Consider the following 57,671-nt stretch of genomic DNA (forward strand, 5'->3'; position numbering starts at 1 on the left):
CGGCACCTCCCGCATGGAGGCAACGCGTTGCGGAGCGGCTTGGCATTACGGAGCATGACGTGATGGATACGCTGGGGAGCATCGAGATTGGAACCATTGCTTATTATGACCGGACGATCGGTCGGTATGTTGTAATGGACGATATCCTTGCGGAAGGCGTAACGCCAGCTGAGGCAGCATTGCCTGATGTAGAACTGCCCGAGGGTGAACAGCTCCTGGTGCTTACATCGCTTGTCCGGCGGCGTTTTCCGGCCTTGCGCTTTGTCACTTATGATGTTGTCCGGGATTTGAGAGTGGAGGAGCGGGACGGTAAATCGGTCACAACCTTTGACGCCATCGTGAAGCGGGTCGGACCGGAGTTGAAGCATGGGGAAAAAATCAGTGTATACGATATTGAAAATGCCATCTTCAAGCATGTCCGGCAAGCTGTTGTGAAGGTGCTAGTGAACGGCAATAAGCTGCAGGTTCGGATTACGACGGCCGAAGAGCAGGATGAGGCTTTGAAAGCTGCGGTTCGCGACGAGCTGCACAGCACGATTCCGGCTATTGGCGCCATGATCCGCGGCGGGCTTCTCGAGCAGATGGATATTTTGTTTATTGCGCAAAGCTCAGCATCGGAAGCTTCCTCGCCGGAGGGGACGGGCAAAAAGCCGATTAAGCAGAAAAAGCTGTTTGTTCAGCAGGGCAGCGAAGGAAGGGATCATGGATGAGCGTATACGACAATGTTGCCGCCATGATTGGCAATACTCCCATGGTGAAGCTTGGGAGGCTGTTTGAAAATGCCGGATTCGAGGTATACGCGAAGCTGGAGATGCATAATCCCGGCGGCAGCGTGAAGGACCGGCCGGCGAAGGCGATGCTCCAGGCAGCGTTCGAAGAAGGGCGCATCAAGCCCGGCTCCGTCATTGTAGAATCCAGCTCGGGCAATCTGGCGGTAGGGCTTGCACAGCTGTGCAACACGATGGGCTTCAAATTTATATGCGTAGTGGATCCCAAGACAACGGAAGCGAATCTTCGCGTGCTTCGGGCTTACGGCGCGAGAATTGACCTGGTCCAGAAGCCGGATCCCGAGACGGGAGAGTTTGTTCCTGCAAGGCTTGCCCGCGTTCGCCGCTGGCTGAAGCGTCTTCCGGATGCCTTCTGGCCCAATCAATACGGCAACAAAAACAATGCCTTATCCCACCAGCAGACAACGATGACGGAGATCGCAGCAGATCTTCCGGGGCTGGACTATTTGTTTTGCGGGGTCAGCACCTGCGGAACGATCCGGGGTTGCGTGGACTATATCCGCTCGAACGGGCTTCGGACGAAGGTCATAGCCGTTGATGCGGAAGGCAGCATTATTTTCGGCGGCGAGAAAGGCAAGGTTACCCGCATGCTTCCGGGGCTCGGAGCGGGAATTAAACCGGGATTATGTCCCGACGAAGGTATACATGAGGTAGTTAGAGTCAACGACCGGGATTGTATTGCCGGCTGCCGGAGGCTGGTTCGTATGGAGTCGATCCTGGCTGGCGGCTCCTCGGGAGGAGTGATTTCGGCTGTGGAAAAATATAGTCCGTTCATCGAGCCCGGCTCAACCTGCGCGGTGCTTCTGCCGGACCGCGGAGAACGTTATTTAAATACCGTTTATGACGATACATGGGTATCTCGGTTGTTTGGCGATAGCTTTGCTGCCGGTCTGCATAAGCATGGAGGAGCGATCAAGGAATGATTTATTTGAACGAGCGGAATTTGGAGCAGATCGGTATTGATTGGCCGGTCCTTGCTACTCTTATAGAAGAAGCCGCTGCTGCATTTGCGGCGGGGGAGTGCGCGCAGCCGATCAAGCCTTACCTGAAATACGGCGATGAGCGCAATCGGATTATCGCGATGCCGGCTTATGTCAATCGTCCGGTTCGGGCCGCCGGCCTTAAGTGGATTGCGAGCTTCCCTGGGAATATCGACATTGGGCTGCCGAGGGCAAACAGCGTCACGATTCTGAATGACCCGGATACCGGCATTCCTGTTGCGATGGTGCAAGGCAGCCTCATTAGCGCGATCCGTACGGCAGCTGTAAGCGGCGCTATGCTGCGCAAGCTGATCGCCGGAGGAGATAGACCGCTGCGAGCGGCGGTTATTGGCATGGGGCCAATCGGGCGGATGCATGTTCATATGCTGAATGGTCTGCTTGGTGACCGAATTAGCGGAATAACCGCATTTGATCGGCGAAATGTGGACGTGGAGGAATGGCTGAACGGCGTTCCGGCAGTCATACCGGTCGAGAAGGCGGCTTCCTGGCAGGAAGCATACCGCGCTGCGGACGTGGTATTCACCTGTACGGCAGCGCCGGAGCGGTATATCGACGAGGCTGCTAAGCCGGATGCGATTCTGATGCATGTCTCGCTTCGCGATTATGAGCTGGATGCCTTGGCGAACGTGGGAACCATCATTGTTGACAGCTGGGAGGAGATCTGCCGGGCGGATACGGATACGGAACGTCTTCATCTCTATGCCGGCTTGCAGGCTTCCGATACGATAACGCTGGCGGAGGCAATGTCACTGCCGCGGGAGCAATTGATTCGTCCGGCAAGACCAACCTTGTTTACGCCGATGGGTCTTGCCATATTCGACGTGGCGGTGGCGGCGCATTACGCCGAGGCGGCGGAGAGGCTTGGGGTAGGGCAGAGACTGGAGTAGAGGTGCGCCTGTAAGAAATGATTTGGTCTGTTCTAAATAAAAAAAGACAGAAGCCTGGGCAAAGTAGCCTAGGCTTCCGTCTTATGTTCTATTACTTAGCCGCCCGCAGGTAGAAACGGCTTGAGTTTTCCCAGATGCCGCCCGGCTCCAGGCTTACGAGACCAATCTCGTCTGCCGGCAGGCTAACATTAGGCGCATTAACCAGGTTAAGCTGCGGCTCAGGGCAGAAGAAGCCTTTTGTAGCGTTGTTATTCCATACCATCCATTGCTTGAAGGCAGTACCCGCATCGTACACAAGCGACACTTGCTCGCGTGCGTCCGTGAGCACCATTTGGTTACGGCCATTGCGCGGTTCAGCCGTGTAATGGTTGTCCATCGCTTCCCAATAGGTAGGGACACCCGTTGTTTGGATAGCTTGCTCTCCTTCGGACAACGGAAGGAATTGGCCGGTAGGCAGCATGCGCTCGCTCATTTCCCAACGCTTGCCGATCGTCATCGTGAAGGAGCAGTCTTCCGGCGTGCTGTTAGGCGCGAATGGCGCGTTAACGGCTGTATGGAATGCGACCATGCAAGGCATGGCATCCTGACCTTCATTATGTACGGAAATATGCTGAAGAAGTCCTGTATCGTTCAAGGCATAACGGAGACGAAGGGTAAACACATGCGGCAGGAATTCGAAGATCGGATGCTTCTCGTCTACCGACAGCTTTAAAGACACGTAGCTTTCCGTTTTGTTTACGCCATAATCTTCAACTGTCCAGACCGCTGTATGGGCAAATCCATGAAGATGGTTGCCTGTTCTAGGCTCGTTAATCGGGAAAGTATATGTTCTGCCGTTGAAGTGGAAGCGGCCGTCTTCATAACGGTTAGGAGGGAACAATACCGGAATGCCGTGTACGCCCGGGCTTGCTTTAAACGCTTCCATTTCTTGTTCAGCTGGCTCGCGAAGAATATGATAACCTTTGCTTGTGTCGCGGAAAGCGATTAGATTCGCGCCAACTTCAGGCAGAACGGCAGCTTCGTAAGAGCCCCATTGCAGCCATACTGCAGGCTCGCCTTTATACAATTCCTCAAATGCTTTTCCTTGCGTGCTCATGGATAATGCCTCCTTATAATCAACCTTCCAATAGAATAACAGGATGGACTTGAACAGACAACCGCCGCATTCCAAGGTTGGAATGCGGCGGTTGTTTGTTGCGAACCGAGCTTATGGCGTTATGCGAAGCTCGTTGTTAATCGTGCGCTGCGTGAAGAGCTGCTGCAGCACGTACTGTTTGCGTCTAGGTACCGGTACCTGCTTGGATTCGTGATATTCCGAACCAAAATATACGACGCCGCCGGCAATGGATTTGATCTTGCCGATATTAATGTAGCAATTCGTATGGACCGGGTAGAAACTGCTATTTGCTGTGAGCTGCTGAATCTGCTCGGCAGTCATTCTCTTCTTTATGTTGTAGTTTCTGCCGTGGAAGCTGACTAGACCAAGAGTACCAAGCTTAAAGTAAAGAACGTCCGACTCCAGTTCGAAATCCTCATAGACATTTCTGCCGCTCAGCGTAGTATTCATCATTCCGATTCCCCCTTAGAAATGTGAACTACTGATTTGATAGCGCTTACATTATATCACGCCTATTCACGGATGAAAAGACATTTTTTTTTAAACCATTGTGAAGACGGTTGGCATGTGCTATGTTCGATTTACTGTACTCTACCCAAAGAAAGGTTGTTGAATAATGAGCAAGAACCAGACTTTTGCAGGGACCTTATACATTGGCTCTTACGGAGCGGAGTCGGAAGCTACCATTCGCGTATGCGATTTTGACGGTGCGGCCGGCACCATTACGGTTAAACAAGAAGTGACCAAGGTTGAGAACGCTTCGTATTTGGCTGTGGATCCGTCGGGTCGTCATCTTTATGCCGTAAGCGAAACGGGCCGGACCGGAACTGAAGCGGGAGGATCCGTTGTCTCCTTTGCTGTTGAAGAGGGAAGCGGTCATCTGACCGAATTGAACCGCCAGCTGTCGCATGGCGCGGATCCTTGCTACATAACGGTTGACGCTTTGAACAAGACTGCCCTTGTTGCGAACTATACCGGAGGCAATGCTTCGCTTCTTCCTATTAATGAAGACGGCACGATTGCCCCGGCAACGTCGGTTGTCCGCGAGGAAGCGCCGCTTGGCTCCAATACCGCGCGCCAGGAAGCTCCTCACGCGCATGCTATTGTTGTTAATGGAAATTATGTATACGTTAATGATCTTGGTACGGACCTCATTCACACGTTCAAGATTGAAGAGGGAACCAAGCTTGTGAAGCAAAGCTCGTGCAAGCTTCATTCCGGAGCGGGTCCTCGCCATATTGTTTTCCATAAGAGCCAATCCAATGCTTACGTTATGAATGAACTCGATTCTACGATTACCCTGCTGCGCGTATCGGAGAGCGGCGAGCTGACTCCCGTTCAAACGGTATCCGCTTTGCCGGAAGGCTTCTCCGGCTACAATGATGCTGCAGACATTCATCTGTCGCCATCCGGACAATACTTGTACAGCTCGAACCGCGGTCATAACAGCATCGCCGTATTTGCCGTTGATCAAGCAGATGGCGGTCTGACCCTTATTCAGAATGCTTCCTGTGAAGGAGATGCACCGCGTAACTTCCTCGTGCTGCCGGATGGCAGCCAGCTGCTTGTTGCCAATCAGAAAACAGGCAATATCGTGTTATTTTCGGTTAATCAAGAGACGGGGCTTATCCATTCAGAAGGTACTATACTCGAAGTGCCAAGCCCGGTATGCATTCGTTTAGGTGCTGCCAAGCGGCTTGGATAAAAGAAAGAAGGAATTCGTATGTCCGCTGGCAATACGGCGAAAATCTCTCCGGCAGTCAAGCTGGGGACGGTTTACTCTATTCTTTTTGCTATCAGCTCGGTTCATCTCCTTAATGATGCGATGCAATCCGTCGTATCGGCATTGTTCCCGATTTTTGAAGATTCGCTTGGGTTAAAATTCGGCCAGATCGGCTGGATCGCTTTTACCCTGAATATGACATCCTCGGTGCTGCAGCCGGCGGTGGGAATATTATCGGATAAAAAGCCCGCGCCATGGATGTTACCGGTCGGGATGGCCTGCAGTCTGGTCGGCATGGTTGGTTTGGCTTATGCGCCTAGCTTCTGGATGCTGCTGCTTGCGGTTGTGTTCGTTGGATTTGGCTCGGCCGTGTTTCATCCGGAAGGCTCCCGTGTCGTATTCTTCGCTGCCGGTGAACGCCGCGGCCTTGCGCAATCGATCTATCAGGTCGGCGGCAACTTCGGTCAAGCGCTCGCTCCATTGATGACGATTTATATTTTCGTTCCGCTTGGTCAGCGCGGCGCGGTATTGGGCAGCTTCCTTGCGATTGCGGCTATCCTTGTATTGCTGAGAGTCGTGCCGTGGTATGGCGCACAGCTTGCGGCAAACGGTACGCCCGTTAAGAAAAAAACGGGTGCCGCACCGGCGGTATCGCCATACAATAATAAAATTATTGCCTTCGCTCTGACGTTGCTGCTTATTCTTGTCTTTGCGCGTTCGTGGTATGCAGCGGGGATCGGAAGCTTCTATAACTTCTACATGCAGGATAACTACGGTTTGTCCATCAAAGCTGCCCAGGTGCCGCTGTTTATCTTTATGGCGGCTGGCGTGCTTGGCACGTTCTTCGGCGGCATCTTGTCGGACCGGTTCGGCCGGAAGCGGATGATGCTGTTCTCGATTGCTGGCTCAGCGCCATTCGCCCTGCTGCTGCCTCATGTGTCGCTGGGCTGGGTTTATCCGGTTATCTTCATCCTTGGATTCATCCTGCAGTCCGGCTTCTCGGTCAGCGTTGTTTACGCGCAGGAGCTACTGCCGGGTAAGGTAGGAATGGCGTCGGGTCTCATTACCGGTCTAGCTTTTGGTATGGGCGGTCTCGGTTCAATCGTGCTCGGAACGGCAGCTGACCATTATGGGATTCTGGATACGATGGTTGCTTGCAGCTTCCTGCCTCTGATTGGCCTGCTGTCCATTTTGCTTCCGAAAGACCGTAGAGAATAAATAAGACAACAGATTGGCTTCAAGACAAAAATCCGGGTATTGCCCGGCCACAACCCCATTGATAAAGTTGCCTTAACGGCGCTTGCAACCGCTCTAATCCGGCGTGTATGCAGGCGCTGTTTTTGTTCTTGCGTTTGTCTTCGAAAGACACACATATCTTATTGGGGGAATTCGAGATGGCAGATCGGAGATTGGGAGACGTAAGTGGATTTGTAAAGCGTGTTGGACAGAAAATAGTAAACGGCGCCGGCGAGGAGATTGTGCTGCGCGGAGTAGGCTTCGGGAGCTGGCTGCTTCCCGAAGGATACATGTGGAAATTCCCCGATGCGGGTGACCGTCCAAGACGGATAGAGAAGATGATACGCGAGCTCATCGGCAAAGAGAAAGCGGCGTCTTTCTGGGAGATTTACTACAATACTTATATCGCGGAGGCGGATATCCGGCGTATTGCGGAGGAGGGCTTCAACTCGGTTCGTTTTCCGATCAACTGGCGGTTCCTGATGGTTGAAGGTACGGAACAATATAATGAGAAGCATCTTGCGCTGCTTGACCGGGCGATTGACTGGTGCCGCGAGCACCGATTGTATGTCATTCTTGATCTGCATGGTGCTCCGGGAGGACAAACGGGAGCAAACATCGATGACTCGGAAAATGATCAGCCGGAGCTGTTCTTAAACGACGATTACCGCAGAATGGCGATTGAGATGTGGCGTTTGTTGGCGGAACGTTATAAGGACGAGTGGATTGTAGCGGGCTACGATCTGCTGAACGAGCCCCTTCCGGATTGGAATGCCCAATACAATGACAGGCTGATGCCTTTATATAAAGAAATGGTCCAAGCAATCCGCGAGGTTGATGACCGGCATATGATTATTATTGAAGGCGCCCATTGGGCGACGGACTGGTCGGTATTCAACGAAGTAATTGACGATAACCTGATGCTGCAATTCCATAAGTATTGGAACAGCCCGGATACGGCGAGCATCCAGAAATTCCTGGACAAGCGCGAGGAGCTGAATCTGCCGATCTATATGGGAGAAGGTGGAGAGAACAATATCGAATGGTATACGGGCGCATTCCGTCTGTATGAGGATCATCATATTTCATGGAACTTCTGGACTTGGAAAAAGCTAAGTACAACCAATTCCCCTTGCTCCGTCATTATGCCCGAGGGCTGGGACAAGCTGGTTGCTTACTTAAACGGCGGCGTGAAGCCAAGCGCGGAAGAAGCGAAGCGAATTCTGTGGGCGTACCTGGATAATCTGGCCTTAGACCGCTGCGTCTATCATCCGCAGGTTGTGCGTTCGTTGCTGTTCCGGACGCCAATCCGGATTCCGGCTATCTTCTACGGCTACTATGGGGAAGGAGTCAGCTATGGCGTAGGCGAGCGTACCGTGCGGCAGCTTGGCTTCCGTGACGAGGACGGCACGGATATCCGATTCACGGACAGTAAGCGGGAGACGGCGCATTTCCATCATGGCGGCGGGCAGTCGTGGGAGCCGCAGGATTGGCTGCATGTCCGCCTTGCTCCGGGCGATTGGCTGGTGTACGAGCTTTATTTGCCGGAGGGAGCTGAGCTTCAGCATGTCGTAACCATACGCGCAAAGGCGGTTGAAGGCGAAGCGGTAGCGGTTATTCGCGTAAATAATCAGCTTGCCGGCATCTGTGCGTTCACCGGCACGGAGTGGCAGGATGCGGACGCCATCGAACACGTTCTGCTGGCCCCGGGCCGATGCCGTGTGACCATTAAGGCCGAAGGTGGTCCGCTTGCGGTCGAGTGGGTTAGGTTAGTTAACGGTAACATTTGACAAAAAATGATATTTTACGATATTATAGAAATAATTTTTGAGCGAAGCACGCCAAAAGCCTTACGGGTTTTTTGTGTGCTTTTTTGCTATCCAATTATGAGAGTTATGGGGGAAAGTAGACAAAAACCGAGGCTTCATAGAGCTTAAAAATGAATGAGGAGATGATAGATTGTGAGAAAAGCATGGGTGTCTATTGTACTGGCAAGTGTAGTTGCGGCGGGAAGTATAGTTGGATTAGGGTTGACCGGCAAGGGGCGGAGTGTCGAGGCGGCTGCTAAGCCTTCGTTCACCGATATCAAAGGTCATTGGGCGGAGTCGTCTATTGAGACGGCGGTTCAAGCCGGGGTGCTGAATGGTTATGCGGATGGGACCTATAAACCAAACAATACGATAACAAGGGCGGAGCTGCTGAAAGTCGTGGCCATGACCTTTAAGATTGAAGTGGGCACGGGCGGTTCTACTTGGTATGCGCCATATCAGACGGCATTGTCCAAAGCCGGCGTGTATATAGAGGGTGACTATTCGGGTAATCTGAACAATCCGGCGACACGTAACGAAATGGCCAAGCTGGCCGTACGCGGCGAGTATGCGGAGTACCGGGGTAAGAAGTTAAGTGCGGCTGAGCTGATGTTCCGCGCAGTGAACAAGGGGATTTTGTCCCGTTCGGGGACAAAGGCAGAGACGATTAATACCGAAGGCACAACAACTCGGGCGGAAGCTGCGGTGTTGGTGACTCGTTTGCTTAAGTTGGCTGACGGCGGTAAATTGACGGTCGATCAAGGTGCATCCAGCGCCGCCGAGATCGCATGGCACCGGCATAACATGATCACGATGTTTGATCAGAATGATCTGGTGAAGCTGCCTTATTCGGTGGATATAAGTAAGAAATATAACGTGACGATTGATAAATTGATTATTTTGGATCCTGCGGATACGAAGGGGTATTATGCGGAGTATTTGAAGGGTGCTACTTATTTTCCAGCCAATAAGTTAGAAAAACCAAAAGACGTGTATCTTTTTGCATATAAAATAATTGGGAAAAATCTTGTTGCTGATGGTTCAGGGCAAGTTATGCGAACTAGTTTTGAAATGTACACAGAAGGAAAAACTGGGACAATTTTGCTCGACACACCATATGTATACGATGACGGTAAATTAATTGAAAGAGAAGGATTGTTCTATAACAATCAAGAATTTGGATTTCATAAGGTTGATAGTATAGCGCATAATTACGTTTTTAAATTAGTACCTAAAAATTACATTCAAGATCAAATTAAACAATATGGAGGAGTTCCGATTCATCTTGAGCGTTATAATGTCGCATTTGGAAAGCAATCACAATTTTATCTGACGGATGTGAAAGATAAATGGGCACTGTAAGAAGATTACTACCTCAACTTCTTATATTATCAATATTTATAAGCCTTTTTAACTTTCAATCCGTTTTAGCAATTACGGCAGAAACATCTATTTCAAAAACAGCTTCACTCTCTTTTAAAGCTAGTCAGAAATATAATGCAAGCTCCACTTTGTCAGGGATAACAATTGATTTAGATATTCCAATAGGTTATAAACCTAAATCATATCAATTATGGTTGATGGTTGCTGATAGTAGTGGGAAGGTGAAGTTAATACAACAATCACAGACATCAGCGGGTTCAAGCAACAGTAACTTTTCATTAAGTGGAAAAAGATTAACTTTAAACAATATCAAAGGAACAAAACTTACAGTGACAGCAGAAGGGGTACCATCCAATATGTATGCGGTCATCAATCGTAGGTCAAATGGTAAAGAGTGGGTAATAGAAGGTAATGGGGTTGGGCCATATAATGTGACCCCGGCAACTGGAGATTCTTGCTGGAGTGGAACACTTTCTGTTTGTCCTGGCTTGCTACCTGCTAAAGATAATGGAGGGAAGTTAATTGATGGTAGACTCCGTACATCTGATGGTTGGATTAAAGCCATAAGTGATGGTGTTACTGGACCTGATAATTATATTTCACCTATATCTTCGGATTCTGTATATAAAACAGCATTAATTCAAGACAGTGTTAATGTAACAAAAGCTACACCATCAGGATATGCACAGCATAGAGTAGATTCCTTTGGTAAAGGAATAACAGGTAAAGGTCAATTAGCAGTATCTATATCGCCAGTCAAGGCATCAGTACTTGATACTGCAGACTGTACTGGATGTTCAGGAAATGCAATAGGCAAAAAGTATACTATGGAAACCAAACTAAACTGGTCTGCAAGTACACACTACTACGAAGGCGAAGTTCGAGTTACTTACGAACCAATCCCGCCAGTAAACACACCAACCGTATCCTGCGACTGCTCGGCGGAACCGGATGACATCACCTTTGCCGGTAAAGACGTTCCAGTCACGGCCACTTTGAATGCGGAGATCACGGGAAAAGGAACAAAGACGGTCAAGAACTGGACGGTATATGGACGAGCTAATGACGGCAGTCAGTATACGACTTCAACCGTGGGGTACGGCTTGGACAAGATTACGCAAAAGTTCAGCTTTACCATATCCAAGACCAAGCTGGACGGAGTCAACAATTATACAGAAACGTGGGTCATGCGAGCACGGGTCAATTTCACCGATGGTACGACGGCCGAGCAGCCAATTGAATGTACAACAACGGTGGTAAGAGAAGGGACTGCCACTCCGGACCCGGGAGGAACCCCAACCCCACCGCCAACACCGCCGGTCACTGCGGATATTGAGTTTATTCCTAAAACCATTATTACGGGTGACACATCAACTCTAGATAATAACTCGGATGGTTATACATCGATGAGTTGGACGTTCACAAGCAATTTACAAGAGGTCATACCGGATGACAGCCAGTATCGATACCCCAATGTGAAATTTGATAAGCCTGGCTTTTACCAAGCAAAGATAATGGTTACCAATGGCACGGAAACAAAGTGGGATACAGCTTCGCTGCAGGTCCTTGATCCAAAGCCGGTTGCAGTGGTAACGGGGCCAACTAAGGTTATTCAGGGAAGAGATTTTTCGAGCATTTTCCATCTATATAATTCGTATACGCCGCTTGCAGAGCGCGGGGTAACCATTGATTTTACAAAGAATCAAACCCGTTACAAAAAGGCCGGTGAGCCTGGTTACACGGATGGCTGGCCCTCCAAAGGGCCAAGCGTGCTTGGAGATTATTCAGTAGAAGGCAAAGTTTTCGATTCGCAGGGACGCGAGAGTGATTGGGGCTCCCACATCTTCGAGGTTGTTCCCGATCAGCCGCCAATTGTAAGCATAATGGCTCCGGAACAGACTTATCGGTTTAATGAATCTATGATCTTTATTGATGCTGAGAGTGTGGACGGCGATACGCTCGCAAGCATGAAAATCGAGGAACGTTATGACCATGATAATGATGGTAACTATGAGGAAGAGCCTTGGAAAACGCTATATACCGGCTCATTCAAGGATACATATCCCGTCACGTATGCGAGTGTTGGGAAGAGACAATATCGGGCAAGCGTAACCGAGGATTATGGATTGTCGGCTATTTCTGAGATAGCTGCGACAAATGTCCTTAACTATGCACCTTTTGTAGATTTTGAAGTGTATGGCCTGACGCAGCAGCCGGATCAGGGGGATGACAGCCAGCCTGAAGATTTGGCTTATACTGGCGAGTCTATCATGCGCTCGTGGAAGCTAGTCCAACCTTATACGACGAGCACCAATATACCTGTTGGCTGGAAAACAAATAGCGGTGCGCTGCAAACCAAGAATGCCAAGATGGCGGATTTCTTTATTAAGTATCCGAATATGGGCTTGGGTGCTAACAGCAGGTCTAAATACGAGTTGGCAAGCGATTTGACTAATTTGCCGGTTTGGGGATTGCCAACGGGCGCAATAGCCGTTCCGTACATCTATGCCGGTCATCGATTGTATTCTCGTGAAGGTGACAGTATGGTTGAACGCAGTGCAAAAAACGGAACGGAACTAAGAAGATTTTCTTTAAGCGCGGTTAATGGTTTTGACTATTTAGGAGCGGATAAAAATGAGAATTTTTATTACGGCTCTAATATAGATCCGGCCTCCGACAAATATGCGGTTAAAAAAATTAATAATCAGGGCGAGCTGGTTGGCAGCTATGATATACCAACGCAAGTTGGCAACTATAATATGCTGACCTTTGAAGTCTCTGATGACGGGAAATACATGTATAGTTCATGGCGATTTAGAAATCCTAGCGATAATTACTATTACACCATCCACGCTATAAAGTATTCCATGGTAGACAAGTCCGTTCAATGGGATGTTAAAACCGGAGATTTGGAGTATAGTCCTACCTTCTTGCAGAACTATAAAGGGGTAATCGATTCGGATGGTGACTTTTATTTAACGTGGACGACTCAAAGCACCTATGATGGTTACGAGTTTTATGCGATGGCTGTCAACGGTAATACGGGAGCTATGGGATATCAATCTAGTAGGACCAACAACGCGGATATATCCTATATGGTTGCGACGCCTGAATTCGACTATCGCGGGGATGCGGCCAAGCATTTATATTTCACGGTTTCAGGTTATACCCAGTATTCAAAAGATAGTTATATGGGGACTGGCATTTTTGGTTTTATGTTTAATAAAAAAACAGGCTATCTCTCTATGATTAGCTATCCAGATAACCCTAATCCTACGCAATACTCTCTAGAGAGTTGGAATACGTGCCAGACATGGTGCGATATGATGAGCTGGGAGGATAGCTGGGGAGTAGGCACTCCCATTATTTATCCGGATGGTTCCGTTTACGCAACGGTTCGCTACGCATGGGGAGATTATAAATTTGACAAGTATTTAAACCTGATCAAAAAGAATACCGAGGGTAACTTAATTTCGAATACAAAAGCTTTTTTAATGCCAAGCGGTAATATTGCTTTTCCGGATAATGGAGCGTATGCGGTATATGGTGGAGACTATACACCTTATGTTTCATTAATAGTGAACGGGAGGGCTCCTATTGATCCGAATAATAACTACTATGGCAGCAAGACGTATCACAGTGAGGTTACGGATACGAAAGGTGATTGGCTAAGCAGCGCCTTAAAAGATCCGACCTTAAACACGTCGATTTTACCTGATGGGTCCTTTTATGGATTTTCGAAGCCTGGTTCAGGATCTGGTATACAGTATGTATTTCCATTCGTTTCTGCAAGCGGCAAAAGTGATTATCCTAAATCAATCGATAATAACACCATTGAAGTTGTTGATTCAACTTGGGCTGGCCTATGGTATGATCCGGCAACTAAGCTGAAGAACGATCGTCTTTCCTTTAATGTAGCTGTCAATGACGCGACTAATGATAAGCCGGTTGGTGCGGCGATCCATGTTCAGGACGGAAAGAACATGTACGCAGCGGAGTGGACCAAAGACAAGCTTACTTTATTCAAAGTCACGGCGGGCACTAAAAAGGTGCTTCAAACGGTCGATTACCCAAGGTCACCTTTTATAACGTATCCGTTTGAGCTTGAAGCCAGCAACGGCAGTTTGCGTGTCTATGTCAACCATGTCAAATTAATTGAAATTTCAGACATTACATACAAGCAAGGTTCGGCAGGCATCATGTCACTTGGTCAGCAGCAAGCTAAGTTTAGTGACGTGAAGGTTAAAAACTACGGTGACTATTACGTAGAAGAAACGAAAGATTCTGTTCTGGTTGGCGAAGAGATCAAGTATGATGCCGTCTTTGACGACATCGAGAAGGATCCGGAATCCTTGGAGAACTGGAGCTATCAGCATGATCCGAATTATTTTGCCAATTCGCTTGGGTTAAGTGTGCATGACGGCAAATCCTTCGATACCAAGCTTCTAACACTGGATAAGCCAGGTCTCTACAACATTACGTTTAAGGCAATAGATAGTCCGGGCATGGACGAGTATGCGGCATGGTCTGAACCTGTAACGAAACAAATTTACGTTCATCGCCGACCGATCGCGCAGCCTGATGTTCGCTTCACCGGAATTGTGTATCCGGAAGGGGAGACGCTTGACTACCTAACCCATGATACGTCCTACGATCCGGATATTCCGGATTACTTGGCGGATCGGAAGTTCCGATCGCGATGGGCGGACGAACCGACTTGGACGACCGGAAAGCGGGAGCTATATACCCGTCCGGGTGTGGAGCTCATTATTCAGGAGCAAGTGCAGGATGGCTATGGGGTATGGTCCTATTGGGTGGAAACGAGAGTCTACAAAGATGCGCTTCCGACAGCCAACCAGCATAGGCCGCAGATGGTTATTACGTATCCAAACGGTACATTAGCTAGTCCAACTGTCCTTGCCAGCGAGCCGACTCTAAAATGGACTTACAGAGACGTTGATAATGATGCGCAGGAGCAGTTTTATTTAAAAGTCTCGTACGTGGATAATGGGGCAACCATCATGGAAGCGACTTATCCCGGCGATGATACCTCCTTCATTCTTGATGAAGGGATTCAGCAGGGACGGAAAGTAAAAGTGCAAGGCAAAGTGTACTCGAAAGGCTATTGGTCGGATGACAGCAACATCGTCTATTTTATCTTGAATACGCCGCCTGTCACGCATCTGCTCAGTTTTAACGGTCCGAAAGCATCTGAGCCCATCTATACCAACAATAATCGGCCGCAGTTAAAAGTGTCGGTGACAGACTTTGACGGCCAGCCTGTATCGAAGGTCGATTATGAGGTTTATCACAATGCAACCGGCGATCTTGTCGTTGATACCAACAACGCGATAGGTACAACAACCTTTACGCCGGCTAAGCTGCAGGAAGGGCTTCATAACTGGCATGCCAGGGCGAATGACGGAATGGCTTGGGGCGGTTATTCGGAGAATGGATACTTCTTTGTAGATACCGTTCCGCCGGATGATACGAATGAACAGCTGGAGATCAAGCCAACATCGGTAAGAGTAACGTTTAACCCGTTCAGCGATGCAGCCCCGTCATCGGGTCATGCTTCAAGAGCCTTTTATATGCAAAAGGTTAACGACGACGGTTCGACCACCAGCATTGATTTGAACAGTAACGGAACGGCGGAATACAGCATACCGCTATCAAACGGCTCGACCAGCTATACGGTAGGAGGGTTATTGACGGGCGCCAAGTACCGGCTGATGGTCGTAGACTGGGACGTAGCGGGGAATATGGGACAGTACCAATATATTTACTTCACCACGAACCGCCCGCCAACTGCCGATTTTGACTGGTCGCCAAAACCGGTTTATGAAGGAGATACGGTGGCCTTCACCACTGCTGCCGGAGATCCGGACGGCAATGATATATCCATCGCGTACAAGCTTACAAGTCCAAGCGGCGTAACCCGAACCTTTAGTTATGCGTTCAAGTCACCTTATCCAACAACCGGTCCAAGTTATCGGATGACGGAAACGGGAGAGTGGACGATGCTTCTGACTGTCAGCGATGGGATGGAGACGGTGCAAACCGAGAAAAAAGTAAAGGTATTGGCACTTGGGCTAACAGGCTACGTGAAGCATACCGAGCAGTGGGATGAGTACCGAAAGGAATTTAACAAGAAGCAAAGCGGCAACGAGAATTCGCCTCGGGGGTATAACGTATTTTGGGCCGGGGAGAAATTCCTCCTATCAGCCGCAACAACGGATACGGGAACAGCTACAAAAGCAGACCGGGTTGAGGTTACGATGAAAAGCTATTCCGAGTCACTTGCTTCGGTGAATGCATCTCGTTCCAACTGGCAAGGCGAGCTATGGGAAGCCGCGTTCTCGGAGCTGAAGAAGGGACCGCTTGTCTTTGAATTTAACGCTTATTACAACAACGGAATTGTGAAGCGGAACACCGTAACGATTCAGATTGAAGGAAATGTCTATGATATCGTAGGCGTGCATCGGGTGAAATAATACAAAAAAGCTGCTCCAATAGGGGCAGCCTTTTTACATCTATCCGCTCTTAATTTTCGTGAAAAACTTGCTGATCGCATAATACGCGGCACCGCGCACAGCCGATTGATCCTGAAGCTCCGCAAACAGTATCCGGAGCCGCTCCCGGTGATAGGGCAATGTCCGGCGCGTAACGGAGGATTGTACGGCTTCCTCAAGCCAACTCTTCGCCCGGCTCATCCGGTTGCCGATGATAACGACATCGGGATTGAACACGTTAACGATATTGGATATCCCCGCGCCCATATATTCACCTATTTTGTAGAACAAAGCCCGTACTTCTTCATTGCCGGTTTCCGCTGCTTCAAGCAGATCCTCCAAGCTGTCAAAACCAAGCGGCGCAGCCTGCTCGAGCAACGCATTCTCCGAGGCATATAACTCCCAGCAGCCTTCGTTCCCGCATCGGCATGGCTTGCCGCTAAATTCAATAGACAGATGACCTAGCTCGCCGGAGAAGCCTGTCGCCCCTTTATACAATTCTTTATTAAGAATGATCCCCGTACCGATACCAATCCCGACGCTGACATAGATTTGATGGGCGATCCCGCGCCCAATGCCATATTTCTGCTCGCCTTGCGCGCCGGCATTTGCTTCGTTATCAATGGTCACAGGCAGCTCAAAACGTTCCTCAAGCATTTGCTGCAACTCGACATGCCGCCACTCCAGATTCGGAGCGAACAGGATGGCCCCCTGATCATCTACGATGCCGGGTACACCAACACCGATTCCTACTATGCCATAAGGACTAACTGGTGCTTTGCCAATTAATTCTTCGATACATTGAACAAGTTCCTTCAGGGTGAACTCCAGCTTATGCTTCTTGAGGCTCCGCTGCAGCTCTGCAACAACATGACCCTCAAGGTCGGAAAGCACCCCGCGAATGTAGTTAACACCCAGGTCAATGCCAACCGCATAACCGGCTTGCCCGTTAAACAGGAGCATAACCGGTTTGCGTCCGCCGCTTGATTCTCCGGGACCAATCTCTATAATAAGATCACTGTCGATTAAATCTTGAACCAGGTTCGAGACAGTAGCCTTGTTCAGTCCTGTAAGCTCGGAAATCTGCGCCCGTGAGAGAGGGGCGTTTTTCAATACGGCTTCCAGCACGATGGATGTATTTATTTTTTTAATAAGGGTCAAATCGCCTGTCGTTGTTACTTTCAACTGCAATTGCCTCCGTCCATGTCGTCCATTCAGCCTATTGTATCAGAATTTGCCCGCGATCGGCTGTTCTAAATAGTTTAACACAAAAACTTAGTTTGTTTAATAGACAAACTAAGGGAGGAGGCAATGATTTTTGGATGGAGTTTATGATTTCGCCCATACAAACAGAAGCTCGGGCGATATTAGAGGGTTTTGTAAGCGCTGGAGTATCTGGGGAGAAAAAGTTGAGGTAAAGGCGAACCAATCTACCTCGTCGTTTATATTTACTTCGTTTGACGCTTTGAAAGGATAAATCGTTTAAATGCATTGATTTCGTTTAATTCTTCTTCGGTCCAATCCTCGTTCTTATTTGTTTCGTCTTGATTATGATTAAAAGTAAGATCCATCCCATTCTCTTCGATGAGATTGCTCTTCTTGATTCCAAATCTGTTGGCTATCTTCTCAATTGCTCCCATGCGAGGCTCTTTAAGACCAGTTTCCCAAGCGGAAACGGCTTTATTAGTTACACCTGCAATATCAGCGAGATCCTGCTGCGTTAGGTCGTATTTTTCACGTAGCTTTTTTAAATTTGCGCTGATACTCAACATAATCACTCCATACTTGTTTTATGATAATTGTACAAAAAAAGGTTCATTAAAATCAACTTAAAGGCGGATAAAATCGCTGCTTCAACGTTGACAATCTACTTTAAGAAGAATATTATGGAAACAACTTAGATAGACGAGAGGATGATGCAATTTATAAAATGAATATCGATGAAAGGAAGATATTTTTTTAGTTATAGATCTACTTTAAGTAGATATATCTTCTAATGGTAGATGGTAACTGAAAGAATCAGTAAAGCGGGACTGCCTTGGGGTAGGAGCCAAGACAGTCTTAAAGACAAATCTAATTATTGATAGTATAGCAAATATTGCGAGATATGAAAGGTTCTAATCAAATATATATTGAGCCCGGTAAAGGAGAAATCGAGGATGAATAAAAATACGAAGGAAGAAAAACAAGTTATTCATCAATTAAATAGATACAAGCAAATTCAGGCTAGGATCCAAGTTCTTGATTGTTATCCGATAGGAGCCGGTTTAACGATGAGACGGCTAAATCAGGACGATAAGCTTCTCGCTTTGCATCAGAGTTTGAGGGGAATGCCAAGTTATAAGTACTTAACTAAACGCGAACAGAAATTGGAAAGAGCGGCAAACGCCTATCTGTCCAAACAACGGAATGGTCTTAAAAGTCAGCTTGCCGAGATTCCAAAGGAAACGGAGAACGAAGAGGACGAGATGCTTCTGGCTGAGCTGCGCGGGAAAATCAAGAATGTTATTGCCGCACGGGGATACGAGGATACGAGAAATGATTTTGAGGCGGTTCTTGACCGCATAACCGAGCTGCAGGTTCTGCAGGAGGAACTCAGCCAGATCGATACCATCCTATTGGCTCTTGAGTGTTATAAACCGAATTTATCCAAACTACTTCGCTTGAGGTATGTTGAGGGGGAGTCGGTTGAAGAAACGATCGGCCTTCTGGGTATTGTAGAACGAACGTATAAACGTTGGAGAAAGCAGGCCATTGAGCAGTATATTATTCTTTCTGCTTAAAGTTGTCCCTAAGGTTGTCCCCTTGAATGTACTGTTTCGGCAAGTTAACCCATGCTAATATGATAGTATCAAACGAAATGTTAACAAGTAGCAGCCGCTCTTGAGGGGCGGCTTTTTACTTGAATGCCGGGCTGCGGAAATGATTCCGCAGCCTTTTATCGTCGGCTAACATTATCGGATGATAGAGGGAGAGGTTGATACCATATGCGCTAACAAGCTATTTTGGCGGAAAATGAAATGGGATTATCGACAAAGCTTTGCGAGAGCGCAAGGCTGTTTTTGTTGTCCTAGGAATTGCGACTATGTCGAATTGATCGATTGGAGGCGGAACGCAATGGAACAATCAGAAATTCTTCGACTGGCCGCCCTTGTGGCGGCTTTTGTCGGTGTAATTAAAGGTTATGGAGTCAAGGCCAAACATAGCTCAGTCATTGCAATTGGCATAGCTGCTATTTTGGTAATGGTACCTTCAGCTGTACGAGATACTGTCGTTAACATTGCTACGATTGGGCTCACCGCATCGGGTGCCTACAGCTGCGTTAAAACGAAGAATAGTGGTAAGGATGCAAGCTAAAGCAGCCATTGACATAGAGAAGCTTTTTCGAAATATATGCTGCTTATTTGGCATGGAGGTTGGATCCAAACCCTATTTCCAAATTATTTTCAACTTGCAATAGGAACGTATGTTTGGTATATAATAGGAACAAATGTTCTTATTATATAGTCGGCCTATATAGAGCGAAGCGTATCGCTTGTTTTCTGGCATCTTCAAATATGAGGATCAGCTATTATCAGGAGGGTAGTGTGATTCGAGTGGTCTTTACATTTAAAGAAATTCGCTTGGCGAACCAACTGGAGGTTACTGAAGTTGCTGCACGAATAGGTGTATCGGATGATTTGTTATTGGAATACGAGAAGGACAGTAGCTTGATTCCATGCAGCATTGCCATGAAATTATGCGCTCTGTATCGTGTACCTACAATCGATCTGATTTATATCGGTAAGCTGCCGCATTAGAATAGGCAGTTTTTTATCTCCCCTTTGCTTCAGCGTAATGAAGCAAACGAAGGGGAATATTACTCCTGAAAATTTGTTAAAAATATTTTAGATCAATCTTAGTTTGTTTAATAGACAAACTAAGTTACCCGTGCTATATTATTGGTGAGCGTTTTCAAAACACATTTAGCTAACGAGCAGATTGAACTTATACTCGTACATTTTAAAGGAGGATATTCATCTCATGACGTATTTCGCTAACATCGGCAAGATCCAATTCGAAGGCAAAGGCTCCGACAATCCGCTTGCATTCAAACACTACGATCCAAAACAAGTGGTTCTGGGCAAAACAATGGAAGAGCATCTTCGCTTCGCTGTTGCTTACTGGCACACTTTTAACGCTAACGGTACTGACCCGTTTGGTAACGCAACGATGTTCCGCGGCTGGGACAAATTCGATGGTCTTGACCGTTCGAAAGCACGCGTAGAAGCTAACTTCGAATTCCTGGACAAAATCGGCGCGCCGTTCTATGCATTCCATGATGTGGATATTGCTCCTGAAGGTGCTACGCTGCAAGAATCGAACAAAAACCTCGACGTTATCGTCGCTATGCTGAAAGACCAACAACAACAATCCGGCAAAAAATTGCTGTGGAATACGGTTAACATGTTCTCGAACCCGCGTTATGTACATGGCGCTGGCACAACTTGCAACGCTGACGTATATGCATACGCTGGCGCGCAACTGAAAAAAGGCCTTGAAGTTGGTAAAGAGCTGGGCGCTGAAAACTATGTATTCTGGGGCGGCCGCGAAGGTTACGAGAACCTTCTGAACACGGACATGGGCTTCGAGCTCGACAACCTTGCTCGTCTCTATCACATGGCAATCGCTTATGCAAAAGAAATCGGCTTCGATGCGCAATTCCTGATCGAGCCTAAGCCAAAAGAGCCAACTAAACACCAATACGATTTCGATGCTGCAACAACAATCGCATTCCTGCAAAAATACGGCCTGAAAGACAACTTCAAGCTGAATCTTGAAGCGAACCATGCAACACTGGCTGGTCATACTTTCGAGCATGAAATCCGCACCGCAGCAATCAACGGCATGCTGGGCTCCCTTGACGCTAACCAAGGCGACCTGCTGCTCGGCTGGGATACGGACGAATTCCCAACTGACCTGTACTCGACTACGCTGACCATGTTCGAAGTTCTGAAAGCCGGCGGTCTGACTCGCGGCGGCGTTAACTTCGACGCGAAAGTTCGCCGTGGCTCGTTCGAAGCTGAAGATCTCTTCCTGGCTCACATCGCCGGTATGGATTCCTTCGCTTGGGGTCTGAAAGCAGCTGCGAAGCTGATTGAAGAAAAAATCTTCGACAACATCGTTGAAGACCGTTACAGCAGCTTCAAATCCGGCATCGGCGCTGAAGTTGTTGCTGGCAAAGCATCGCTGGCTTCCCTCGAAGCTTATGCCCTGCAAAACAACCCGATCGTTAACAAATCCGGCAAGCAAGAGCGCATGAGACTGATGCTCAGCGAAGTTATCTTCAGCGTTTAATAGCTGAGGATAACCGGATAACGGGAGGATGACGTCAATGAGTTATGTAGTTGGTATAGATTTAGGCACTAGTGCCGTGAAGGCACTGCTCGTTGACAAGAACGGAACGGTAGCTGCGGAAGCATCCCGCAGCTATCCGCTGTTCCACGAGCATTCCGGCTGGAGCGAGCAAAAGCCGGAGGACTGGGTTCAAGCTACAATCGAAGCCTTAAATGAAGTTGCTTCGTCGAATGGAATCGCTGCTGAGCAGATCGAAGGCATCAGCTTCTCCGGTCAAATGCATGGTCTTGTGCTGCTGGATGCAGACAACAAGCCAGTACGCAACGCCATTCTTTGGAATGACACGCGCACGACAGAACAATGCCGCGAGATCGAGCGCACGCTTGGCGACAAGCTGCTTGGCATTACGCGCAATCCGGCGCTTGAAGGCTTCACGTTGCCGAAAATTTTGTGGGTTCGTCAATACGAACCTCAAGCTTTCGAGCAAGCGAAGCTGTTTGTGCTGCCGAAAGATTATGTTCGTTATGCCCTGACAGGCGAGCTGCACATGGACTATTCCGATGCTGCAGGCACTTTGCTTTTGGATGTTGCGGAAAAAGAATGGAGCAGCGACGTGATTGCCGCGTTTGGCCTTCCGGCTAGCTTCTGTCCGCCGCTAGTAGAATCGCATGGCCTCGTAGGGACATTGCTGCCTCAGATCGCTGAGCGTACTGGCTTACAAGCTTCGACGAAGGTATTTGCCGGCGGTGCCGACAATGCTTGCGGCGCGATTGGCGCGGGTATCCTGTCCGAAGGCTTGACGCTGTCGAGTATCGGTACTTCGGGCGTTATTCTCGCTTACGAGAATGACAAGAACAAAGACTTCCAAGGCAAGGTCCACTTCTTTAACCACGGCAAAGAGAACTCCTTCTATGCGATGGGCGTAACTCTAGCAGCCGGGTACAGCCTGAGCTGGTTCAAGAAAACCTTCGCTCCTAACGAATCGTTCGATGAAATGCTGCAAGGGGTAGGCGAAGTAAAACCTGGTGCAGGCGGTCTTCTGTTCACGCCTTACCTCGTTGGCGAGCGCACGCCACATGCCGATCCGGCTATTCGCGCCAGCTTTATTGGCGTAGACGGCTCGCATGAGCGCATTCACTTTGCCCGTGCCGTGATGGAAGGCATCACGTTCTCGCTTAACGAATCCGTTGATCTTTTCCGCAACGTTGGCAAAACGGTCGATAAAGTCGTTTCCATCGGCGGCGGCGCACAAAATCCGGTATGGCTGCAATTGCAGGCGGATATCTTCAACGCAACGGTTGTTGCGCTTGAGAATGAACAAGGCCCTGGTCTTGGCGCGGCGATGCTGGCCGCTTACGGCTGCGGCTGGTTCGACAGCCTCGAGGCTTGTGCCGAGCAGTTCGTGAAGCATGCGGCTTCGTACGAGCCTCAGCCTGAAGCGGTTGAGACGTACAAAGGGTTGTTCCGTATTTACCAGCAAGTTTACGCGCAAACGCGCGGCTTGAACGAAGAGCTTGTTGCTTACCGCGGTTAATTTCCGCACCATATAACGCGAGTTGAAACCGTTTCTTCCGGTTAGCCGGGAGGAGCGGTTCTTTTTTTGTTTGGGCATGTAACTAATAGCTTTAGCCGGTCGTAGCGGGACATTTGCAGGCAAAAATCCTGCTACAGCCCGACATGATGTGCTAGGCAATTGTAGTGTGGGCGAGTAGCAGGCAAAAAGCCTGCTGCAGCCAGTATTGAGGTATTAGGTAGTCTGAGTGTGGGCAATTAGCAGGTAATAAACCTGCTACAGCCCGGCATTAGGTACTTGGCGGTTGGAGTGTAGGCATGTAGCAGGCAAAAAGCCTGCTACAGCCCGACATGAGGTACTATCAGGTCGTAGTGTAGGCGATTAGCAGGTGAAAAGCCTGCTACAGCCCAATTGAGGTACTAGCCGGTCGTAGAATGGGCTTGTAGCAGGCAAAAAGCCTGCTACAAGCAAAGACAGCCCTGCTACATACAGCCCTGCTAGAGAATACAGCAAAGGAGGCCATACCCAACAGAAAGGGTATGGCCTCTTTATATATTAGGATTTGCTCTCGGAGACGACTTCTTCCTTCGAATCGGATACTAATTCTTTAGCAGACGATTTGAACTCGTGAAGCGTGCGGCCAACCGCCCGGCCCAGCTCAGGCAGCTTGGAAGGTCCAAAAATAATCAATACCACAACAAGAATCATCATGAGACCCGGGAAACCAACGTTTTGTAACATATGATCATCTCCATTCGATTGTTATTAGTCTTGATTATGATTGCTTGGGTAGGCGGCAACGGCTTCGATCTCAATCAGCCAATCGGAGTTTACGAGGCTTGCGACACCAACCGTCGAACGAGCCGTTTTGGTTGGGTTTTCTTTTGTATTGAAATATTTGGCGTAAGCTTTATTCCATCCTTCAAAATCGAACTTTCCGCTTTTTGCGGCATCAGGCGCTATGTACACGCGCAGATAGGTGACGTCCTTCATGGAGAGGCCTTGCTCTTTCAGCTGGGTTTCAATATTTTTCAGGACGCTGAGGCCTTGTTTCTCGGTATCGCCGTAACGCTCATAGACCGTTTTGCCTTCTTTGTTCACGACCGAAGGTACGGTACCGCTCGTTTCGTAGGTTGCTATGCTCGCCGGCATCGCTACCGCGCTTGAGATCGCGGACGACGGGCTTCCGTAAAATTCAGGCTCGTGAATCGGGGCTAGCGCGTATTTGCTTGGCGTAACCGCCGCGTATACGCTGGCTGTCGCAGCAAGACAGGAGATCACAACAGCCCCTGCGATTACTTTCATTTTTCCGGTCATTTTCATGATAAGACCCCTCCCGTGGTTATTCTTTCATGACGCGCTCATGGATGTCCGTGACAACCTCGCGCGCCGATTCAATCCCGCCTGCCATCCAGGCTGTAATGTAGCTGATATGCTCACCGGCCAGATAGACGCGGCGGTCGGGCTTGCAGAGGACCGGATAATTGGTCTTGCGTTCGTCCGCCGAGTAGGAAACCCATGCGCCTTCATTGTATTTGATCGTCTTCCAGTTGACGGAGAACGAAGATTCGAACTCGTTATAGTACTGCGGGTGGATCTTGCCGCCTTGCGCAAGGGCATGAGCTTCGCGTTCCTTGAAGGACATTGCGCCGATCTTATCGGCGTTGGCTCCTTGAGCGTAATAGCCCAGCAAGAGTCCCTTCTTGGCAAAATAATTGGTTGGCGGATAGTAAATGGAGGAGATGTCCATATTAGTCAGCGTGTTGCCGCCGTAGATTTGGTCGTCTTCCTCCCAGAACCGACGTTTGAATTGAAGGCCAATTTTACCCGCGCTGGCGTATTTCGTATTATTGATCGCGTTAGTCATTTCCGGAGACAGATCATGCTTAATATTCTTCAGGACGGTCAGCGGAATCGTACAGATCAGGTAATCGCCTTCGATTTGTTTGGCCTGCCCGTTCAAGAGATCGGTGTAAGTGACCTGCACCTTGTTGCCGACATGCTTGAATTCGCTCACCTCGGAGTGGAATTTGATCCGGTTGCCAAGCCGCTTCTCGAACGCCTTCGGAATCGCGTCAATACCGCCTACCGGATGGAACATCATCATTTGCTGATCATAGCTGTATTCGCTTGCGAAGAAGTTGCCGAAGCCTGAATTAATAATGGCTTTCATGTCGAACGGATCGCGGATAACGCCGGCGTCGAGTCTGGAGCCGGGCTCATCCTTGTAACCGCCGCGGGAAGAGCCTTTATAGAACAGATCCGCATCAAGGTTGCCTTCGGAGCGGAGATAAGCGACAATTTTCTCCTTTTCTTCCGCGGTAACCGGCAGATCCAGGCCAGGCTGGTTGATGGACTTGGCGAGCAGCTCATTAACGTAACCTCTCACGTCGGCTTTTGCAGCCCGTTTGCGGACGCGGGTGCCGGACAATGCCCCAACGTTCTCATTATAATAGTAGGCACTTTCATTCACGTTATTGAATGGCTCCATCGCGATGCCAAACTCGCGGCAGTAGTCCATCGTAACGTGGAACTGAGGGATGCGCATCGGCCCCGCATTGAGGTACATGCCGTCATCGAAGCGCGCAACCTGCTTTTGTCCGCCGATCTCGGTTACCGTCGTGCCGCGGCGTACGGACCAGTTCCGGCCGCCGGAACGGGCTCGCGCTTCCAGAATCGTACAATCATAACCCGCCTTGCCAAGCTCGTAAGCAGCTGTCAGGCCGGCGACGCCTGCACCAAGGATAACGATTTTTTTGCCTGAACGGTTCGTACCTTTCAGATCCCAGCTGGATGGCGGCTCATACTCCGCTGCTTTAAGCGTCTCCGGCGTAAATAACCCCATCGTCCCCATTACACTAAACACAGCGGCTGCTCCGCCAATTTTGCCGACTGTCGTCAGAAATTGTCTGCGTGACAGTTCATTGGGAGTTTCTTTCGTTTCCATGCCATTCAGCTCCTTCGCTTGATCGTTTGCCCGTCTCGGAAAGAAATGTAGCATGGTTTTTCTGCTCGTCGCCAACATTTTGTCAGGAAGTCTAACATAAATAAAATCTATTAAGTTAATAAAAATAATTAATCGAAAAAAATGGTTTAGGTAATTATAACCATTTATAGTTGCAAATTGAGACTGCCGATTTCTTAAAAACTCAAGCATAACAAGCATTCGCACACCTTTTATGTTCGTTTTGTTCTTTTGTTACATTTGGTATCGTCCAAGCAGACCAGGGCAATCAGTCCCATTGACGAAGAAAGAGTACGCTGATAAATTCGTAGCGAGAGGTTTTGTGTCAGGTTATATTACATATCCGTTTGCGGGAGGCGTGAGACGATGAAGGACAAAGTGATGAGTATTGGAATCGTTAGCGACTTAACTGGTTTGACGGAAAGACAAATTCGCTATTATGAAGAGAAACAGCTGGTATTCCCGGTAAGGACTAAGGGGGGCGCGCGAAAGTATTCTTTTGAGGATGTAGATCGGCTGAAGGAGATTAACGACAAGCTGAGGGATGGCTTCCATACCTTTGAGCTGAGAAAACCGGGAAGGTTGTGCAGCGAATGAAGGGGATGGAAGAGACGATGACACTGCTGGCGCACCTTACCGAGCTGCGGAGCCGGATCTGGCGAAGCCTGGCTGTTGTGCTGCTGTCGCTTGGAGGAGGATTATACGTATCTCCGAAGCTGCTCCGTTATTTGAAAAGCGTGCCGCCAGGCTCCGAAATGACCTGGAATGTATTCTCGCCTTGGGATGGCATCCGCATGTATATGTCGGTTGCGCTGGTCATCGCGCTGGCGGTTTCGCTTCCGTATATCCTGTTCCAGCTGTGGGGATTCGTGAAGCAGGGCCTTCATCCCGTGGAACGGACAGCGGCACTGCGGTACGTTCCGTATAGCGTGATCTGCTTCTTCACGGGCCTTGCCTTCGGGTATTTCGTGGTCTTCCCGATGAGCTTCTCTTTTACCTCCAAAATAACGAAAAGCATGGATCTTGTAGAGACATACGGCGTCGCGCAATATTTTGGCTTCATGTTTAATATTATTTTGCCGCTTGCGATCGCCTTCGAGCTGCCGGTTATCGTGATGTTCCTGACGAAGATCGGTATTCTAACCCCAACGGCGCTTCATAAAATGCGAAGGTATGCGTATCTGGTGCTAGTTATTGTAGCCAGCCTGATCTCGCCTCCGGAGCTGATTTCCCACCTGTTAGTATTTATCCCGTTAGTGGTGCTCTACGAGATCAGCGTACTGCTGTCGCGTATTGTCTACGGACGGAAAAAAGCCGCAGCGGCGTTAGCTGAAGCCTCTGGCGCTTAAAAAGATGAAAAGGGCAGTCCCGGCATATCAATCGCCGGGGCTTTTTTTGATCAAATCTTTAAAGCTTTTGCTTTTTATCCGCTAATTCGCCTGTTGCGGAAAGAATGCGAGCAAGTACGGCAAAATAACCGATTTGCTGCATGCTTAAGATGTTGGTAGTTACTGGAATGTGAGATATACTGACATCATAGACGAGCGAGTCCAGAGGAGGGCTTTATATGCGGCAATCATTCACGATTAAATGGAAATGGAATCGATCGGTAAGCCAAAGGCTTACTTTATCCTTCCTGGCGATCGTCATTATTATGGCGATAAATGGCGCGCTCAGCTTTGACAGGATGGGCAAGCTGACAGGGAATGCGCGAGAAATATCGCGGGTATGGCTCGCCAATATTAAGGCAATCAACGAAATCAATTATTTAAATGAGCATATGCTGACCATTCAGTACAAGATGGCGGGGGAGAGTAATCCCTTAAAGCGCAAGCTGCTGGAGGAGGACGGCGAATATACGATTGTTGTTTTGCAGCAGAAGCTGAAGGCCTTTATGTCGCTGCCGAAGTCCGGCGATGACATGAACTTGTCCCGCAACCTCGAAGGGGAATGGAAGGCTTATCTGGCGTTATACCGGAATGTCATCCGTTATTCGAATTTGGAGGACGAGAAGCAGGTCGGTGATGCCTTGATGGCATCGGAGCAATCCTTCAGCACAATGGAGTCCTATATTCATACATTAATCCGGATAAATGAGGAAGGGGCAAAGGCGGCCGAGAAATCAAGCGAGAGCATTAACCGGGAAGCCGTATTGACGATTGCCTGCAGTCTCGGTGCGGCGCTTGTTCTGATTCTTGCCCTGCTCTATTACGTGCGCCGGACGATATCCCTGCCTATTAAGCGTTCATCGGAGGTTCTATCCGAAGTAGCGGGCGGCTCCTTGTCGGTAACCATTCCCAAGGTCCGAAACCGGGATGAGATTGGGGTTATGGTACACGCGCTAGAGGACATGGTTAGCTCCCTGCGCGGAGCGATGCAAAGCGTGCAGGCAGCCTCATCCAGTATTTCCGCTTCTTCAGAGGAGATGCTTGCTGCATCCGAGCAGAACGCTAGCGCGGTTGAACAGGCATCTGCCATGTTCCGCGAAGCAGCCTCGGGCTCCCAGGAGCAGCTTCACAGCTTTGAGGAGATTGGCCGGTCTACAGGGGAAATGGCGCATGGGACGCAGAGGATCGCGGAGAGCAGCTCTGTGGCGGCGGAATTGTCTTCCAAAGCGGCGAAGCAGGCGAAGGAAGGGGCGGAGACCATTGGTCAGGCTGTCCGAACGATGACGGTCATCGATGAGACGGTCCAGTCGGCTGCCGAGCATGTGGCGCTGCTCGAGAGCCATATGAACAACATTGGCAGGATCACCGATTTCATTGGCTCGATCTCGAAGCAGACAAATCTGTTGGCGCTTAATGCGTCAATAGAAGCGGCAAGAGCGGGGGAGGCAGGGAAGGGCTTTGCCGTTGTAGCCGAAGAGGTGCGCAAGCTGTCGGTGCAGACGGCGGAGTCAGTCGCTGACATAGCGGGTGCGATAGGGAGGATCAAGGAAGATACGGTTCTAACCGCTGATAAAATGAACGCAAGCCGCGCGGAAACGAAGAAGGGGCTGGAGAATGTCCATGCCGCAGGCGTATCCTTCCGCCAAATAACGGCTGCCGCCGGTGATGTGTCCGGGAAGATTGAGGAGGTTGCGGCTGCAGCCGAACAGCTTGCCGCAAGCTCGGAGGAGGTGTCCGCCTCCATTGACCAGCTGACGGATATTGCTAGCCGTACCTATGCTATTGCCAGAACCGTTGCGGAGAGCGCAGACAAACAAACCGCCTCAGCCGAAGAAATAGCTTCTGCCGCAGGCGGTTTGACGGATATCGCTCAAGACTTGAACGATCTGGTTATGAAGTTCCGTTTCTGATTCCGTCTAGTAGCGCTTAAAGCTGCTCCATATCGACTCCGGCTTAACCCCCAGCTCTCCGGCTATTAATTCGGCCGTGAGACGCTGGGGCTTTTTAATTTTACCGTTGCGGATTTTGGAGATGGTCGTTAAGGATATGAGGGTGGATTGAGCCAGCGATGTAGCCGTAATGTTCTTGTTCAGCATAAGCATTCGGAGCTTGTAGGCGGCATCCTCTTCCCTTGCCGACTGAAGCATTCCGGTCAGCAGGATAACAAAGCTCTTGAATTCTTTGTTGCCGGAGTAAAAGGGCTTGATAACCGCTGACGTCATTCTGAACTGATCGCCGATATGCAGCCGGATCTCCGCATGCTCGGTTGTGCCATGGGTGCGGGCATAATCCATTATGCGTCGCAGCGACTTGCGGCTGTCCTCCGCCACATGGTCAAATACGACCTGGTTAACCAGATTAATCCCGGGCTGCTTGAACGGCGAGTAATACCTGGTTGCGTTGGTAATCCGGAATTGATCGGATACCCGGAAGCTCATCAGGATCTGATTATCCATGGCAAACTCTTCGATATATTTCTCCTCTGACATGTCTTTGCAGATGATGATGAAGCAGGACTGCTGGGTGGACGGTAACCGTCGGCTGCTGAACCTTACGGGTATGGAAGCTGTAGTCTTGGAGATCAGCTCCTGTTCAACGGTCTGTTCATGCTCATCGCCAAGCTGGGTCATAAGCCCGCCAAACGAGTATCCTCTTCGTAGTAGTCCGTCGGGATCCGCATCCGTTAATTCTGCTTTTTTATACCCGGTAAGCTTAGTGAAGGCATAATTGATGTCACGTATATACCAACGGTTATGCTCAAGCTCGACGATAAACATCGGATCGGCTAGCAAATAAAACACATTATCCATCGCTCTGTCACCTTCCTGGAAGTTATTATAGGGATTCGTAGTCAATATAACGTATAGTGTTAAGAAATCTAACGCGTAATAGTATAACTTAAATTATATAAAGTTTTGTTGAAATGACAACACCTTTCATTCATAAAAATGTGTAAAGTTAGGGAATCCTAATATTCTGGAAATTTATTTGAAGGAGATGAGACGATGAGCTCGGCTATTTTGTTCGATTTCGCAGACTCCTTTAGCGCTGCCCTAGCACGGGATACGCTGCAGGAGCTTGGCTATGAGCCTCTTATGCATGAGGGGAACCGCCTGCATATTCATGTGGACGGAAATGATCTGACTTCAGCACTGGAAATTGCCATGTCTCACGGCGGCCAGTTGGTGGAGCAGTCGGCAATCCGGAGCGGAGCGGTAACGGATTCTGCTTATTCCATGAATGCCATTACGATTCCGGCGCATATCGTGAACGAGGACTGGGTTGAGGCCGAGGAAGCTTCGGATCTTCATAATTGGGATGATGATGCGGATACGAGTAATGAATTCTTGCCGGATCCCGGAGAATACAGCCACTTCTCGGGAGACGTGCACACTTGATAGATAGACAAAGGAAAAGCGCGGCGTCAGCTGCTTAAAGCAGCCGATGCCGCGCTTGTTCCTGCGCTGTGGCCCGTCGTGAACGCGGCCGTAATATTGTAGCCCCCCGTATAGCCGTGGATATCAAGCACTTCTCCGCAGAAGTACAGGCCATGGACAAGCTTCGACTGCATCGTCTTTGGATCAATCTCCTTCAGATGCACCCCGCCTCCCGTCACAAAAGCTTCCTCAATCGATAGAGTTCCATTGACTGCCACGGGGAACTGCTTCATGCGCTTGGCGAGCTCGCGCCAAGGCTCTCTGGGAATGTTATCGTACGTAATGTCGCCGTTAATCTCGCATTGGCGGAGCAGCAGCTCCAGCAATCTTTCCTGCACATAGCCGCGCAGCACGTTTTTGACCGCCTTTTTAGGCTCCAGCTTGGCAAGCTTTAACGTCTCGTCGAAGATCTCGGCCTCCGAGCGGTCAGGCAGCAGATCAATGGTGACGAGAACGTTGCGTCTGCCGTCTTCGCTATCGGAAGCTTTCTTTAATTCCTTAACCACAAACTGGCTGCAGCGCAGCGCCGCCGGTCCCGATAGACCAAAGTGAGTAAAGATCATATCGCCTTCATGCGAGACTAGCTTCTTGTTCTTCGCGTTCCAGACGGTCAGCGTCACATTTCGCAGCGACAACCCCTGAAGCTCCTTGCTGCGAATCCAGGGCTCGGCCGAGGTCAGCGGCACTTCTGTCGGATATAAATCCGTGATGGTATGCCCGGCTTTTTTCGCCCATGGATAGCCGTCGCCCGTAGAACCCGTATGGGGAACGGATTTGCCGCCGGTTGCGATAATCACGGACTTGGTGTCGATAACTTCGTTAGAAGCAAGCCGGATGCCTTTGACAGCGCCGTTCTCGTACAGCACTTCCTTCACCGGCATATTCGTGCGGATCTCGACGCCTTGCTCCCTCACCTTCCGGAGCAGCGCATCCACAACCGTCTTAGCCTTGTCCGACACCGGGAACATGCGCCCGCGGTCTTCTTCCTTAAGGGCAATTCCCATCCCTTCAAAGAAGGCGATGATCTCCTTGTTGCCGAATTGATTTAGAGCGCTGAACAGAAACCGCCCGTTGCCGGGAATATTGCGAATCAATTCATCCATTTCGTTCGCGTTCGTGACATTGCACCGGCCGCCGCCGGAAATCCCGAGCTTGCGCCCAAGCTTGTCTCCTTTATCGATGAGGAGGGTAGACGCGCCGGCTCCGCTGGCTGCAACGGCAGCCATTAATCCGGACGGTCCGCCGCCGATAATAACGACATCAAACATATTCACACTGCCTCTCTAACCTTAATACTGCAGTACATTGTAACATTCTTTCTTGCAAAATTTAAAATATAATAATCACGAGTTGAAACCTGAAAGGAGCGGAGAGCGCATGGAACGGACGGACTGGCGGTTCAGCGGAGCAAACGGCAATGAGATTTACGCAAGAGAATGGCTTCCGGGCGGTGCGGAGCCAAAAGGCGTTGTATGCATCGTGCACGGAATGGGGGAGCATGGGGAGCGCTATTCGGCGGTAGCCGAGAGGCTGACAAGCGAAGGCTACGCGGTGCTGGCCCATGATCAGGAGGGCCATGGCCAATCCCCGGGACAGCGGGGACATCTTACTTCTATAGAAACCGCCGTTCATAATACGGGACTGCTCCTGGAGCAGGCAAGAACCCGTCATCCGCAGCTGCCTTGCTTTCTGTACGGTCACAGCATGGGGGGCAATGTGGCGCTCAATTGCGCGCTGCGCCTTCAGCCAAGCATCAGCGGCCTGATCCTGAGCAGTCCATGGCTGCGTCTGGCCAAAGGCCCCAATGCCGTTATGAAAGCCATGGCCCGGCTGCTTGTAGGGCTTATGCCCAAGCTGTCGCTCTCAACGGGGATCAGTCCGGATGATCTGTACCGTCCCGGTTACGAGCATGCCGTAACGTTCCTGCATGATCCGTTATGCCACAGCTCCATTACGATTCGGACGTTTCATATTATGACGGATAACGGCGAGTGGGCGATTGAACAGTGCAAGCAGCTGAAGGTTCCCGTACTATTAGTGCATGGCACGGGGGATAAGGTCACTTCGTTCGAAGCCAGCAAAGAGATAGCGGAGCGCCTTGGAGACAGGTGTAAATTTGTTGCGTATGAGGGCGGTTATCATGAATTGCACAACGACATATTTGCCGTGCATTTATTAAATAATATTGCCAATTGGCTGGGAAGGCGATTGTAAAATTATGAGAGTTGTGATTTAATCGGACTATCAAGTGAATAGGTGAAGACAGGTTAATTTATATAACATGACGTGTTTCGTTGGGGAGACTGATCGTTCGTGTTGAAAGAATTGCTCTTACAATTCTTTATTACGCTGGTACCTGCCTTTGCCTTTCAGTTATGGCATAATTCAAGCCGCTATTGGCGGAGAATTCCCATTATTATAGGGTTGTCCAGCTGTGTTTCTATGGCATTGTGCATGATGTTTACAAAGGACTATTATGGCTGCGAGCTGAATTTCCGGCTTATGCCATTATTGATTGGTTCCTTGTATGGAGGACCCTATTTTCTGCTATTGCTAAGCGGTGTTTATGCAGCTCTTCGAATAGAATATCTCGACAGCGTCGGGGAAACGGTAGTATTTGCTTCCTTTATGCTGGTCTATCTTGTTTTTATGCCGTTTGTTATCAAAGCTTTCCAGCGGGCCGACCGGCGCCGCAAGATCAGAATCGTGATGCAGCTTATCTTTGGGATGTGCGCAATTGTGGTACTGTCCTTTACGGTGGCAGTCCTTACGGCTAATATGCCCATTACGCTTGAGTTTGTTCTGCTCTCGCTCCTGACTCTAGTTATGTCGATCGTCTCTTCGCTCATCTCGGTCTATGCGGTGGAAAGCTTCAAAGAAAACGCCCAGCTGCATTATGACGTGAAGCGGATGTCGACCAGCCTCCAGCAGGAAGTGGAGAAGCTTCAGCAGTTTATCGATCAGACGAAGATTGCCGTTGTTCTAGTGAACCAATATGGCAAAATCACGCATCTCAACGACATGGGCTATCATCTGCTGGCAGACGGAAAGCACGAGAACAGCCCTATGATCGGCCAATATTTTCATGAAGCTTTTGGCGAGGAAGAGACCAATGTCAGACTGCTGCGCGAAGCGCTGAGAGGGCAAAGCCCGCCGCGGGAGCTTCCGCAGATCGAGAACGGCCGGACGTTATTAAAGACGGCTTTCTGCATCCGTAATTTGCAAGCGGATACAGTAACAGGTGCAGCCCTCATTGCGCAGGATATTACAGAGCTCTCGCTGCTTCGGAATGAAGTCGGACGGATGGAGCGTCTTAGCTTAATCGGGCAAATGGCGGCCAGCATTACCCATGAGATCCGTAATCCGATGGCGGTAATCCGAGGCTTCGTTCAGCTGATGCGCGAGCGGAGCCCGGAAAGTCAACAGACTTATTTCGGGATTGTAATGGACGAGCTTGACCGGGCCAACACGATTATAAGCGATTTCCTGTCCCTTGCGCAGAACCGGGCGCTGACGATGGAGGAGAGCTCGCTGCATGACATTATCCGCGAAATGGTTCCGCTCTTGAACGCGGATGCGAATCTGCGGGGGCAGACCATAGAGGTCGAGCTCTGCGACTTTATTCCGTCCATTCAGCTTAACGAGAAAGAGATCAAGCAGCTGCTTCTGAACCTGGCACGCAACGGCATGGAGGCGATGAGCGAGAAAGGCCGCTTGTCTATCCATACTTCTTACATTGCGGAAAAGGAAGAGATTGTCCTGCGCATACAGGATCAGGGAGTGGGCATCTCCGAAGAGCAGAAGCAGCGCATCTTTGATCCGTTCTTCTCAACCAAGACGCAGGGAACCGGCCTTGGACTTCCTCTTTGCGTGAGCATCGCGGAACGCCATAACGGACGTATCGACGTTGAATCGCAGCAGGGAGTCGGTACGACCTTTATCGTCTCTTTTATCCGGAAAACAGCGTAAGAAAGATCATAAAGCTTGTGCCTAACGTACATACTATCGTTGGAAGATCAGTCATGCACAGGAGGACTTTTAACGATGACAAAAAGCAAAAAAGGCAGCTCGATCGAACAAACCGAGCAAGCAAGCAAGAATAAAGCCGGAGGACCTGCTCCAGGCGAAGCCGGCTACGACAAGAAGCTGGACGGGCCAAACCGCCCTTCGATTTAAGAGGTATTGCGATGGGCAAGGGCAAAGAGGACGATCCGTCGCTTGACCCGTTCGAAATCTCTTTCCTCCCGGAATTCCGCGAGGGAAGAGGCCCGCGAGAGCCTTTCGTGAACGAACATGGCGTTGTGATCGGGGATCATGAATACGAGTCGCCGGAATCTCCGCTGAATCAGTGGAGTACCGATACGGATCCAGCCGTGATGGCTGGTGAGGAATGGGTTCATCCCTATAAGGATATCGGGTTTCAAACCGTCGAGAACCGGGATTATTTCGAACGGGGAATAGCCCCTCGGGCGGGAATTTTTATGCATCAGGATAAAGACAGCGCCTACCGGGCCGGAGAACCTGTTTCCAGCTCGGAGGACGCAACCAAAAAGCAACCGGAGTGAGTGCGCTCCGGTTGCTTTATTTTCATCGCGGGCGGTATAATAGTAACTAAAATTAAGTTATTACAAAGGAGTGTGTTTCAAATGTCGATGTCATTTGAAAGATATATGCTGGATATGGTTCAACCTATGCGTGACGACTTGACCCGAATCGGGATTCAAGAGCTCCGCACTGCCGAAGAAGTGGCGGATACTTTACCGGATGCAAAAGGAACAGTACTCGTTGTTGTTAACTCGGTTTGCGGCTGTGCTGCAGGTCAATGCCGTCCGGGCGTAGCAGAAGCGCTTCAGCATGATATTACGCCTGATCACCTGTATACGGTGTTTGCGGGTCAAGATAAAGAAGCAACGGCGAAAGCGCGCGAGTACTTCGCGCCGTACCCGCCTTCGTCCCCGTCGATCGCTTTGATGAAAGACGGCGAGCTTGTTCATTTCATCGAACGCCATCAAATCGAGAACCGTTCCGCTGCCGATATTGCGGCTGATCTGACAAACGCATTTGACCGTTACTGCCGCTAATCGGCAGTTGGAGCAGGGGGAGACAAGTGCTATGAGTTTACAACAGGAAATAATCGAGCGCTTCGGCGTACAGCCGGAGATTGATCCTGCCGCCGAGATCCGCAAACGCGTGGACTTCTTGAAGGAGTACGTGAAGAAGTCGGGCACAACGGGCCTCTTGATTGCCATTAGCGGCGGTATCGACAGCGCGGTTACGACTGGTTTATGCAAAATGGCAACGGATGAATTGTCTGCTGAGACCGGCCGGGAATACATGACGCTTGGCGTGTTTCAGCCTTATGGGGAGCAAGTCGATATTCAGGACAGCTACGCGACGGCGGAAGCCTTCAAGCTGAAGCATAAGGTGGAGACGAATATCGGCGAAGCGGTAGACGAGATTGCGCTGGAGACCGAGCATGCTCTTAAGGCGATCGGAATTTCGCGTCATCTCAGCCGCGGCGGCAAAGGAAACGTGAAAGCAAGAACGCGGATGGTTGTCCAGTACGCGCTTGCTTTTGACCTGAATCTGCTTGTTGTGGGTACAGACCATGCGTCGGAAGCGATCACCGGCTTCTTCACGAAGTGGGGCGACGGCGCGGTAGACATTACTCCGCTCAGCTCGCTGAACAAGCGTCAGGTACGCCAGCTCGCTAGCGTCCTTGGCGTACCGCAGAGCATTCTGGACAAAGCGCCAACTGCCGGACTTTGGGAAGGGCAGACTGACGAATCGGAGCTTGGCATCCTGTATGACGAGAACAGCGCGTATCTCGAAGGCAAAGAAATCGGAGCCGAAGCGAAAGCCAAGCTCGAGAAGCAATATTTGCGTACTGAGCATAAACGTTCCCCGATTCCGGGCATCTGATACGCGCGATGATAGCAGGGGTCGGACATGACGTGACGGACATGGACCGGGTTGCCGCACTGCTTGCGGGCAAGGCGGGAGAAAGGTTCTTGGACCGTATATTGACAAGTCGGGAGCGGGATCTCGCTTATGGTTATGAGGGCAAGCGTCTGGCGCAATTCACGGCAGGAAGATTTGCGGCTAAGGAAGCCGTGGTGAAGGCTTTAGGCTGCGGGATTGGTGCCAAGGTCAGCTTTGCCGATATTGATATTTTGCGCGGACCCGAGGGCAAGCCGGAATGTTATTTGTCCGGGGAGGCCTGGGGACGTCTTGGACTCATGCCGGAGAGCTACCGTATTCATATTACGATTACCCATGATCGCGCGATTGCGTCAGCAGTTGCGATCGTGGAGCGCACGGGATAGAGAAAAAGGCTGATCGTTATGCGGCTGTTAAGCTGCCTGACGGATCGGCCTTTTTTGTATGCTATCTTATTTCTTGCCCGCAAGCCAGGCGGCAAGCCCGGCAATCTGCTCGTCCGTCAGACGTTCCTCGAAGGGAGGCATGGAGCTCCCGCCCTTCTTGATTTGCTCGGCAATGGCGGGTTCGGTCATGCGCGCTCCTACCTTCTGGAGGTTGGTCTGCGAGCCCATTCTTCCCTGCAGGTCGGAGCCGTGGCAGCTGACGCAATTGGCTTTGTAGACGGCTCCCGTTTTGTCCGGCGCGTCCATGTGACTGGTTGAAGCGGAGGACCCTGTGCCGCCGTTATTCCCGCAGGCTGTTAACAGAACAGCAACGGTTGCTGCTATCGCTAAGTATTTAACAAACATTTACATTTCCTTCTTTCTTTTTCACTAGATTAAAATAAATCTAAAGAGATGATAGAACTTCCATATGATTTTAAAGCTATAGCCTATATAATAGAGTAAATAATTAGCGAAAACCAGACAACAGGGGTAGTCATGGATACGAATGAACGAATATTACAACGGCAATTTTCTCTGTTAGAACCAGAGGTTATTATGGCTGCCTATTCTGAAAGAGATGCCGGCTGGACCGATAGTCGGGATGGCATTGACTTTTACCGGTTTATTTATGCAACTGAAGGGAAAGCTGTTGTCCAAATTAACGGTGTTACTTATAATATTGAGCCCAATAGAGTGTATTTGCTACGACCCAAAACATTTAAATCCTACGAAATTACCGTCGAGCAGAAGGCGAAGCTGTACTGGTGCCATTTTTGCCTGGAAACGCAGGACTTCAAATTTATCAAGCTGCTCAAATTGCCTTTTACCTCCTCCATTCCGATTCAAGACGGGCAGTATGTCATTAGCATCATTCTGCGTATGATGGATGCTCTAGGTCGGGAGTCGATTACGAGCAGATTGAAGCTAAAAGCCGCAATATTGGAATTAATGTCTTATTTCGTTGATAATAGTGCTTTAATGGTATCCAAGAGCTCCTATTACGAACTGCTTGAGAGCGGGGAGAAATGGACCGAGGTTATTGATTACATTGAGAAAAATCTGCATCAGAATATCCAAATCGAAGATTTGGCCAAAGTCGCGTATCTCCATCCGAACTATTTAATAACGTCATTTAAAACGGTAATGGGCTGTTCTCCGATTCAATACGTAACCGAAAGACGACTTGAAATGGCTAAGAAACTGTTGAAGGAAACGGATCTTCCAATCTCCGAAATTGCAAGCAAGGTGGGCATGCTCAATCATTATCTTCCGAGGCTGCTCAAACGGCAAACGGGGATTACGCCAAAGCAATACCGCCGGTTGATGCAGGTGGATATTCGCAATATTAATTCAGGGAATGGAAATTCAGAGGTGAAAGAATAATGGAAGCCATTAATAATGAGGAAGCCAAGGCCTACTTCAGCCGCGAGCTGCTCATCTGGTACCGGAGGATTAAGCGGGATCTGCCATGGCGGATGAACCAGGATCCTTACCGCGTATGGGTATCGGAGATTATGCTGCAGCAGACGCGGGTGGACACGGTGATTCCTTACTATGAGCGGTTTATGACGAAGTTTCCCACCGTACGGACGCTTGCCGAAGCGCCGGAGCCGGAAGTGCTGAAGTGCTGGGAAGGGCTTGGTTATTATTCGCGTGCCCGCAACCTCCAGGCTGGAGCGCGCGAGGTGGTTGAACGTTACGGAGGCGTGGTGCCGGACGATAAAACGGCGGTCTCGGGCTTAAAGGGTGTAGGTCCTTATACGACCGGAGCGATTATGAGCATTGCTTTTAATCGGCCTGAGCCTGCGGTTGACGGCAATGTCATGCGGGTACTGTCCAGGTATTTCTGCCTGGAGGACGATATTGCGAAGCCGGCAACTCGCGTCAATATCGAAAAGCTCGCGGGATCGCTGATTCCGGAAGGAGCTGCCGGAGATTTCAATCAGGCGTTGATGGAGCTTGGCGCACTTGTATGTACGCCAAAATCTCCTAGCTGCCTGCCTTGCCCGGTCATGGAGCATTGCGCGGCAAGGCTTGCAGGACGCGAGGCTGAGCTTCCTATCAAGACCAAAGCGAAGCCGCCTCGTCCGGAGAAGCGGGCGGCGGTTATTGTTGCCGGAACTGGCGTTCATGAAGGCAAGATATTGATCCGTCAGCGTCCGGAGACCGGATTGCTCGCCCAGATGTGGGAGCTTCCTCATTTGCTTATCCCGAAGGAGCAGGAATCCGTCATGGAAGCGGCTGACGAATTGAGCAGCGCAAATGCGGCTGCAGCCGGGAAATGGCTGACCCGTTCGATGGAGGCAGAGACCGGGCTATTGATTCGACCTCGGCGATGGTTAATGGATGCCGATCATGTCTTCAGCCATATTCATTGGAAAATGAGGATTTACCTCGCAGACTTGGGTACGCATGCGGAGCTGGCGGATGCTCCTAGTGCAAGTCTGGCTGCAGAGTCTGCTGCCGCCTATGAAGCTGAGGCTGAAGGCAAACAGGGCGAGTACCGCTGGATTGGACCGGCGGATATGGAGACCTTGGCTTTTCCGAATTTATTCATTCGCATATTGCGGGATTATTGGACGTAAAGGGGACAATAACATGAGTAAGATGCTGGATTTGCTGCTCGAAAATAAGATTGTTGCGATCTTGAGAGGGATTGAGGATCATCAGGCGGATGCGGCTGGACAAGCTCTGATTGACGGGGGGATCCGTCTGATGGAAATTACGATGAACACGCCTGGCGCAGCCGTAATGATCGAGCGCTGGCGCAGCCGGTTTGACGGTCAAGCCGCTGTTGGAGCGGGAACCGTGCTTGATTTGGAGATGGCGAAGACCGCTGTTGCAGCCGGTGCGCAGTTCCTTATCTCGCCGAACCTGGATGAAGCGGTTATCGCGTATGGTCAAGAGCGAGGAATCTCCGTATGGCCGGGCGTCATGACGCCAACGGAAATCGTGAAGGCTTGGAAGGCCGGGGCCGAAGCGGTAAAGCTGTTCCCGATGGGGACGCTTGGCACCAAATACTTAACCGAGATCCGCGGCCCGCTGGATGCCATTCCGATTATGGCAACCGGCGGCGTAGATCTGCATAATATCGCCGATTATTTCGCCGCGGGCGCCAATGCTGTCGGAATGGGCGGCAAGCTGCTGAACCTGGATTGGGTCCGCGAGGGCAAGTTCGACCTTATAACGGAGCGTGCACGCCAGTTCGTTGACGTGGCGCGCACCTTGTAATCACAAAGCCTGCTGATCTCCGATATGACGATCCAGCCACAGCTTGGACTGCTCCAGCATCTTAAGCGTAATGTGATGATTAACTCCGCTGTATTCAATCATGTGGAGCTGCTCGGGGGATATTTGGGACATGTTGCTCATGAAATGCCGCTGGCTGTCGATCGGAACGGTTGTATCCTCTTTGCCGTGAAGCAGCAAGAGCGCCCGCTCATTCTCAAACGTTATTTGCGATAACGGATCATGGGCTTTAAGCGTCGTTCTCTCCTCTGGTGTGAGCGGCGTTTTTCCCATATATTCAAGGTATTTCTCCTCGAACCGAAGCCACGCGCATGAGCCGTTAATAACAACGGCAGCTTGCAGGGACGAATGCTTGGCAAAGGAACCCGCTGCAATAAAGCCGCCTGCCGAATGTCCGACGATGCCGATACGGCCGGCTGCTGCCGAGAGCTCGTCCACGATGGACCGGGCTTCTTTTACCCCTTGTAAAACAATCTCCAGGAATTGCTTCTCCAGAACCTCCGGATCCGCATAGTCCAGCTTGCCGCGCTGACCGTGATGCAGCAGCTCGGGAACAACAACTTTGTACCCCCAGCCAACGATTAAGGAAGCGAAGAACTGGTAGCTTTCCATCGAAGAACCCCAGCCATGGTATAAGATAACGGTGCCGATTGGCCGTCCCGCAGGCTCGAAGAGCAGGCAGGGTACCTCTGCGATACTGATTTGATTTGGATTCATAATTCCCCTCCAACAAATAACAATCACCTATTAGACTATCATCATTTCCGGCGAAAAGCTTCCTAAACTTCAATCGTCCCATAAAAACAAAGAGCCTGAGGCACGGGGGCCGCAGGCTGCAAGAGAGAAATATAATAAAGGGGGGTCATGTCTATAAGTATAGATTGCGTAAATGAAAGGAATCTGAGTACAGTGTTACAGCTAGATTACAATGTGGTGACTCTATGAGCATTTACTCAGATAGAGCGAAGTGAATATAAATTTCTTTAATGTGGAAATAAAGTTTTTTAATAATAGATAAAGTTCTTTCATCCTTTTTAACGGCTACCTATGCCTACAATTGATGCCATATTGGTAAGGGTTAATCCGCATCTCGGTTGGCATCGAGGACCGGGAAGATCTAATCTCTGATTTGGTCCAGAGCTTGGAAGGCTAGTGAAGCTGGTGAAGTTCCAATTGTACGAACTTGCTACCCCGGGTCATTGTCGCAGCAGGTCGGCATCAAGAAATGGAACAAACCGGTGCGGACGAGAACGTCAAAAAAACTGCACCCCCGATTGTTGGAAATGGTCTCAACAATCGGGGGTGCAGCTCATTTTTAAGCATGGCCTATTTAATCGAAGTCACATGTAAGAGGAAAATTCTTGACCAACTAATCGGTTTATTGATTAGTTGATTCGTTTCGCCGCTTGAAGCAAACGGTACAATACCGTTGCTGCAGCTTCGCGCGTCGTTGCTTCGGCAGGGTGGAAGAAACGGTCGCCCTTAACGTCAATGCCGTTCATCAGGCCGGCATCGGTGACGGCTCGAATGTCGTTGATCGCATAAGCGCCGATCGTCCCCGCGTCGCTGTATACGCTGCTGCCGCTGGCTGGTGGATTCACATTCAACAGCTTAAGCGAGCGATTCAGCATGACAGCCATGTCTTGGCGGCTGATTACGGCGTTTGGCTGGAAACGCCCGTGTTCGCCGGTCACGAGCCCGGCCGCGTGCGCGGCGGCAACCTCGGCGGCGAACCAGTCTTTCACGTTTACGTCCGTGAACGGTGCTGTTGTGCCAGGAGTCTTCAGGCCGAGTGCTCTGACCAGCATCGAGGCGAACTCGGCTCGCGTCACGTTGCGCTTCGGCGCGAACGTTCCGGATGCCGTGCCGTTCATTATGAATTGGGCAGCAAGCTTCCGAATCTCTTCCTTCGCCCAAGAGGTCCCGATATCCGAGAACGCGATGTCGCGTACCGCTGCCGCATAGGTCGAGAAGCCGGGACGCGCGACGATCGCGATCGTGCCGCCGTCTTTGCCGGTCTTGAAGGTTGCGGTCGCCGGACGTACGGCGCCGTCTTCTTCATACAGAGCGCCCGCATTTGCGGCTTGTACGTCTCCGTCTATCAAGAAGGCGCGCGTTATCGTATCTTTAACGGAGAGCGGAATTGGCGTCTCGATGCCATCTTTGACGCTGCTCGCTTCGAAGGCAATCGGCGTGCCAACGACTTTGGCATCCGGATACACGGCTTCGAAGCGTTTGACGGCAGCTCCGTTCTTCTTGATTCGGATGGCCAGACCCGCGTCCTGCGAGAGGCTTCGGATAGCCGATAGCGGTAGCGCGACGGATGCTCCGTTCCAGGCGAGCACGACCGAGCTTTCTGGCGGTGCGGCTTTCAGACGCTGCGCTTGCGCCGGCGTTAAGCTTAGCACCGCTTCTTCGGCATCCGCGGAGGTAGCGGTGATGACGAAAGCGGTCGATTTAGCCGCGCTTTCGAACGCGCGATCAAGCTCGGTGTCGTCTATGGTCGCGGTCAGCTTTCCGCTTGCGCTGCTTGTTTTCGCGACCAGCTTAACCGGGGCTTGAGAGTCTGCAATGACCGAGGTCGTCACGTCCCCGTACTTATCTGTCGGCACAGGGTCGGAGGTTTGCGGCGAACCGCCTCCAGGCTGACCTCCGTTGCCGCCGCCCGGATTACCGTCCCCGGGATTACCGCCTCCAGGCTGATCGCCGCCGGTATAGTCGTTATCTACATTGATGGTGATATTCGAGAAATGAATCTCGGATGTGAAGCCGAAGACGGAATATGCGGTTACGGCGGAGAGCACGTACTGCCCGTCGGGCAGAGCAGGCAGATCATAGCTGCCGTTGGCGCCGCTATCCTGTTCGGCTGAAAGATAACTGCCATTAAAGCCTTCGATAACGTATGTGCCTTTGGACATGTATGCATCCAACCCGTTTTTGGAGCTCTTCCAATCGGCCAGGAGACCGTAATAACGGCCGTTGTTGTCCAGCAGGCCGAGCTGGAGGATATTAAAACCTCCGCCATTGTAATTTATGGCAATATCGATTGGCGATTGCGGTGAAACGATACGGTTCGATACGCTGATTCCTCCGAACGCGTTCTCGTTATCAAGCGGCTTCTTCCCGATATGAAAAACAAACGGCAGGTGCAGAGCCGGGACGCTATCGCCTTCCAGAACCACGGTCCCTTCGTAAACGCCTGGCTTCGCGTCCGGCTTCGCTTCGACGGACAATCCGAAGGTACGGGCTTTCCCCGCATCGACGGAAAGCTTGCTTCCCGCGTCAAGTCCGGTCAGCTTCACGGTGATGCCGGCCCAATCCGGGGTCGTAGCATAACCGGGCTTATTGGTGAACGTCTTATGCAGTTCCGTCTTGGCTTCGTAAGCAACCGATTTGTCGGTTACGCTTTTCAGCTGCAATGTGCTTGCAGCTTTGGCATCGCCGGCGGACGGATCCAAGACGCCGAACGCAACGCTGCTGGCTTCGCTGGGGAGCGTGATCGGTTTCATGTTCTTATCCAAAATCGTAATTTCGTCCAGCGATTTCAATAAAGCTGCCGTATGCAAGGCATTCGCTACATCGGCGCGCCCGGCGCCTTGCGAATATACATCGTACGGCAAGCCGTTCTCGTCCGCCAGCGGATCCGACGTATTCGCGAGCGCCGCCCGGACATCGGATGGCGTCCAATTCGGAAATTTATCCTTCAGCAGCAAAGCGAGGCCGGCGATATGCGGCGTTGCCATGCTGGTTCCGCTGTAACGGTCGTATGCTTCGTCGTAATCGGCATCCGGATGAACCAAGCCGAAGGCGGGTACAGACGAGACGATGCGATGGCCAGGCGCGACGACATCCGGTTTGATGCCCAATCTGTCATCCTGGTTCGGCCCGCGCGAGCTGAATTCCGCCATGGTATCGCCGGGGAGGGAAACGCTCTTGAAGGGTTTGTCGAACGTCAGGCTCTCCGGTGCGTTAGGCTGTTTCAACATCGCCCGAACCAAGGCGCGGCCTTCTTTGCCCGCGATGTCAAAGGCTGGGATGGAGTCTTCCAATGGGCCATTGAAGCCCATGTAACCGATTGGGCCGTCACGTCCCGGAATGGATTCCGATAGATCGACGGTATTTTCCTGCCAGACGTCCCGGCTATCGTTGGTCGTGCCGTTGAATATGACGACAGCCTTTGCGCCATGCTCCTTGGCTGAATTGATTTGTCTGCTGAACGAAATTCCCTGGCTGCTGTGCGTTCGCGTGACGATGACGATTTTGCCTGTCACGTCTTTCCCGTCGTAATCGGCATCCAGACCGAATCCGAGGTAGACCGCCCCGATCGGATCCGTTCCGAGGAGACTGGCGAAATCCGTGTTTCCGGGCGACCAAGCCATTGCGCGAAGCGTATACGCTTGGCCCGTCAGAGAGCTGGAGGCAACCGTCTCATAGGTGTCGATCCGGCTGGTGGCGGCACCGACCGTAATGCCGAGCTCCGCCGTCGACGGGGAACCTAGCGAATAGTAGTAAGGCGCGTCCATAGCGGAGTTGCCCGCGGCGATGACGGGAACGACGCCGGCTAGGGCCGCGTTGTTGATGGCGACTGCCTCGGCCGAATACGGATCCTTTGTCCCATCGTCGCCAAGAGACAGATTGATCACGTCCATGCCGTCTTTGACGGCGTGCTCGATGCCGTCGACGATCATGGCCGAGGTGCCGGTGGCAAGCGGTCCGCCCAACACTTTATAGACGTATAAGTCCGATTCGTAGGCCACGCCCTTTTGCAGGAAATGACCGTCGACGTTCGCCGCGCGTCCCGCGATGGTGCCGGAAACGTGGGTGCCGTGGGTCGTGCCGGCGACCAGCTGCTCCGGTACCGGGATGTCCTCGTAGGGATCGTCGTCGTTGTAAAAGGAGTCGTGTCCGCCTTTAAACGCTCCTTTCAAGTCGGGGTGGACATAGTCAACGCCGGTATCGATGACCCCAACCTTCAGCCCTTTGCCGGTATAGCCTTCCGCCCAGGCTTTATCAACGCCAAGCTGCTGCAGAGGGGTCATATCGATCCGCGGATCCTCCGCATCCGTCTCGTAGGATTGCACCGGCTTGGCCGTATAAGTCAGGTTCGGATAGATCGCCCTGATGCCGGGGAGCTTCGCCAGCTTGGCGATGCCGGTACCCGGCAGCGTGACGGCCATGCCGTTTAGCACCTGGTTGTACCGATAGTCGACGTCAAGGGGCAAGCCGCTCGCTGTGGCGGACTTCAAGAAAGAGGCTTGCTCGGTTTGAACCGCATTTACGTTCGCTTCGGCAGCCAGCGTCTTATACCCTTTGCTTGCGGCGTATTTGCCGACAGCGGCAGGCTGGGCGCTCAATTGAATGATAACGCTCACTGGGCCGGTGGAGGAGGTATCGATGTCCGGCGAAATAAAGAGGCTGTCCGAGCTGCTGGAAGCGGAAGACAAGCTGCGCTTCCAATCGCTCGCGAAGGCTTCGAACAGATTCGCTTCCGGAGCCGCTGTGGCCGCAAGCGCAGAAATAGGATTGTAAGCCGAAGCTTCGGCAGCCGCGGGAACGGCCGACTGGAGCAGACCGGAGGCCAGGACAGCCGTGGCCGTGATAAGGGATGACAAGGTATGAATGCGCTTATAGATGCTCTTCAAGTCCGGATTCCTCTTTTCCTAATTATTGATGGCGACCGCATGATTACGATACGATCTCGAAGGCGTCGATCGAGATGACGGAGCCTGTGGAGCTCGCATTCTTCTTCCCGCTGTTCACCACGCGCACCGTGTGCTTGCCCGCGGACAGCGTCCCCGATTCGAAGACAACGGCTTCGTACTTCCGGGCCGGCCGGTACAGGTCCGCCGATCCTGTCAATTTTCCGTCGATATAGATATCCGCAATGCCGCGGTTGCTCCCGATCGGCGCGAGGAGGCGAATCTTCGTGCCGGTGAAGCTCAGCTCGGCGAAATCGTCCTTTGCGATGGACGTCGTCACGGACTGGCCCGAGTAAACCGTGCTGAAGCTCGTGGTCCAAGTACCGTCATAGTGCACCTGGTAGAAGTCGGCATCCTGAACGAGATGTTTGACGATGAATGCGTCGACGTTCACGAATGCGGGATCGTTCTTCTTGGCTCTCGGATCGGTCTTGCCCGTCCATTCGATGCGGATCGTATGCTTATCGTTGGAGACCGTCTTCTTGAAGAGCGCCTGGCGTTTCGATTCGGTCTTGTCATACAAGGAAACCGTTGAGGCCAGCTTGCCGTCGAGATAGACGTTGGCGATGCCTTGCTGCGGGTTCTTGGTTCCGATCCATTCGATGTAGCTGCCATCGAAGGAGAGTTCGGCATGGCCGGGGGCGTCTATGCGCTTCGCGCTTCCGCCGGACAACGCGTCGTCCGATACCGTCTCCCAATCGCCGACGAACGTCACGGCTTCCGAATCGTCCTCATAGGCGCCGGAAGGGTTGGCGTGCTGCAAGCGCAGCGTGAAGTCGCCTGTTCCCGCGTATGCATAGACATTCACGTAATAGGTGCCGGTCTGCTTCGCGAAATAAGTGAAGCTCTCGTTGGACGTCCCCGGATGCTCGGAAGCGGCGACGATGCCGGTCTTGCCGTGAACGGTAACCGCGGAAGGCGAGAAGAGGTAGAGATCGAAGTCGGTGCCTTCGTCACCCGTCAGCTCCGCTTGAATGGTTTCGCCCGCGTGCAGATCAACGGCGTATACGCGATCCGGATCGGAGGCTTCTTCGAGGCGCTCGCTTAATTCCGAAGTCTGAAGCGGGGTCCCGGGAATATCTTTATCGGAAATGGCATGATAGGCGTCGATCAGCTTGCCGGACATGTTCGTGTCAGCCAGGGAGCTTATTTTCTTCCCGCTGTTAATCAAGCGTTGAATCGTCTGTTTCGCATCGTAGGCGGGATTTTCGCCGAGTACCAAGGCGGCCGCGCCAGCGGCGTTAGCGATAGCCGGCGTGCCGTAGGACCCTTGGAGGTCGTAATCCGGCTTATCGAGGAGCAGATTGGTTCGGGCGAATGAATCCCGGGCTGCAACGACATCGCCAAGCGAGGCCTCCGGCATCGGAACGGACTGTCCGGCGTAAATGGTCCCTTCTTCTCCCACCAAATCGTAATAACCGAAAAAGCCTTCGTACAGATAATCCAGATGCAGCGTGTCCTTCACGAAAGATGAGGTTTCGCTTCCGAAGAGAGCGTCCCTGCCCGTTAGAAGAAGTCTGCCGCCCGCTTGCAGGTAACTCGTTAAATCGGTCTTGTCGGACTCGGTCAGCACAGGCGGCGCGTTCGGATCGGGATTGGTACTCGCGTTGGCGTAGCCGGTGAACCAAATGACGATATCGTACGCCTGCATGTCCTCCAGAGCGGGTCCCTTATCGTTTTTGGGTACGGTCTCGACGTGGAACGTTCCCCGCGCATCGTCGAGCGGCATTCCGTCCGTCTCAAAGCCGGCGGACAGGAGGAAGCTCTTGTATAGTTCTAGAAAGCTCCGTTCCTCCTCGTTGCCTCCAACCGAGTTGTCGTCCTGGACAAGCAGTACCGAAGGTTTGTCCGCGCCCTCGCCCAAATAATCAAGCGCTGCGCGGAAGGAGTCGGTTTGAAACGGCGGAGCGAAATTCTCGAAGCCGAGTCCGTTATAGATCGCTCTGTACGAGCCGGTATCGATTTGGGCGGCGTATGCCAGGTTTTCCGAAGGCATAGTCGTAATTACATCGTTGGCCGGCGCAGCGATCTGAACGGTATTCTTGCCGTAGCTCGTAGATGAATAGCCGTTACGCCCGATGCCGTTGACAGTCAGCACGTTCGGAAGCATGTAGGATGCCGGGTAGGTCGGTATGCGGTCCACGTCGTCGCGATAGTCGCCGGGCTGCGCAATGAAAAGCATATCGGAGTGCCGAAGCGCGTCCAGAATTAGCTCGCTCGGTTCCCAGGTAGCGAAGTCCAGGACGGCGATGTCGGCACCCATCTGCTCGGCGTAGGCAATGCCCGCCGCGATTTGCGAGAACGTTCCGCTGCGCGATATCGAAGAAAACGTCTTAATCGGAAGAATCTTCGCGTTTGGTGCCACGCCGGCGATCCCCACGCTATTATTCATGGAGGCGGCTACGATGCCCGCGATTGCCGTCCCGTTCTTCGAGGGGTCGTTCAAGTCGTCGGCATTGTTGTCTTCATGATTGAAGTCCCAGCCGTGAACGTCGTCGATAAAGCCGTTGCCGTCGTCGTCGATGCCGTTATTAGGGATTTCTTTGGGATTCGTCCAAACACGGTCAGCGAGATCGGGATGATCGCCGTCCACGCCGTCGCTGATGACCGCTACGACGACTTCCTTGCCGCCGTTCTTCAGAGTAGGCCAGGCTTCCGGGGCGTTGATGTCGATATCCGATATGCTGGCTGGCCAATCATCGGTGTCGAGGGTGTTATGCAAAGCCCATTGTTCTGGAAATATTGGATCGTTCGGGATTAGGGGGGATAACTTGGATGTGACGGTTGCAAGTTCTTTAGTGGAGGCCGTATCCGTCGTTGCGATCGGCGCCTGTGAAGCTGGCTTGGCTTGCGGTGCGTTGGACTCGATTGCCGACGGCTCCGGCACGAATACTTGGGCGTCCGGCTCCGCGTACAAGACGTTCGGGTCGGCCTTGATTCGAGCTAGGAGAGCGTCGATATCCGCGCCTTCGGGCAGTTTCAGCACCTCGCTGCCGAGACTAGGCAGCGTCCGTGCCGGCTTCAGGCCGTAATTTGCGGCGATCGCCGCCGCGTTGGTGCCGCTCTTATACTTAACGACGATGCTGTCGGCTTTCGGGGCATCGACGGATGGCCGCGGTATCGGTTCCAAATGAGGACCAGCAGGAACTTCGATAACCGGTTCCTTTACGTTTTCGCCTTCCGGAAGCTGCGTCTTCCGCACTTTCTCGGTGGATGAAGTTTCTTGCGCTGACGCTACTCCTTGCTTATGCGAATCGAGGGAAGGGGCGAGGGTGCCGCTGACCAAAATGGTCGTTAACAGTAAAGATGAGCAGATGGTTTTATTCAAGTGACGCTTCAATTCCGTATCTCCTCCTAGACGAATGGTTCTGAACATACGTGTCTCGCATCGGCTGCGAGTGCTTGCTCATTGAATGAATCTCGTTAGGGGTCTCGCAATAGGCTGAATTTACGTGCCATTATCTCGTGCTGGGCCTTTCTTTCCCTTCAGGGAATAAATTCTCTCCTATTTTTTATTTTTCATTGGAACTTTCAAGTAGGGGACTCTCCTAAAATGACCAACCTCCTTGATCGAACTGAATACGAACAGAAACTCAACCAAATGTCATGAAATATAACATATAATAGGCAGGTTTCTGAAGAGATTATATAATCTATGATTTTCTCACGTCAATAAGTATATTTAACTAAACAAATAGAATAGTAAATGTTATTTTCATGTCATGTATGAAATAATTAATGTTACTATTTATAACAAATAAATTACATTATTGTTACTAATAATCGAAACCTTTTCCGTCCAAAAACTCCTCCGGCCTCCAGTGATCACGGGCATCGGAATGATACGTTTAGCTGAGGCCGGGGCCGTACAGGAAGCCTTGTCCTTGCGTCAGCTCGTAGGTCATGCTGTCCGTACGCAAATACCCTTTGCCTCCTCGACGATACGGGGAAATAAGAAAAAAGCCTGCGGCAATCAGCCGCAGGCAACAATAGAGAATATATTAAGGGGGGGTCATGTCCTTTATTGTAGGAGCCGATGATGAAAGGAACCTGAGCAAAATATTACAGGAAGATTACAAATGATCCTGGCGCAAAATGAACAAAAAAAGCAGCAGACGTTTTGGGAAGTTGAGCTTTACAACCTCGCCAAGATGGTATTAAAAGCAAAAGCTAAGGACAGTCTTAATCCAATTCCACATAAATCCACCCCCTTTTGTAGATCGATCGTTCTCATAATATGAAATTGATCCTAGTTTTGTCAAGTGTGGCTTGAGCGGAATTAGAATAGAAGGTCTTAAACAAAACCGAAATTATCTTTGCTAAGACAACCGAACGCGCGTAGTCTAATGACTAAGATTGATTAAGCAACTGTCTAACGAATTCTTTCGTGTTTGAAAAGTGAATAATTGAAGAGAGCTGTGGAAATCCAAAGTTACGTCATAAACCTGAGCAATTAAACCGCACCCGTTGGCTCAGGCCCACTTGGCTGTGGCCGATCCATGATCATGCATGAGTAACTAAATCAATTCCTCTGTGGCGCTAGCGGCTGCTTGCATGCAACATTTTAGTGAGTGAACCTCTTCTTGAGGCGGCCTCGAGTGACATACCTGCTAAAAAAAGGAATTGCGACGTCATAGCCAAAGGCGTGAAGAAGAGCCAAGAGTAGGCATTTTTCTCATCGGCGGACTTTTTAGTGTAGTGACCCTGCCCAAGCGATGCTTGGGCTTATTTGCCGTTGCCACGGATTAGACTCGAGGGAATTGACAGAAGGAGACAAGAAGTCATTTGCACTATTTGTATACAGAAACATAGTTCAAAAGTATTGCATTTGATAGTCTCGTCGTAAGGATTAGAAAGAGGTTTTGAAAAAAAGTAGTAATTTTATCACATTGCATGTCAGATAATAAAAAAATGTTGTTAAAATTTATTATTATTTTGAAAGAAAAATGTAATTTTTCGCGTGTTAATTAATAAAACGTCATATATGTGATATTGTAAACGGTTCAATAATACTTGACCACTAATTCTATGTGATGTAATCTAACAAGCAATTATTGTAAGTCTATTTGTACTATGATACAATTCTCTTAGTTGTAAAATAGTTGTAAAAAGTTATTGAATATTTGATAGATTCGCCGTTGAAAGGCAGGTGAACCTGCAGCAGGATTCATTTATTTCTTACGCCTATAGGTCTTATTTCTGTTTATTTGGAGGATGACAACTTGAAGAGAGAATTGGTAAAGAAGTCGATAACAGTCGCAGCCCTTTGCTCGCTGCTGTTCGGCTCGGTGGATCCCGCGTTCTTAAACGCGGCCGGAACGGACGATAGAAAAAGCGCCTGGACCGCAGAGACGGCACCACAAGACAACGTCGTGCAGGTCGCGCCGTTAACAGATGAACCGAAGGATGGGGCTAAGCCCACCCTGCCGGGCAAAGCAAGCCTAGCCGAAGCAGGCGGACGAATCATCGTGAAGTATAAGCCTGGTCACCAATCGGCTTCGACTTCAATTCTTGCGACGGCCAAGACGAAGAGCAATGCCTCGCTTCCGACATTAGGCGCTTCGCTCGTCCAGCTTGCGAACCCTGCTGACGCGGCGAAGGTGCTCGAAGCGCTGAACAAAGATCCCAACGTCTTATACGCCGAGCCGGATTTCCGAATCTCTGGTTCGCGCCTACATATGGACGGTGCTCCGGCGAAGGACGAGAAGGAAAAGGACGTGAAAAACAAGATCGTGAAGGCTGCCGCCGAAGCGGCTAAGGCTGCGGAGGCCGACTCGCCGAATGATACATATTTCCCGTTGCAGTGGGCGCTCCGCAACACGGGGCAAACCCCGCCGTTCAATTACAATCATCCGCTTCTAGATGGATATCCCGGGGAGCCTGGGCTCGATATCAAGGCACCAGAGGCTTGGACGGTGACGCAAGGAAGTCCGAACGTCACGGTCGCCGTCATCGATACCGGCGTACAGGCGGATCACCCGGATTTGGAGGGCAAAATCTGGACCAATCCGAAGGAGCGTGCCGGTAACGGAGTCGACGACGACGGGAACGGGTTCGTCGATGACGTTCACGGCTGGAATTTTGCTGGAGGCAGCAATGAGACGTACAGCGAGCTCGACTGGGAGGATCACGGTACGGCCGTGGCCGGCGTAATTGCGGCAGGCACGAATAATGACATTGGCCTTGCGGGAATTGCGCCCGATGTGAAGATCATGCCCGTGAAGTACATCGGAGAAGGTGGCTATGGCTACATTTCGGATCTGATCGAGGCAATCGCCTACGCGGAGAGGAACGGTGCACAGATCGCTTACATGAACGCGGAAACGTACACCTTCAGCCAGGCTATGAAGGATGCTGTCGATTCCTCGTCCATGCTCTTCGTCGCCGGTTCCGGCAATTACGTCGTAAATACGGACGGCAGCCCATCCTATCCGGCTTCCTTCGACAGTCCGAATATGCTATCGGTCACTGGTATTGACAACGAAGGTAATCTTACTGCAGATGCCAATTTCGGCTACAAGAGCGTTGACGTAGCCGCTCCTGGCGAAGCGGTCGCCACGATTGTACAGGTGTCGAAACCGGGGCATGCCGCTGAAATAGCAGATCCTGCTAACGGCTCCAAAGTCATCTTTAACGGTATCGCCTTCGAGAATATCCTCGATGATGAGGATGCGGACTACAATTATCGCCAAGACGCGTTTGATGTGGCCATGGATTATCTCGAGGCATCCAAGTATGACGCGAGCAAGAAGATATTGCTCGTGCAGGACGACTTGTCCAATTTCACGAGTATTCCAAGCTCCAATAAATTAGAAAAGTATAAAGCCCTGCTGGAGGATTACGCTGGCGAGGTGACAATCGTACAGTCGGCGCCGGATGGTGGCGACGGCCCAACATCACAGGAAATGTCTGAATATGACGCTGTCATTTGGTTTACGGGCTCGGCGGATCGATTGAATATTTCGAACCTTACCGAGAACGATCAGAAGAACTTGACTGCCTTTATTCAAGGCGGCGGACATCTCATGCTGACGGGCTCAAACGTCTTGAACGGTCCTACCGAGGAAGGCGGAGATGAACCGTCGAGCATTATCGACACGCCATTCGTCAAGGACGTGCTGCATTTGGCGTTCGTTGACCAGTACTTCTACGACAAAACGGTCGGCTTGCCGGACACGATTTACGCGTACAAGGAGTACCCGCTGGACGAGGACAAGGACAGCTACAACTGGATCAAGTCCAGGGATCCGAAGATCGCCAAGATCGACTTGGTGAGCGTAATAAAGGATTTCCAGGGCAGCAGCTATGCTTATTGGAGGGGCACTGATATTGCGGCGGCGCACGCAGCGGGAGTCGCGGCACTGGTGTTCAGCCAGGACGAATCGCTGAGCGCACTCGCGGCGAAGCAGCGGATCGTCAACAGCGGCACACGCCTCAGCTCGCTGGCGGGCAAGACGCAGAGCGGGCGCCTGATTAATGCGTATCAAGCGCTGGCTGACGATGATGTGCCGGGCACGCCTTTCTCCGGCGGCAGCATATCCAACCGGCTCGATGACGCAAACGACCGGAACGATGTTTTCGCGGTAGAGCTCCATGCGGGCGAGGACGTGAACTTTGAACTGACGGGCGACGAGGGCACCGATTTCGACCTGTATCTATATTCGCCGGAAGCGGAAACCGTCAACTCGAACACCAATCTGCTGGCTTATTCGGAGAACGAGAAGACGTCCAAGGAGTCAATTGCCTATCAAGTAACGCAAACCGGGACGTATTACGTCAACGTCTATGCTCATAAAGGCAAAGGCGCGTATACGTTGACTATGGCGACTAATAACGGTATCGGCGATTACGAGGATACCAGCAAGTCGCTGGCGTTTACGGGAGATTGGTCGCAAGTGACGGGCGGAGCTTATACGGGCGGCAGCATGAAGCAGATTGACGCGAAGGGAAGCGTGGAATTCGCCTTCGATGGAAGCTACTTCGCATGGATCGGCTCGAAGAATCCGAAGCAAGGCATTGCGGATCTGTACGTCGATGGCAAGCTGGTAGCATCGCCGTCGCTGTACGCGGCGAAGCCGCTTGATAAACAGATCGTGCTTGAGAAGCGGTTGCCGTACGGACGGCACGCGATCAAGATCGTCTGGACCGGAAAGCATGATCCGATGGCCAAAAAATCCGATCCGACGTTCATTAACGTCGACGCCTTCGACGTGAAGCATCTGCTGCAGGAGACCGACTATGACGTCTTGTTCTCGGGTCAATGGACGTTAACCTACAGTGTGAACCATTATGGAGGCGAGGCTGCTTACTCGTCACAAGCGGGCGGCAGTGCGACGGTGTCGTTCGAGGGAACGAAGGCAACGGTCTACGGGAACACCGGCAAGGACCGGGGCAAAATCAACGTCTATATCGACGATAAGCTGGCGACACCGGAACCGGTTGATCTGTATGCAGCCGAGGACCACTTCCGTGCCGTCATCTTTGAAACAAGCAAGCTGTCTCCAGGCTCGCATACGCTGAAGATCGTCAACCTGGGCGAGAAGAACCCGCTGTCGGGCGGAACGGTTGTTCCGTTTGATGCCGTGGCGATCGCCTCCGAATAGAAGCTGACCATCTTACGAAAAGAGGAATCTCACTTGGCTAAATCCACTGTAAAAATACAACGCGCGGCCGCTCTTCTCGCGGCCTCCATGCTTCTGACGGCGCCTATCGGCGGCGTAAGTGAAGCGGCCGGCTCTGCCGGCGATGCACATCCTGCCGAACAATCTCCGCTTGGGAAGCCGGACACGGCACAGCTTCTAGCGCTGGCATCCAAGGGCGCTGCAAGCACGATGGCAGGCTCCATTAAGGAACCCGTTGTCATTGATCCCGGCATCGACACCTCCAAGAAGGAGGAAATTAACGTCATCGTGCAGCTGAGCGAGCCGCCGGTCGCTGCGGCCCAGCACGCTGCGGAGCTGTCGCGCGGCAGCTTCTCCGCCGCATCGGCCGAGCGTAAGGTGAGCTTGGAGCAGTCGACCTTCGTAGATGCCGTAGCTGACAAGGGCATCGGTCTGCACGTCAATTATAAGTACGATACGGTTCTGAACGGGATGGAAGTGACGGTCCCTGCGGATAAAATCCCTCAGCTGGCAGCCATGCCCGGCGTGAAGTCCATCAGCAAGAACTTGACCTATCACGCGATTCCGCTTCCGCCGGAGGCTTCCGCGGAGGGGGATGTAAATTACGATATCGATCCAATCAGCCAGATCGGCGCGGATGTTGCCTGGGCGAAGGGATTGACGGGTAAAGGTCTGAAGGTCGGCGTTATCGACACCGGCATTGATTATGATCACCCGGATCTGAAGGACGCCTATAAAGGCGGATACGATTCGATTAACAAGGACTACGATCCATATGAGGACCTGCCGGACATTAGCTTCGGCTTTGCGGGCTCCGAGCACGGGTCGCATGTCGCCGGGACGATTGCCGGCCGCGCGGTTAACCCGAATGCCGAGATGGTGCAGAAGGGCATCGCGTACGAAGCGGACTTATATTCTTATAAAGTGCTCGGCGCTAAGCTTAACCCTAGGACACTCGAGATCGATGTCACCGGCACCTCGGCGCAGGTCATCGACGGGATCGAGCATGCGATCAAGGACCACATGGACGTGATTAATATGTCTTTGGGGACGGATGAAGACAAGAGTCCGACTTCACCGGATTCCATCGCTGTCAATAACGCCGTTCTTGCCGGCGTCACGGCCGTTGTGGCGAACGGCAACGCTGCTCAAGAAGGTCCTTATTATTATTCCATGGGCTCGCCGGCAAGTGCGCAGCTTGCCATTTCCGTCGCTGCTGCGACGAGTGAGAGCAGCCATTTCAGCGGCAGCTTCACCGATTCGCTGACGGCGGAGCATCCCGCTTATTCGATCGATGCCATGGCATGGCCGATCGGCGGCGAAGATTTTGCCAAAACACTCGGGACGGAACCGCTCGATGCCGTGTATGTCGGCATTGGAGCGGACGAGGACTACCAGACGGACGTCGAGGGCAAGATCGTGCTCATCTCGCGGGGCAATCTCGCGTTCGTGGATAAAATTACGATCGCCAAGGAGCATGGGGCGAAGGCAGCTATTATTTTCAACGGCAATGTGCTGAATAACGACGATGCAACGGCCGATTTGTCCGAGCATATCGACGGTCGGGATGGCAAGATTGGCTCTGGAGCCTTCCTCGGCGAGAGCAACGACTATCTCCCTACTTTTGACATGTCCGGCATTGAAGGACGTGCGCTGGCAAGACAGATTCTCGATCCGGCTAATGAAGGCAAGCCGCTGCAGTTTACTTTTGGGCCGGAGTTTACGGAAATCGTCGTTCGGGGCGATACGATCGCGGAATTCAGCTCCCGCGGCCCAAACTCGGACGGCAGCTACGGCATAAAGCCCGATATTAGTGCGCCGGGCGTGAACATTCGCTCGACCGTGCCTGCTTATCACGAGATGGATTATGGGATCACGCCGGTGCCCGATTACGATACAGCGTACTACCGTCTAAGCGGCACGAGCATGGCATCCCCGCATATCGCAGGCCTCGCGGTGCTTATGAAGCAAGAGCATCCTGATTGGACCCCGCGCGATATTCGCGCGGCACTCGCTAACACGGCGGATACGCTCTATGACCTTGACGGTACGCAATTCGATGTCTACTCGCAAGGTGCCGGCAGGGCGGATATGGTGAACGCCATCTCGACGCCTGCAGTCTTGGAAGCGATGGATCTGATCAAGGTCTACGACGAGAAGCTGAACGAGAAAATCATCGAAAGCGAAGCAAGCAGTGTCAGCTTCGGGGCTATCAATCCAGGCGCTGAGCCGGTTGCAAAGCCGCTTCGCGTGAAAAACCTGTCTGACGCTTCGGTAACGTACGCGGCTTCGGTTGTCCTGCACCCGAAAGTGACATCGGATCCGACAGATCAAGTGCCGACGCCGGATGTGAACAACATTATCATGAAACTGGATGGACTCGGCGAAGGTGGAACCGTGACGGCGGAGGCGGGAGCCAGCCAGGCCTTCACGCTGTCGGCTGCTGCAGCAGATGGCGCGGCTCACGGCGTATACGAAGGCGAAGTGCGGTTGACAACCGAAGGATTGCCTACGCTGCATTTGCCGTTCGTTGTACACGTCGGCGATGATGCAGAGGATAACGACTTCGTGCTGCAGGACTTTGCATTGTCCGGCCAGCGGATCGTGCCCGGCGCGCCGATCGACGCGACTGCGACGCT

General features: G+C 51.2%; 43 protein-coding genes (2 of these 43 running past the window's edge). 30 read left to right on the plus strand and 13 right to left on the minus strand.

What is annotated here, in order from left to right:
* The 3 genes in view from M3194_RS24515 to sbnB are tightly spaced (each overlapping or abutting the next) and all read left to right on the plus strand, a layout consistent with a single transcriptional unit that may run on beyond the window.
* Positions 1 to 710, plus strand: partial view of a phenylacetate--CoA ligase family protein gene (locus M3194_RS24515; RefSeq protein ID WP_251656720.1) — the 3' portion only. It extends 559 nt beyond the left edge of the window; 710 of the gene's 1,269 nt are visible here — the last part of the coding sequence; its start codon lies beyond the left edge, outside the window; it ends in the stop codon at positions 708 to 710.
* Positions 707 to 1,711, plus strand: a complete 1,005-nt coding sequence (gene sbnA, locus M3194_RS24520) for a 2,3-diaminopropionate biosynthesis protein SbnA (protein ID WP_251656721.1) — start codon at positions 707 to 709, stop codon at positions 1,709 to 1,711. The genes M3194_RS24515 and sbnA overlap by 4 nt, the downstream gene beginning before the upstream one ends.
* Positions 1,708 to 2,676, plus strand: coding sequence for a 2,3-diaminopropionate biosynthesis protein SbnB (gene sbnB / locus M3194_RS24525; protein ID WP_251656722.1), 969 nt, complete (start codon positions 1,708 to 1,710; stop codon positions 2,674 to 2,676). Before sbnA ends, sbnB begins: the two co-directional genes overlap by 4 nt.
* Before the next feature lie 91 nt (positions 2,677 to 2,767).
* On the opposite strand, the gene M3194_RS24530 is transcribed toward sbnB, so the two are convergent.
* Positions 2,768 to 3,772, minus strand: a complete 1,005-nt coding sequence (locus tag M3194_RS24530) for an aldose 1-epimerase (protein ID WP_251656723.1) — start codon at positions 3,770 to 3,772, stop codon at positions 2,768 to 2,770.
* A gap of 111 nt (positions 3,773 to 3,883) precedes the next feature.
* On the minus strand, positions 3,884 to 4,246 hold the full coding sequence (locus tag M3194_RS24535) for a LytTR family transcriptional regulator DNA-binding domain-containing protein (RefSeq protein ID WP_251656724.1): 363 nt from the start codon (positions 4,244 to 4,246) through the stop codon (positions 3,884 to 3,886).
* A gap of 163 nt (positions 4,247 to 4,409) precedes the next feature.
* Here M3194_RS24535 and M3194_RS24540 point away from each other — a divergent pair, with 163 nt between their 5' ends.
* From M3194_RS24540 to M3194_RS24560, 5 genes are all read left to right on the plus strand, one after another.
* Positions 4,410 to 5,498, plus strand: coding sequence for a lactonase family protein (locus M3194_RS24540; protein WP_251656725.1), 1,089 nt, complete (start codon positions 4,410 to 4,412; stop codon positions 5,496 to 5,498).
* An 18-nt stretch (positions 5,499 to 5,516) separates the two neighbouring features.
* A complete protein-coding gene (locus M3194_RS24545; RefSeq protein ID WP_251656726.1) occupies positions 5,517 to 6,734 on the plus strand; it encodes an MFS transporter in 1,218 nt (405 codons plus the stop codon).
* A 176-nt stretch (positions 6,735 to 6,910) separates the two neighbouring features.
* On the plus strand, positions 6,911 to 8,542 hold the full coding sequence (locus M3194_RS24550; protein ID WP_251656727.1) for a cellulase family glycosylhydrolase: 1,632 nt from the start codon (positions 6,911 to 6,913) through the stop codon (positions 8,540 to 8,542).
* 171 nt (positions 8,543 to 8,713) lie between these two features.
* A complete protein-coding gene (locus M3194_RS24555) occupies positions 8,714 to 9,922 on the plus strand; it encodes an S-layer homology domain-containing protein (protein WP_251656728.1) in 1,209 nt (402 codons plus the stop codon).
* Between the two features lie 848 nt (positions 9,923 to 10,770).
* The gene (locus tag M3194_RS24560) at positions 10,771 to 16,437 is read left to right on the plus strand and encodes a hypothetical protein (protein ID WP_251656729.1); all 5,667 of its coding nucleotides are present in this window, start codon (positions 10,771 to 10,773) and stop codon (positions 16,435 to 16,437) included.
* A 39-nt stretch (positions 16,438 to 16,476) separates the two neighbouring features.
* Here M3194_RS24560 and M3194_RS24565 read toward each other — a convergent pair whose 3' ends face one another.
* Together M3194_RS24565 and M3194_RS24570 are read right to left on the minus strand one after the other, a co-directional pair.
* The gene (locus M3194_RS24565) at positions 16,477 to 17,640 is read right to left on the minus strand and encodes an ROK family transcriptional regulator (protein ID WP_251656730.1); all 1,164 of its coding nucleotides are present in this window, start codon (positions 17,638 to 17,640) and stop codon (positions 16,477 to 16,479) included.
* A 263-nt stretch (positions 17,641 to 17,903) separates the two neighbouring features.
* Positions 17,904 to 18,227 carry a helix-turn-helix domain-containing protein gene (locus tag M3194_RS24570; RefSeq protein WP_251656731.1) on the minus strand — a complete coding sequence of 108 codons (324 nt, stop codon included), beginning with the start codon at positions 18,225 to 18,227 and terminating at the stop codon, positions 17,904 to 17,906.
* 501 nt (positions 18,228 to 18,728) lie between these two features.
* Here M3194_RS24570 and M3194_RS24575 point away from each other — a divergent pair.
* The 5 genes from M3194_RS24575 to xylB all read left to right on the plus strand — a co-directional run bounded on the left by M3194_RS24575 (position 18,729) and on the right by xylB (position 23,326).
* Positions 18,729 to 19,238, plus strand: coding sequence for an ECF-type sigma factor (locus M3194_RS24575; protein WP_251656732.1), 510 nt, complete (start codon positions 18,729 to 18,731; stop codon positions 19,236 to 19,238).
* 334 nt (positions 19,239 to 19,572) lie between these two features.
* Positions 19,573 to 19,812 (plus strand): hypothetical protein, encoded by a 240-nt coding sequence (locus M3194_RS24580; protein WP_251656733.1) that lies wholly within the window; start codon positions 19,573 to 19,575, stop codon positions 19,810 to 19,812.
* Between the two features lie 239 nt (positions 19,813 to 20,051).
* A complete protein-coding gene (locus M3194_RS24585) occupies positions 20,052 to 20,255 on the plus strand; it encodes a helix-turn-helix domain-containing protein (RefSeq protein ID WP_251656734.1) in 204 nt (67 codons plus the stop codon).
* A gap of 223 nt (positions 20,256 to 20,478) precedes the next feature.
* Positions 20,479 to 21,792 carry a xylose isomerase gene (gene xylA, locus M3194_RS24590; RefSeq protein ID WP_251656735.1) on the plus strand — a complete coding sequence of 438 codons (1,314 nt, stop codon included), beginning with the start codon at positions 20,479 to 20,481 and terminating at the stop codon, positions 21,790 to 21,792.
* Between the two features lie 37 nt (positions 21,793 to 21,829).
* Positions 21,830 to 23,326: a xylulokinase gene (gene xylB, locus M3194_RS24595; protein WP_251656736.1), complete on the plus strand. Its 1,497-nt coding sequence runs from the start codon at positions 21,830 to 21,832 to the stop codon at positions 23,324 to 23,326.
* 534 nt (positions 23,327 to 23,860) lie between these two features.
* Here the strand turns inward: xylB and M3194_RS24600 are convergent.
* From M3194_RS24600 to M3194_RS24610, 3 genes are read right to left on the minus strand one after another with little or no spacing between them, the layout of a single operon-like run.
* Positions 23,861 to 24,046: a twin-arginine translocase TatA/TatE family subunit gene (locus M3194_RS24600; protein WP_251656737.1), complete on the minus strand. Its 186-nt coding sequence runs from the start codon at positions 24,044 to 24,046 to the stop codon at positions 23,861 to 23,863.
* Positions 24,047 to 24,070: 24 nt separating this feature from the next.
* Positions 24,071 to 24,628, minus strand: coding sequence for a RidA family protein (locus M3194_RS24605; protein ID WP_251656738.1), 558 nt, complete (start codon positions 24,626 to 24,628; stop codon positions 24,071 to 24,073).
* A 19-nt stretch (positions 24,629 to 24,647) separates the two neighbouring features.
* On the minus strand, positions 24,648 to 26,252 hold the full coding sequence (locus M3194_RS24610) for a flavin monoamine oxidase family protein (protein WP_251656739.1): 1,605 nt from the start codon (positions 26,250 to 26,252) through the stop codon (positions 24,648 to 24,650).
* A 384-nt stretch (positions 26,253 to 26,636) separates the two neighbouring features.
* On the opposite strand from M3194_RS24610, the gene M3194_RS24615 reads away from it, so the two are divergent.
* The 3 genes from M3194_RS24615 to M3194_RS24625 all read left to right on the plus strand — a co-directional run bounded on the left by M3194_RS24615 (position 26,637) and on the right by M3194_RS24625 (position 29,568).
* A complete protein-coding gene (locus M3194_RS24615; RefSeq protein WP_015846703.1) occupies positions 26,637 to 26,867 on the plus strand; it encodes a MerR family transcriptional regulator in 231 nt (76 codons plus the stop codon).
* On the plus strand, positions 26,864 to 27,619 hold the full coding sequence (gene tatC, locus M3194_RS24620; protein WP_251656740.1) for a twin-arginine translocase subunit TatC: 756 nt from the start codon (positions 26,864 to 26,866) through the stop codon (positions 27,617 to 27,619). The genes M3194_RS24615 and tatC overlap by 4 nt, the downstream gene beginning before the upstream one ends.
* Positions 27,620 to 27,837: 218 nt before the next feature.
* Positions 27,838 to 29,568, plus strand: coding sequence for a methyl-accepting chemotaxis protein (locus M3194_RS24625; protein WP_251656741.1), 1,731 nt, complete (start codon positions 27,838 to 27,840; stop codon positions 29,566 to 29,568).
* Positions 29,569 to 29,574: 6 nt separating this feature from the next.
* Here M3194_RS24625 and M3194_RS24630 read toward each other — a convergent pair whose 3' ends face one another.
* Positions 29,575 to 30,468, minus strand: coding sequence for a helix-turn-helix domain-containing protein (locus tag M3194_RS24630; protein WP_251656742.1), 894 nt, complete (start codon positions 30,466 to 30,468; stop codon positions 29,575 to 29,577).
* Between the two features lie 195 nt (positions 30,469 to 30,663).
* On the opposite strand from M3194_RS24630, the gene M3194_RS24635 reads away from it, so the two are divergent.
* Complete coding sequence (locus M3194_RS24635) at positions 30,664 to 31,056, plus strand: hypothetical protein (protein WP_251656743.1); 393 nt, start codon at positions 30,664 to 30,666, stop codon at positions 31,054 to 31,056.
* Between the two features lie 26 nt (positions 31,057 to 31,082).
* Here M3194_RS24635 and M3194_RS24640 read toward each other — a convergent pair whose 3' ends face one another.
* Positions 31,083 to 32,363, minus strand: coding sequence for a BaiN/RdsA family NAD(P)/FAD-dependent oxidoreductase (locus tag M3194_RS24640; protein WP_251656744.1), 1,281 nt, complete (start codon positions 32,361 to 32,363; stop codon positions 31,083 to 31,085).
* Positions 32,364 to 32,472: 109 nt separating this feature from the next.
* On the opposite strand from M3194_RS24640, the gene M3194_RS24645 reads away from it, so the two are divergent.
* The 7 genes from M3194_RS24645 to acpS all read left to right on the plus strand — a co-directional run bounded on the left by M3194_RS24645 (position 32,473) and on the right by acpS (position 37,421).
* A complete protein-coding gene (locus tag M3194_RS24645; RefSeq protein ID WP_251656745.1) occupies positions 32,473 to 33,309 on the plus strand; it encodes an alpha/beta hydrolase in 837 nt (278 codons plus the stop codon).
* A gap of 99 nt (positions 33,310 to 33,408) precedes the next feature.
* Entirely contained in the window at positions 33,409 to 35,064 is a 1,656-nt protein-coding gene (locus tag M3194_RS24650) for an ATP-binding protein (protein WP_251656746.1), read from the plus strand.
* Positions 35,065 to 35,139: 75 nt separating this feature from the next.
* Positions 35,140 to 35,271, plus strand: a complete 132-nt coding sequence (locus tag M3194_RS31345) for a hypothetical protein (protein WP_285889540.1) — start codon at positions 35,140 to 35,142, stop codon at positions 35,269 to 35,271.
* An 11-nt stretch (positions 35,272 to 35,282) separates the two neighbouring features.
* The gene (locus M3194_RS24655) at positions 35,283 to 35,660 is read left to right on the plus strand and encodes a DUF3905 domain-containing protein (protein ID WP_251656747.1); all 378 of its coding nucleotides are present in this window, start codon (positions 35,283 to 35,285) and stop codon (positions 35,658 to 35,660) included.
* Between the two features lie 81 nt (positions 35,661 to 35,741).
* Positions 35,742 to 36,176: a BrxA/BrxB family bacilliredoxin gene (locus M3194_RS24660; protein ID WP_251656748.1), complete on the plus strand. Its 435-nt coding sequence runs from the start codon at positions 35,742 to 35,744 to the stop codon at positions 36,174 to 36,176.
* A 31-nt stretch (positions 36,177 to 36,207) separates the two neighbouring features.
* Entirely contained in the window at positions 36,208 to 37,017 is an 810-nt protein-coding gene (nadE, locus tag M3194_RS24665) for an ammonia-dependent NAD(+) synthetase (protein ID WP_251656749.1), read from the plus strand.
* An 8-nt stretch (positions 37,018 to 37,025) separates the two neighbouring features.
* Complete coding sequence (gene acpS, locus M3194_RS24670) at positions 37,026 to 37,421, plus strand: holo-ACP synthase (RefSeq protein WP_251656750.1); 396 nt, start codon at positions 37,026 to 37,028, stop codon at positions 37,419 to 37,421.
* A gap of 66 nt (positions 37,422 to 37,487) precedes the next feature.
* Here the strand turns inward: acpS and M3194_RS24675 are convergent, their stop codons facing one another.
* On the minus strand, positions 37,488 to 37,826 hold the full coding sequence (locus M3194_RS24675; protein WP_251656751.1) for a c-type cytochrome: 339 nt from the start codon (positions 37,824 to 37,826) through the stop codon (positions 37,488 to 37,490).
* A 192-nt stretch (positions 37,827 to 38,018) separates the two neighbouring features.
* Here M3194_RS24675 and M3194_RS24680 point away from each other — a divergent pair, with 192 nt between their 5' ends.
* From M3194_RS24680 to M3194_RS24690, 3 genes are read left to right on the plus strand one after another with little or no spacing between them, the layout of a single operon-like run.
* Entirely contained in the window at positions 38,019 to 38,846 is an 828-nt protein-coding gene (locus M3194_RS24680) for an AraC family transcriptional regulator (RefSeq protein ID WP_251656752.1), read from the plus strand.
* The gene (gene mutY / locus M3194_RS24685; RefSeq protein ID WP_251656753.1) at positions 38,846 to 40,048 is read left to right on the plus strand and encodes an A/G-specific adenine glycosylase; all 1,203 of its coding nucleotides are present in this window, start codon (positions 38,846 to 38,848) and stop codon (positions 40,046 to 40,048) included. Before M3194_RS24680 ends, mutY begins: the two co-directional genes overlap by 1 nt.
* Before the next feature lie 13 nt (positions 40,049 to 40,061).
* The gene (locus M3194_RS24690) at positions 40,062 to 40,694 is read left to right on the plus strand and encodes a bifunctional 4-hydroxy-2-oxoglutarate aldolase/2-dehydro-3-deoxy-phosphogluconate aldolase (RefSeq protein ID WP_251656754.1); all 633 of its coding nucleotides are present in this window, start codon (positions 40,062 to 40,064) and stop codon (positions 40,692 to 40,694) included.
* On the opposite strand, the gene M3194_RS24695 is transcribed toward M3194_RS24690, so the two are convergent.
* The gene (locus M3194_RS24695; RefSeq protein WP_251656755.1) at positions 40,695 to 41,429 is read right to left on the minus strand and encodes an alpha/beta hydrolase family protein; all 735 of its coding nucleotides are present in this window, start codon (positions 41,427 to 41,429) and stop codon (positions 40,695 to 40,697) included.
* 364 nt (positions 41,430 to 41,793) lie between these two features.
* On the opposite strand from M3194_RS24695, the gene M3194_RS31725 reads away from it, so the two are divergent.
* Positions 41,794 to 41,865 (plus strand): hypothetical protein, encoded by a 72-nt coding sequence (locus M3194_RS31725; protein ID WP_397334383.1) that lies wholly within the window; start codon positions 41,794 to 41,796, stop codon positions 41,863 to 41,865.
* A gap of 232 nt (positions 41,866 to 42,097) precedes the next feature.
* On the opposite strand, the gene M3194_RS24700 is transcribed toward M3194_RS31725, so the two are convergent.
* On the minus strand, positions 42,098 to 46,354 hold the full coding sequence (locus tag M3194_RS24700; RefSeq protein WP_251656756.1) for a S8 family serine peptidase: 4,257 nt from the start codon (positions 46,352 to 46,354) through the stop codon (positions 42,098 to 42,100).
* A 43-nt stretch (positions 46,355 to 46,397) separates the two neighbouring features.
* Positions 46,398 to 49,751, minus strand: a complete 3,354-nt coding sequence (locus M3194_RS24705) for a S8 family serine peptidase (protein ID WP_251656757.1) — start codon at positions 49,749 to 49,751, stop codon at positions 46,398 to 46,400.
* Positions 49,752 to 51,633: 1,882 nt separating this feature from the next.
* Between M3194_RS24705 and M3194_RS24710 the strand changes: the two genes are divergently transcribed.
* Both M3194_RS24710 and M3194_RS24715 read left to right on the plus strand, forming a co-directional pair.
* Positions 51,634 to 55,014, plus strand: a complete 3,381-nt coding sequence (locus M3194_RS24710; RefSeq protein WP_251656758.1) for a S8 family serine peptidase — start codon at positions 51,634 to 51,636, stop codon at positions 55,012 to 55,014.
* A 33-nt stretch (positions 55,015 to 55,047) separates the two neighbouring features.
* Positions 55,048 to 57,671 carry the 5' portion of a S8 family serine peptidase gene (locus M3194_RS24715; RefSeq protein WP_251656759.1) on the plus strand. Its footprint extends 1,663 nt past the window's final position, so only the first 2,624 of its 4,287 coding nucleotides appear in the window; it begins with the start codon at positions 55,048 to 55,050; its stop codon lies off the right edge, out of view.

The organism is Paenibacillus glycanilyticus, assembly GCF_023715145.1.
In the GTDB taxonomy this organism is placed as follows: Bacteria; Bacillota; Bacilli; order Paenibacillales; family Paenibacillaceae; genus Pristimantibacillus; species Pristimantibacillus glycanilyticus_A.

Excerpts from the sequence above, each read along its gene's own strand:
- M3194_RS24580 (WP_251656733.1), top strand. The coding sequence starts at position 19,573 with ATGGAACAATCAGAAATTCTTCGACTGGCCGCCCTTGTGGCGGCTTTT.
- M3194_RS24545 (WP_251656726.1), top strand. The coding sequence starts at position 5,517 with ATGTCCGCTGGCAATACGGCGAAAATCTCTCCGGCAGTCAAGCTGGGG.
- M3194_RS24530 (WP_251656723.1), bottom strand. The coding sequence starts at position 3,772 with ATGAGCACGCAAGGAAAAGCATTTGAGGAATTGTATAAAGGCGAGCCT.
- M3194_RS31345 (WP_285889540.1), top strand. The coding sequence starts at position 35,140 with ATGACAAAAAGCAAAAAAGGCAGCTCGATCGAACAAACCGAGCAAGCA.
- M3194_RS24655 (WP_251656747.1), top strand. The coding sequence starts at position 35,283 with ATGGGCAAGGGCAAAGAGGACGATCCGTCGCTTGACCCGTTCGAAATC.
- M3194_RS24635 (WP_251656743.1), top strand. The coding sequence starts at position 30,664 with ATGAGCTCGGCTATTTTGTTCGATTTCGCAGACTCCTTTAGCGCTGCC.
- M3194_RS24675 (WP_251656751.1), bottom strand. The coding sequence starts at position 37,826 with ATGTTTGTTAAATACTTAGCGATAGCAGCAACCGTTGCTGTTCTGTTA.
- M3194_RS24575 (WP_251656732.1), top strand. The coding sequence starts at position 18,729 with ATGAGACGGCTAAATCAGGACGATAAGCTTCTCGCTTTGCATCAGAGT.
- M3194_RS24540 (WP_251656725.1), top strand. The coding sequence starts at position 4,410 with ATGAGCAAGAACCAGACTTTTGCAGGGACCTTATACATTGGCTCTTAC.
- M3194_RS24610 (WP_251656739.1), bottom strand. The coding sequence starts at position 26,252 with ATGGAAACGAAAGAAACTCCCAATGAACTGTCACGCAGACAATTTCTG.
- xylA (WP_251656735.1), top strand. The coding sequence starts at position 20,479 with ATGACGTATTTCGCTAACATCGGCAAGATCCAATTCGAAGGCAAAGGC.
- M3194_RS24550 (WP_251656727.1), top strand. The coding sequence starts at position 6,911 with ATGGCAGATCGGAGATTGGGAGACGTAAGTGGATTTGTAAAGCGTGTT.
- sbnB (WP_251656722.1), top strand. The coding sequence starts at position 1,708 with ATGATTTATTTGAACGAGCGGAATTTGGAGCAGATCGGTATTGATTGG.
- M3194_RS24560 (WP_251656729.1), top strand. The coding sequence starts at position 10,771 with ATGGAAACCAAACTAAACTGGTCTGCAAGTACACACTACTACGAAGGC.
- M3194_RS24625 (WP_251656741.1), top strand. The coding sequence starts at position 27,838 with ATGCGGCAATCATTCACGATTAAATGGAAATGGAATCGATCGGTAAGC.
- M3194_RS24600 (WP_251656737.1), bottom strand. The coding sequence starts at position 24,046 with ATGTTACAAAACGTTGGTTTCCCGGGTCTCATGATGATTCTTGTTGTG.
- acpS (WP_251656750.1), top strand. The coding sequence starts at position 37,026 with ATGATAGCAGGGGTCGGACATGACGTGACGGACATGGACCGGGTTGCC.
- M3194_RS24615 (WP_015846703.1), top strand. The coding sequence starts at position 26,637 with ATGAAGGACAAAGTGATGAGTATTGGAATCGTTAGCGACTTAACTGGT.
- nadE (WP_251656749.1), top strand. The coding sequence starts at position 36,208 with ATGAGTTTACAACAGGAAATAATCGAGCGCTTCGGCGTACAGCCGGAG.
- xylB (WP_251656736.1), top strand. The coding sequence starts at position 21,830 with ATGAGTTATGTAGTTGGTATAGATTTAGGCACTAGTGCCGTGAAGGCA.
- M3194_RS24535 (WP_251656724.1), bottom strand. The coding sequence starts at position 4,246 with ATGATGAATACTACGCTGAGCGGCAGAAATGTCTATGAGGATTTCGAA.
- M3194_RS24640 (WP_251656744.1), bottom strand. The coding sequence starts at position 32,363 with ATGTTTGATGTCGTTATTATCGGCGGCGGACCGTCCGGATTAATGGCT.
- M3194_RS24570 (WP_251656731.1), bottom strand. The coding sequence starts at position 18,227 with ATGTTGAGTATCAGCGCAAATTTAAAAAAGCTACGTGAAAAATACGAC.
- M3194_RS24645 (WP_251656745.1), top strand. The coding sequence starts at position 32,473 with ATGGAACGGACGGACTGGCGGTTCAGCGGAGCAAACGGCAATGAGATT.
- M3194_RS24680 (WP_251656752.1), top strand. The coding sequence starts at position 38,019 with ATGGCTGCCTATTCTGAAAGAGATGCCGGCTGGACCGATAGTCGGGAT.
- M3194_RS24660 (WP_251656748.1), top strand. The coding sequence starts at position 35,742 with ATGTCGATGTCATTTGAAAGATATATGCTGGATATGGTTCAACCTATG.
- sbnA (WP_251656721.1), top strand. The coding sequence starts at position 707 with ATGAGCGTATACGACAATGTTGCCGCCATGATTGGCAATACTCCCATG.
- tatC (WP_251656740.1), top strand. The coding sequence starts at position 26,864 with ATGAAGGGGATGGAAGAGACGATGACACTGCTGGCGCACCTTACCGAG.
- M3194_RS24605 (WP_251656738.1), bottom strand. The coding sequence starts at position 24,628 with ATGAAAATGACCGGAAAAATGAAAGTAATCGCAGGGGCTGTTGTGATC.
- M3194_RS24630 (WP_251656742.1), bottom strand. The coding sequence starts at position 30,468 with ATGGATAATGTGTTTTATTTGCTAGCCGATCCGATGTTTATCGTCGAG.
- M3194_RS24695 (WP_251656755.1), bottom strand. The coding sequence starts at position 41,429 with ATGAATCCAAATCAAATCAGTATCGCAGAGGTACCCTGCCTGCTCTTC.
- M3194_RS24690 (WP_251656754.1), top strand. The coding sequence starts at position 40,062 with ATGAGTAAGATGCTGGATTTGCTGCTCGAAAATAAGATTGTTGCGATC.
- mutY (WP_251656753.1), top strand. The coding sequence starts at position 38,846 with ATGGAAGCCATTAATAATGAGGAAGCCAAGGCCTACTTCAGCCGCGAG.